This is a genomic window from Nocardia sp. NPDC058705, assembly GCF_042749305.1.
In the GTDB taxonomy this organism is placed as follows: Bacteria; Actinomycetota; Actinomycetes; order Mycobacteriales; family Mycobacteriaceae; genus Nocardia.
In genome coordinates, this window is sequence record NZ_JBHYRN010000010.1 from 1 (window position 1) to 55,330 (window position 55,330).

The window sequence follows — 55,330 nt, forward strand, 5'->3', positions numbered from 1 at the left end:
GCTGGAGGCTGCGCCTCGGACGCAACGGCGGCTAACTCGCGGCCGGGCCGCTACCGCCGCTGCGCGGCGGGACCCTCCTCGAGGTCGGGTCGTGCGGGGTTGGGAGTGTGGGCGCGGCGGCTTCGGGGTGCACTGTGTTGCTGGGAGTGGGGTAGGGGGTGGTTTTTAGCGTGCGGGGTGGGGGAGGGTGGTGATGGTGGATCGGGGTGCAGTAAGTAGGGCGGGTGGGGGTCGGGGTAGGCGGTGTGACGGGGGTCAGTGCACGCCGAGGAGTCGCAGGAGCGCGGTTGTGGTTGCTGCGGCCAGTACGGTGACGAGCAGGGGGGCGCGGCGCCAGGCAAGCACTCCGCCTACGCCGACGCCGGCGGGGAGGGCGATGCCTAGGTGGCCGGAGCCGGTGGGCAGTGTCGCTGTTGCGACGAGCGCCGCCAGCAGGATCAGGGCGCCGGTGTCGAGTAGGTGAATTGCTCTGGGGGACAGGCGTAGTCGGTGACGCATCGCGGGGCCGGTCCAGCGCAGGGCGTAGGTTCCCACGGCCAGGGCCAGCATGGCGGGCAGCAGGTACGGCGCGTTCATGCCCCCACCGCTTCGACGGGCTCGAGGACAGGGGCAGGCGGACGAAGCGCGAACACCAGCCCACCCAGCGCGATCAGCACCGGCAGCCCGGCGGGCACATAAGGCGCGACCACCACCGCCAACCCGGCACCGACCAGCACCGGCCGCAACGTCGCACGATCGCGCAGCGCGGGCAGGATCAGTGCCAGCAGGATCACCGGGAACACCGCGTCCAGGCCGAGCGCGGACGTGTCGGGCACGAGCGAACCGAGTGCGGCACCGAGGGTCGCGCCCAGCGGCCAGCACAGTGCGACACCGATTCCGCAGGCCCAGTACGCTGCGCGTTTGCGTTCCTGATTGCCGGGCGCCGCGGCGAAAGCGACCGACTCGTCATTGAGGACGTGGATGCCGAGAACCCGTTTCCAGCCACTCCCGAACACCTCCGGCGCCGACAATCCGTACGGCAGATGCCGCGCGTTGAGCAGCAGTCCGGCCACCACCGCCGCCAGCGGGCTACCCCCGGCCGCCACGATCCCGAAGAACAGCAGCTCCGATCCACCGGCGAGCACGGTCACCGCCATCACGATCGGCATCCACATCGGGAACCCGGCCGCGATCGTCGACGCACCGTAGGACACCCCGAACAAGCCGACGGCAAAGCACGCCGCGGCTACGGCAGCCACGGTTGTCCGGTCGAGTGTTCGCCAAATCGAACGCATGTTGTTTATATTGAACGCCAGGGGTGGGTAAAGTCAACGCGGTATCGCCAGCCCCCAGGAGGCGCAGATGGACCGGCAGGACCCTGTCGTCGGACCGCCCCAGGCGGTGATCGCGGCCGCGCTTCGACGCGAACGCGCCCGCGCGGGTCTGTCGCTGACCGAAGTCGCCAGCCGGGCCGGCGTCGCGAAATCCACTCTCTCGCAACTGGAATCGGGCACCGGCAATCCCAGCCTGGAAACCCTGTGGGCACTGTGTGTCGCGCTGGAGATGCCGTTCTCGCGGCTGCTCGATCCGCCGCGGCCCAGTGTTCAGGTCATCCGAGCCGACGAGGGCTCGCCCGTTCCGGCGGCAGACGCCGACTATCGAGTGACATTGCTCGCAGCGGGCCAGTCACTGACTCGCTGTGACGTGTACCGCGTCGCGGCCGAACCCGGCCACACCCGCCGCTCGGATCCGCACACGCCCGGCGTCGTCGAACACGTCGTGCTGGCGGCGGGCCGCGCCATGGCGGGCCCGGCCGACGAACCCGTGGAGATGCGTCCCGGCGACTACATCCGCTACCTGGGCGATCTCCCGCACATCTTCGAAGCCCTCGAACCGGGAACCTGGGCGACGATGGTCATCGAAAGCGCCTGAGGGTTATGCGTACCTCCGCCAACGCTGCGGCCGTGCGCGTCTGTGGAACGCTGAGCTTATGCGGCTCCTTCGCCGAGGTACTGCAACCAGATCGGATCCAGGTCGGCGGTGGTGGACAGCAGTCGCCAGTGCGGACCTTTGGGGGAGACCAGTGGATGGCGCAGGTGCCAGCCGAGGTCGGCCAGCATCTTGTCGGCCTTGCGGTGATTGCAGGGGGCGCAGCTGGCGACGCAGTTCTCCCACGAGTGCTCGCCGCCGCGACTGCGGGGGATCACGTGGTCGATGGTTTCGGCTTTGCCGCCGCAGTACCCGCATCGGTAGTGGTCGCGATGCATGAGCGCGGCGCGGGTCATCGGCACGCGGGCGCGGTAGGGCACGCGCACGTAGGTGCGCAGGCGGATGACGGACGGAATCGCGACTTCGGAGCCCGCCGAATGCAGGACCGGGCCTTCGGGATCTTCGTGGACAGCGTCTGCTTTGGCGCAGATCAGCAGCACGACGGCGCGACGCGCGGACAGCGCGGTGAGCGGCTCGTAGGTGGCGTTGAGGAGCAGGACCCGGCGTTTGCGCCATGCGGCGGCGTCGTGGTCTCCGGCGAGATGCAGAGGCGCGGGGATATGCGGCAGGTCGTGATGACCATGTGCGCCCGGATGGGGATCGGACAAGATACGCAGCGGAACAGCCCCCGAGCCACGGTTGTGGACGTCGGCGGGCTGGAGTTGTCGGTGCGTGCGCGCCTCGTGTGAACGGGCGCTCGGTCGCTGCTTCATCTTCTTGACCTCAATTTCATGATTGGCAGGATCATGTGGTATCTGGGGCCGATACTGACCTCAGTTGACCATGGTTCCGGCGGTATTGCACGGCTATTTTTCAAACTTCCGGATGAACTGTGGTTGAAGGGCAGCGCGTTCGTGACCGTGGGGAACGGGGCACAATGGAGCGCGTGAGTACCGGTGAGCAGACAACGACCTCCTTCTACGAAGCCGTGGGCGGCGCGGACACGTTTCGCCGACTGGTGTCGGTGTTCTATCGCGAGGTGGCGGCCGACGAGATCCTGCGTCCGCTGTACCCGGAGGAGGACCTCGGCCCGGCCGAGCGCCGGCTGCGGATGTTCCTCGAACAGTACTGGGGTGGTCCGCGCACCTACTCCGACGAACGCGGGCATCCGCGGCTGCGCATGCGGCACAACCCGTTCGTCATCGGCCCGCTCGAGCGCGACGCGTGGATGCGGTGCATGACGATCGCGGTCGGTGAGATCGAACCCGCGATCCTGGACGACGAGCATCGCAAGGCCCTGCTCGACTACTTCCACATGGCCGCGGCTTCCCTGCAGAATTCGCCGAGCTGATCCCAGGCGTGCACCGCATTCCCGCGGCCTCCCTACAGAACGCCCCGTAGCTGCCTCACCCAGCGTACGGGTGCCCGGTGTTCGCTGATGTCGGGCAGGTAGCCGCCCTGTTTCCCGCCGTTGCGGTCCTTTACCACGATGTTTCGTCACGGCGTGGCGAACGCTGGTTATTTGCGGGATTCGCAGAAAGTCTCGCTCCACAGGATTATCCCGGGCGATCTTTGGCAATATTGCACGTGTGACACAGACACCTGCCTCGCCGGTGCCGGGGGAAGCAAGCACCGCTCCGTGGTGGAAAACCGCCGTGTTCTATCAGGTCTATCCGCGTTCGTTCGCCGACTCCGATGGTGACGGTGTCGGCGATCTGGGCGGGGTCCGCGAGAAGATGGGGTACCTGGAGCTATTGGGTGTAGACGCACTGTGGATCTGTCCGGTGATGCGTTCACCGCAGGCCGACGGCGGCTACGACGTGTCCGATCCACGCGATATCGACCCGCTCTTCGGCGGGCTGGGGGCGCTGGACGAGTTGATCGCCGAGGCACACGACCGCGAGATCAAAGTGACGATGGATCTGGTGCCCAACCACACCAGCATCGAACACGCGTGGTTCACCGAGGCATTGGAAGCCGCGCCGGGCAGCCCCGAACGCGCCCGCTACATCTTCCGCGACGGTCGCGGCAAGGACGGGGCGCAACCGCCCAACAACTGGCCGAGCATCTTCGGCGGCCCCGCCTGGACCAGGATCACCGAGCCCGACGGCAAGCCGGGGCAGTGGTACCTGCACATCTTCGCGCCCGAACAACCCGACCTGAACTGGGACAACCCCGAGGTCGCCGACGATTTCGAGAAGACCCTGCGCTTCTGGCTCGACCGTGGCGTCGACGGTTTCCGCCTCGACGTCGCACACGGCATGGCCAAGCCCGATGGCCTGCCGGACATGGACAAGGTCGAGACCAAGATGCTCGTCCACGACGACGACGATCCCCGCTTCAACAACCCGGGCGTGCACGCCATCCACCGCCGCATCCGCACGGTGATGAACGACTATCCGGACGCGGTGTCGATCGGCGAGGTGTGGGTCGACGACAACCTCCGCTTCGGCGAATACGTCCGCCCCGACGAACTGCACCTGGCATTCAACTTCCGCCTCGCCGAAACCCCCTTCACCGCCCAGGGTGTGCACGACGCGATCACGCACTCGCTCGACGCCGTCGCCGACGCGGGCGCGCCACCCACCTGGACGCTGTCCAACCACGACATCGAACGCGAAGTGACCCGCTACGGCGGCGGTAAGACCGGCGTCGCGCGGGCGCGGGCGATGATGCTGGTCGAACTCGCCCTGCCCGGTGCGGTGTTCATCTACAACGGCGCCGAACTGGGTCTGCCCAACGTCGACGACCTGCCCGACGAGGTCCTGCAAGACCCCGTCTGGGAGCGCACGGGTCACAAGGAACGCGGCCGTGACGGGTGCCGGGTCCCGATGCCGTGGGAGGGCGCGGCCACCCCATTCGGTTTCACCGAGGGCAAGCCGTGGCTGCCGATCCCGGCCGACTGGGCCGATCGCACCGTCGAAGCGCAACTGGAAACACTGCACTCGACGTTGTCGCTGTACCGCTTGGCGATCGACCTGCGCGCCACTCGGCCGGAGTTCGCAGGCCAGACGATCGAGTGGTACGGCAGTCCCGACGGTTGCCTCGCCTTCCGTCGTCCGGGCGGGCTGACCTGCGTACTCAACGCCTCCGACGGTGCGATCCAGTTGCCGCCGGGGGAGGTGCTGCTGTCGAGTGCGCCGGTCGTCGACGACCGGTTGGCGCCGAACGCGGCGGCCTGGCTGGTGTGACACGCGGCCAAGGGGCAGCCGGAGGATGAACTACTACACAGCATCGTCTACCGTTGGAGCGTGAGCATTCTCGAGACAGTGCTGATCTTCGTCGGCATCCCGGCCGCGATCTACTTCGCGATCGCGGGTTTGTCCTATCTCGGTAAGCCATTCCCCGGTGAGAAGCCGGCCCACTTCGCACTCGGGCAGAAGTGGACCCACCGGCCGGTGCTGTGGAGTGCTACCGATGAGGTGACCGCTGCGGCGGGTCACCACACCGCCGAGCCGCATGGCAGTCATGCGGCTCTCGAAACCGCGCATGCGGAGCTGATCGGAGGCCGGGCAAGTGGCAAGTTCTAATTGGCCCGCGGTGGTCGAAGCCGACCTGCCGCACGGGTCCGTCCTCACCAGCAGCGGCCGGGTTTCCGGGGTGCACGAGCCCGGCACCGTGTTCGACGAGGTGCCGTTCACCGATCACGAGCGCATCTCCCTCGACAACGCGCTCACCGAGGCGACTCGGGCCACCAAGGTCCGCTTCAACATCTACCTCGGTGACCTCGGTTCCGATCCGGCGGCCGGTGCCGACGCGATCCTGCCGAACACCCCGGAGTCGGCCGATTCGGTGCTCATCGCCGTGTCCCCGAACCAGGGCGCGATCGAGGTCCGCTCCGGTGCGAACGTGGCCGAGCGCGCCAACGACCGCATCTGCCAGCTCGGCGTCACCGCCGCCCTCGCCTCGTTCCGTCAGGGCAACCTGATCGACGGCCTGATCTCGGCCACCCGCGTGATGGCCGCCGCGATCGGTCGCTAGTCCTCTTCGCTGCCGAACGGCGCGTTCACCTCACCAGGTGAACGCGCCGTTCGTGTTTTGGCGGACCTGGTGTGCGACCGGGCTTTTCCTCGATCTCGAAGTTTTTCCCGATGCGGGAATCAACGTTCCTATCTAACCGTTAAACGCTTGATGAAAGGTTAACCCGTCTGACTCGTCGACATGAGGAGATCCATCATGAGCCACACCCGCCACAACGCCGTCGAGATCCAGGGGCACTCCGTCTTCTATCGCGAGGCCGGGGACCCGACCAAGCCGACTATCGTTCTCCTGCACGGGTTTCCCACCAGCTCGGCGATGTTCCGCAATCTGATTCCCGCCCTCGCCGCGGACTACCACGTGATCGCTCCCGATCACCTCGGCTTCGGCCGGTCCGCCATGCCGCCGGTCGACGAATTCGACTACACCTTCGAAAGACTCACCGAGATCACCCTGGAACTGCTCGACACCCTCGGTGTCGACCGGTTCGCGATCTACATCCAGGACTACGGCGCGCCCATCGGCCTGCGCATCGCCTCGCGCAACCCCGAGCGGGTCAGCGCGATCGTCACCCAGAGCGGCAATGCCTACACCGAAGGATTCACCCCGTTCTGGGAGCCGCTGTTCGCCCACGCCGACGACCGGGCCGCGCACGAACCGCAGATGCGCGCACTGTATGAGCTCGAGGCGACGAAATGGCAGTACACGCACGGTGTTCCGGCCGAGCGGCTGGCCTTCGTCAGCCCCGACACCTGGACCCTGGACCAGGCCTACCTCGACCGCCCTGGCAACAAGGAGATCCAGCTGGAACTGTTCGCCGACTACAAGTACAACCTCGACCGCTACCCCGAGTTCCAGAAGTACTTCGCCGAATACCAGCCGCCGACGCTGATCGCCTGGGGTGAGCACGACGAGATCTTCGGCCCCGACGGTGCCCGCGCCTACCTGCGCGACCTGCCCGACGCCGAACTGCACCTGCTCGACGCGGGCCACTTCGCGCTGGAGACGCACGGACCCGAGATCGCCGCGCTGATCCGCGATTTCCTCGGCAGGGTGTCGAGCTGAGTCCGGCGGACGGTTGGGCATCATGGGGTGCCCAGCCGTCCGGGCGGCATCGAGTAACCTGGTCGGCGGTCTGTCGGCCGTCGGCGTAATGGGGGAAACTTGTACGGACGTACCGCTCGGGTGCTCGTGGTGGCCTGCCTGGCGCTGACTGCCGCGGCCTGCGCCGACGACAGCAAGCCCGTCGAGTTCGCCTCGGCCGCACCCCTTTCCGACTTCTACAATCCCAGCGCGGATTCGATCCCGGGACCGCGTGGTTCGGTGATCCGGTCCCAGCCGCTCACCGGTGGCCACGCCGTGTCGGGGGCTCGTAACTACCTCACGCTGTATCGATCGGTGGACGCGCAGGAGAAGCCGGTCGCGGTGTCGGGGACCCTTGCGGTGCCCGAAGGTGTTGCGCCCGCGGGTGGTTGGCCGCTGATCTCCTGGGGGCCGGGAAGCACCGGGGTCGCCGATGTGTGCGCGGCGTCGCGGTCGGAGGGTTCCACGCCGAGCCGGGATGAGCAGGCCCGCTGGGTGGCCAAGGGTTACGCCGTCGCCAGGACCGACTACCAGGGCTTGGGCACGCCGGGCAATCACGGCTACCTGATCGGTGAGACCGAACATCGCGCGATGGCCGATATCGCCACGGCCGCACGGGAAGTCGACAAATCCGTCGGCTCGCGCTGGGTGGCGATGGGGCACTCGCAGGGCGGCCACGCGGCCTTGTTCGCCGCCGCCGACTCCGCGGGCTGGGCGCCCGCCTCACCACTGCTCGGCGCCATCGCGCTCGCGCCCGCCTCGCATCTGGGCGAACAGGTCCGCATGGCGAAGTGGGCGGCGTCGAACCCGCTGGGCAAGCTCGGCACGGGCGACATCGCGATCTACCTGCCGCTGCTGGTGCGCGGCGCCCAGACGATCACCGATGTCGACCCCCGTCGTTTCCTCACCGACCGCGCGGTGTCGCTGCTCCCGAAGGCCGACACCGAATGCACCGGTGGCCTGCGCGACCAGTGGGGCGGCCTGTCGGCGAAGGACGTCTTCACCACCGACGGCGACCTCTCGGGGCTGCTGCGAGTCCTCGACGACAACGACCCCGGCGGCCTCCACTTCACAGTGCCTGTCCTGGTTCTGCAGGGTCGCTCCGACCTCACCGTCCCACTGGCGTCGACCGATGCGATGGTCCGCGAACAGCAGGGACGCGGCGAATCGGTCGACTACCGCAAGTACGACGACGTCGACCACAGCCACATCGTGTCGGCATCTTTCGCGGACGCCCTCAGCTGGGCCGACGCCCGCTTCGGTATCACGCGGTAATTCGCACATCGGTCCGCGGTTACGCCCAGAGCAGAAGAGGCGGGTGTTTCGGCGCTGACGTCCCTACGCTCGGAGTATGGGCGAGCACAACGGGTTGCGGGTGATTCCTGGCGGACGCGGCGAACGGCAGTCGCGGCCGGAACCACTCTGGCGTGAGGCGCTGGGCGAACGGTTGCGGGCCCTGCGCCTGGAGCAGCGCGCCACGCTCGTCGACACCGCGGGTCGCGCGGGGATCTCGCCGCAGTATCTGTCCGAGGTCGAGCGTGGGCGCAAGGAACCGTCGAGCGAGATGATCGCGGCGCTGGCCGGTGCGCTCGGTACCTCATTGGGCGAACTCGTGGCCCAGGTGGCCGAATCGATGCGCCGACACGCACTCGTGCCGACCGTCGCGGTGGTGCTCGGTGGCCGACGCCAGATCGCGCCCTCCCACGGTGCCCCGATGTCGATCGCACCCAACGCCGTGTTGATGGCCGCCTGACTCATCAGCCGATCAAGATCAACAGGCTCTGGTGGTTTTCCTTCTCGGGCGATACCGCCATGGTTGCCTGGTGATCAACCGTCCAACGTCACATCGGCGGCGGCGATCTGGCTGCGGAGTAGGTCGACGATCGCGCTGATCGGGAGTTCGGGGTCGATCGCGCGCTGCACGCCGAGGCCGATGCCGAGCGAGAGCAGTTGCAGCGCACTGTCTTCGGCTGACATCGGCAGCTTCAAGCCGAGCTGATCCGCCTGGGTCTGGATCACCGTGGCCAGCATCGCGGTGAGGGTGCTTCGGCGTTCGGCGAGTTCGGTGCGCACCTCGGGCATGTGCCGGGTGCTCGTCGCGAACTCGACCTCGAGCGCGGTCCAGCCGACATCGCCGATGTTCTCGTCGGCCCACCGCGCGAAACCGTCGATCCGCTCGGCCATGGTGTCGTGCGCCAGCATCGCGTCGACGAGCGACTGGGCCCGCTCCACATGCACGACGTCGAGCACGGCCAGGCCCAATTCGTGCTTGGTTGCGAAGTTGGAGTACACCGCGCCCTTGGAGAATCCGGCCTCGGTGGCCACCTTCTCCAGTGAGGTCACGTTGTAGCCGTCGGCCATGAACAACCGCTTCGCGGTCTCGACCAGCCGTTCACGAGTGAGTGCGTGTGACTCCTTGCGCGTCATCCTGGCCATATGCGGGAGTTTAGCAAAATGGGCTACCGCCGGAATTCGAATACCGTTAGTATTCGAATCATGACAACACGACGCGGTCTCGCCATCGGTTGCGGCGGCCTGCTCGGCTTCGCCTGGACCGCTGTTGCCCTCGACGCCGTCGAACGCGCCATGAACTGGGATGTGCGCACCGCCGATGTCCTGATCGGCACATCGGCCGGCGCGGAGATCGTGGCCGCACTCGGTTCCGGCCGGACGCCGATCGACCTGCTCGCCGCCCTCGACGCCACCCCCGGCGCCGACGCGGTGCTCGCGCAACACGTGGCGGTGGACCCGGGCAAGCTGCCGCCGCTGCCCGGCCTCGGCCTACCGGGGCCCGGCCTGATCGGCGCCGGTGTGCGCGCTGGGTCGCCCTACACCGCGCTGGCCGGCCTCCTACCCCGCGGTCGCGGCGACGCCGGATGGCTGCGCGCCTACGGCCGAGCCCTGGCAGGCGCCGACGACTGGGTGAGCCACCCTGCCACTTGGCTGGTCGCCGCCGACGCCTCCACTGGTGCGCGGACCGCGTTCGGTGCGCAGGGCGAAACACCCGCCGACTTGGGCGAGGCAATCGCCGCGTCATGGGCGATCCCCGGCTGGTTCCCGCCTGTGCGGATCGGCGGGCGGTCCTACGTCGACGGCGGGTCGGTGTCGTCGGTGTCGGCTGATCTGCTCCTGCCGCTCGAACTCGACGAGGTGGTGATCATCGCGCCGATGACCTCGGCGGGTGGCGCACCGGCGACCGGCCTGGACCGCGTCGAGCGGCTGCTCCGCGCGCAGATGACCCGCGGCCTCGACCGCGAAGTGGCCTTGCTGCGGGCCGCGGGTACGCGCGTGATCCGGATCGAACCGGGCCCCGGTGAACTCGCCGCGATGGGCCCGAACTTCATGGACTCCGCTCGCCGACCGGCCACCCTGGCTGCCGCTCGGCGAGACGTCCCAGCCCGGCTCGCCGAGGCGATCCGCACCGCCCACCGCGAATTCGCATGATCGGCGGCCGGCGACCGACCAGTTGCGCCGGCACCGTTCCACCTGCATCGCTCGAAGGAGAAATCTGATGACCCAGCACCACGAAGTAGTCGTGATCGGTGGCGGGATCTCCGGCATCTGCGCCGCGATCAAGCTGGTCGAGGCCGGCGTCGATGACGTGGTGATCGTGGAGAAGGCCGAAACATTCGGTGGCACTTGGCGTGCCAACACCTATCCCGGCTGCGCGTGCGATGTACCGTCCGGCCTGTACTCGTTCTCCTTCGCGCCCAACAGCGAATGGTCGCGACTGTTCGCGACCCAGCCCGAGATCCTCGACTATGTCGACACGGTCGCCCGCGAGCACGGGCTGGCCGAACGCACCCGCTTCGGAGTAGCGGTACTCGGCAGCCGGTGGGACAGCGCCGAGAACCTCTGGCGGATCGAGACCAGCGAGGGTGAGCTGACGGCGCGCTTCGTCGTCTCGGCCGCAGGCCCGTGGAACGAACCGAACCTTCCTTCGATCCCCGGCCTTGCCGAATTCCCCGGCGAGGTCTTCCATTCCGCGCGCTGGAATCACGACTACGACCTGCGCGGCAAGCGGGTCGCGGTGGTCGGTTCCGGTGCGTCGGCGGTGCAGTTCGTGCCCGCGATCGTGCCCGACGTCGCGCGACTGCACCTGTTCCAGCGCACCGCCCAATGGGTGCTGCCGAAGCTCGATCATCGCGTACCCGGCTTCGAGAAGCGGGTGATGCGACGATTCCCCTTCGCGCACAAGGCATTGCGCTCGATCGAGTACGGCATGATGGAAGGTCTCGGCGTCGCGTTCCGGCACCCGAGGCCGCTGATGCAGACCGTGCAGGCCGTCGGTTCGGCGTATCTGCGTGCGGTGGTGCGTGATCCGGCACTGCGGGCGAAACTCACCCCGGACTATCTGCTCGGCTGCAAGCGAATCCTGTTCTCCAACAGCTACCTTCAGTCGCTGACCCGCGCCAACGTCGACGTGCACGCCACCGGGGTCACCGAATTTCGCGGCAACACCGTGGTCGGCGCCGACGGCACCACCGCCGAGGTCGACGCCGTCATCCTCGGCACCGGCTTCCACATCCTCGACACCCCGCTGGCCGAGATCGTGCGCGGCGCCGACGGCCGGACGCTGGCCGAGCACTGGAACGGCTCGCCCGAGGCCTATCTCGGCACCGTCACCACCGGTTTCCCCAACGCCTTCACCGTGCTCGGCCCCAGCCTCGGCACCGGTCATTCGTCGGCGTTCGCCATTCTCGAAGCCCAGGTCGCCTTCCTCGTCTCGGCGATCGAGAAGGCCCGCCGCGTGGGCTGGGCGGCGCTGGATGTGCGTCCCGAGGTGCAGGCGCGCTACGTCGACCAGGTGCAGGCCGCACTGGCCGGCACCGTCTACAACGCGGGCGGCTGCCACAGCTATTACATGGATGCCAACGGCCGCAACAGTTTCAGCTGGCCATGGTCCACCGGCGAACTCACCACCCGCGTCGCCACCTTCGACCCGACCGACTTCACCATCACCCACGCGCCGGTGCCCGCATGAGCCCCGACACCACGCGAGTTGCCCGCACGCAGGGCGCATCATCCATCAGCGTGAACGTTCGACGAGAGGCCACGATATGAGCTACCCACGGATCGACCTCGAAGGCGCCACCATCGCGATCACCGGCGCCGCCCGCGGCATCGGACTCGCCACCGCCAAAGCTTTCATCGAGGCCGGCGCGTACGTCGCACTCGGTGACCTCGACGAAGCGCTGGCCGTGCAGGCCGCCGCCGACCTCGGCGAGCACGCGATGGGCCATGCCCTCGACGTCACCGACAAGACCTCCTACGCAACGTTTCTCGACGCGACCGCGCAGTGGCGCGGCCCGCTGGACGTGCTGGTGAACAACGCGGGCGTGATGCCCAACGGCCCGTTCCTCGACCAGTCCGACCGCATCGACCAACTCACCATGGACGTCAACGTCTACGGCGTCATCCACGGCATGCGGTTGGCACTGCCGGGCATGGTCGAGCGCGGCTACGGCCACGTCGTGAACATCGCCTCGCTGGCAGGCAAGTTCCCGCTCAAAGGTCTCGCCGTCTACAACGCCAGCAAGTTCGCGGTGGTCGGTCTGACCGCGGCCACCCGGCTGGAGATGGACGCCACCGGGGTGAGCGTGAGTGCAGTGCTGCCGTCGGCGGTGCGCACCGAGCTCAGCTCAGGCATCGACTACGGCATCCTGCCCGCCGTCGACCCGGAGGACATCGCCGCCGCCGTGGTCCGCACGGTCAAGACCCGTGCGGCCGAAACGGCGGTCCCCGGGTATGTCGGCGCGCTGGCGAATGCCGTGGGGTTGGTCCCGGAGTCGGTGATGCGCGCTGTCCGCAAGGCCGCCCACGACGACGCCGCCATCACCCGGGTGGACGACGATGTCCGCCGGGTCTACCTGGACCGCATCGAAAAGCAGTGAGTGCCGACGCCGCCTCGGTGCAGTCTCCGTCAGAGCGGCTGGTGCACGGAGTCCGGCGCTCGGACCGTACCGCCACGCTGGACGGTCACTCTTCGGCGATTCGGTCGATATTCGGACCGATCCGGGGTGGAAATGTCCGTCCAGCGTGGTCTCGTAGCTCGGCCGATCACTCGCGTTCGTGCAGAACTCGGTCGACCAGGCCGTAGTCGAGCGCGGTGTCGGCGGTGAAGACGCGGTCGCGGTCGGTGTCGCGGCGCAGAGTTTCCGGGGTCTGACCGGTGTGCTTGGCCAGGATCGCCTCGATCGCCGCACGCATGCGGACGATCTCGTCGGCCTGCAGGATCAGGTCCGGGATGGTGCCCTGACCGCGAGTCGCGGGCTGGTGCAACACGATTCGCGTGTGTGGGAGCATCGCGCGATGGCCGGGTGCGCCGCCCGCGAGCAGGACCGCACCGACCGCGATCGCCTGGCCGACGCAGGTGGTGTGCACGGGGGCCGTGATGAATCGCATGGTGTCGTAGACGGCGAGCATGGCGGAGAGGTCGCCGCCCTCGCAGTTGATGTAGAGGCTGATCGCCTGGCCGGGGCTGTCGGATTCCAGGTGCAGGAGTTGGGCGATGAGGGCGTTGGCGACGCCGGAGTCGATGGGGGTGCCCAGGTAGACGATGCGCTCGCTGAGCAGGTGTGAGTAGATGTCGGTGATCCGCTCACCGCCGCCGCGGTGCTGGGACACCACATTCGGGATCGTGTAGGTCATGCGCTGGCCTTCCTGAGGTAGCTGAACGACGTGGAGTACGGGAGGTCCGCTGCGGCGAGTCCGCCACCGAACGGCACCGAGGCGACGATGCCCACCCCGCGCTGTGGGCCCTGCTCGCGGTCTGTGGCAGCGAGTACCTTGCGCGTCAGCGACGGGAACCTGTGTGCGGCAGTGTTTCTCATGTGGTGATCCCGATGCGGTGGCGGTTCGGGATGACCTGGTCGAACGATTCGACGATGTGGTCGATGAACCCGTAGTCGAGGGCTTGGGGTGCGGTGAACCAGCGGTCGTGCAGGGAGTCCTCGTAGATGCGGTCGAAGGGTTGGCCGGTGTCGGCGGCGATGAGGCCGAGCACGGTGTCGACGGTGTGGCGCAGGTCGTCGGCCTGTACTTCCACTTCTACTGCGCTGCCGCCGATTCCCGCTGAACCCTGGTGCATGAGGACGCGGGCGTGCGGTAGGGCGTACCGCTTGCCGGGGGTGCCCGAGGACAGTAGGAATTGTCCTGCGCTGCACGCCAATCCGAGTGCCAGGGTGGATACTTCGCAGGGGACGAGTCGCATCACGTCGCGGATCGCCAGCATCGAGGGGACGGAACCGCCGGGGGAGTGGATCCACAGGGAGATTCCGGCTTCGGGGCTCTGGGCGCCGAGGGTGAGTAGTTGGGTGATCAGCAGGGTGCCGTTGTCGTCGTCGAGGGGGCCGTCGAGGACGAGGATGCGGCGGGCGAACAGTTGCTCGCGGGTTCGCCAGGTGAACATCGGGGGTTTTTCGTCGTGTGCCATGAGTCCACGGTGCCTCGCGCGCAGAAGGTTTCGCCGCCGATGCTGCCGTCAGCGGATCTGCTCACAGCAGCGAGCCGACTTACCGCCGTCGCCGGTCCCGGACACGACGAGAGCCCGGCGTGCGAAACCGCACTACCGGGCTCTCGGAGTCGAACTACTTACTTCGCGTCGAATTCTCTTGCGCGGAGGGAGCGTTCGATGCCTGCTCGGCCTTCGGAGACCAGGCGGTAGAGGGCGGGTGGGTGGTTGCCTGCGAGGAAGTCGTCGGCTTTGGTTACTGCTTCTTCGGTGATCGCCCAGTGGGGGTAGAGGCCGATGACGACGGTTTGGGCTACTTCACTCGAGCGGCGGTCCCAGACGGCGGGGATCTCGGCGAAGTACTTGTCCACGTAGGGGGCGAGCAGGTCGCCCTGGCCTGCGGGGGCGAAGCCGCCGACGATGGCGCGGGCGGTGATGTTGGGGACCGAGTCGTCGCCCATCACGGTGTTCCAGGCCTGTGCCTTGACCTCGGCGATCGGGCGTGCGGTGGCGGCGGTGGCCGCCTGGCGCTTGCCTGCCGCGGTCGGGTCGGCCTGCAGTTCGGCGTCGATGGTGGGGGTTTCGATGCCGTCGGCGTCGATCCGGCCGCCCGCTGCGAGGGCGGTGACGACGCGCCAGCGCAGGTCGGTGTCGATGGTGAGCCCGGCCAGACCGGCTGCGGTGGGGTCGCCGTCGAGCAGCTGGGCCAGCACGTCGAGGTGGCGTGCTTCCAGCTTCGACCCGGTCAGCGCGTTGACGAAGGCCAGCTGGTAGTCCGAACCGGCCTCGGCGGCGCGAGCCAGTTCGAGCAGCCGGTCGGCGTAGGCCGGCCAGCCTTCCTGGTCGGCCCACGCCGGGTCGGCGTAGCTCGAGATGGCGGTGGCGGCCTGCATGAGCAGGCGCTGCACCACCCCGATCTCGGATTCGGAGCCGATCCCGCGCTGCACGAGTGCCACGAAATCGCGGGCCTTCATCTCGGCCTGCCGGGTCATCTCCCAGGCTGCCGACCAGGCCAGGGTGCGCGGCAGCGAGTCGGCGATGTCACCGACGCGCTGCACGACCACGTCGAGGGAATCGGGGTCGAGACGCAGCGAGCAGTAGGTGAGGTCGTCGTCGTTGACCAGCACCAGCGCACCGCGCGGCACGCCGACCAGTTCGGGTACCTCGGTGCGCCCGGCGGCGTCGAGGTCGAGCTCGACTCGCTTGGTGCGCACCAACTTTCCGTCGACATCGTCGTAGACGCCGATCGCGATCCGGTGCACCCGATACTCGCCCGCACCGGGCGCCGCGCCTTCCTGCACGACCGCGAAGTTCGCGAAGGTGCCGTCGGCAGCGACGGTGAAATCGGGGCGCAGGATATTGAGCCCGGTGGTCTTGAGCCACTGCGCGCCCCAGTCGGACAGGTCACGCCCCGACGCCTTCTCCAGCGCGGCCAGCAGATCGTCGAAAGTGGCGTTGCCGTAAGCATGTTCGGCGAAGTAGTCGCGCAGTCCGGCCAGGAACGGCTGCAGCCCCACGTAAGCCACGAGCTGCTTGAGCACCGAAGCACCCTTGGCGTAGGTGATTCCGTCGAAGTTGACCTCCACCGCGTGCAGGTCGGGGATGTCGGCGGCGATCGGGTGGGTCGAGGGCAGCTGGTCCTGGCGGTAGGCCCAGGACTTCTCCACATTCGCGAAAGTGGTCCAGGCACTGGTGTATTCGGTGGCTTCGGCCTGGCACAGCACCGAGGCGAAGGTCGCGAACGACTCGTTCAACCACAGGTCGTCCCACCACTTCATGGTGACCAGGTCGCCGAACCACATGTGCGCCATCTCGTGCAGCACGGTCTCGGCACGACGCTCATACGACGCGCGGGTCACCTTGGACCGGAACACGTAGTCCTCGAGGAAGGTGACCGCGCCCGCGTTCTCCATCGCGCCCGCGTTGAACTCGGGCACGAACAGCTGGTCGTACTTGCCGAACGCGTACGGCACACCGAAGTTGTTGTGGTAGAACTCGAAACCCTGCTTGGTCTCGGTGAACAGCCGCTCGGCGTCCATGTACTCGGCCAGCGACGCACGGCAGTACAGGCCAAGGGGGATCTCACCGCTGGCATCGCTGAACGTGTCGGACCACTTCGCGTACGGTCCCGCGATCATGGCGACCAGGTAGGTGCTCATCCGCGGCGTGGTGGCGAAGGTGTGGCGCACGACGGCGCCGACCTTGTGCTGCTCGATATCGGCACCGTTGGAGATGACCGCCCAGTCCTCGGGCGCGGTGGCGACGATGTCGAAGGTGGCCTTGAGATCGGGCTGATCGAAGCAGGCGAACATCCGCTTGGCATCGGCGGTCTCGAACTGCGAGTACAGGTACACATTGTCGTCGGTCGGATCGACGAACCGGTGCAGGCCCTCGCCGGTGTGCGAGTACTCGCAGTCGGCCTCGACGACAAGTTCGTTGTTCTCGGCCAGCTCCGGCAGCGCGATCCCGGTCGACTCGTCATAACCACTCACGTCGAGGGCCACCCCGTTGAGCACCGCCGACCGCACCCGCGCGGCCACCAGATCGATGTAGGTACTCGCCCCGGCAGTGGCGGTAAAGGCGACCGTGGTCTTGGATCCGAACGTGTCCGACACCTCGGACCCGGCACCGCGCGGCTGATCGGTGAGGTCGAGTTCGATCCGGTAGTTCCGCACGGCCACCACGGCCGCGCGTTCGACCGCCTGGTCGCGGGTGAGATTCGGGGCAGACATTGATCTCCTTCGTCGTCGACGAACACGGCACGGTAGTTCGCCGTCCACAATGCCACTTGCGGTCGCCGCCCGCTCCCGAGTTTCGGCCCGGCTCGAGCGTGCGGGGTGCGAGTGGCCGATGCGATGGGGTCCCGGCCGCGCGAGCCGGGCGCGACTTCGGCGAAGGCCCCGGCACACGGCGGCGCCTCGACCCGGTGGCCGCGATCCGGTCATGACCGCGACACCGGGAATGTGACCGGTCCCGCGTCGCGGTGACCAGGAATGATCGCGCGCCCGGCGCGGTCGGTAGAGTCCTACATACTCAGTATGTAGGCACTCACCAGGAGGTTCGACGTTGAAGCACGTGCACGCGGGGAAAGTCCGTGACCTCTATGAGGACGGCGATACCCTGCTGCTCGTCGCGTCGGACCGGGTTTCGGTGTATGACGTGGTGCTGCCGACGCCGATTCCGGACAAGGGCGCGCTGCTGACGCAGTTGTCGAACTGGTGGTTCGAGTACTTCACCGGGATCCCGAATCATGTGGTCTCGGCGACCGATGTGCCCGCGGAGTTCGCCGGGCGTGGGATTCGGGTGAAGCCGTTGAAGATGCTGCAGGTCGAGTGCATCGCGCGCGGGTATCTCACGGGCTCCGGTCTCAAGGAGTACCAGCGGTCGGGGACCGTGTCGGGGATCGCGCTGCCTGCGGGTCTGCGCGACGGGGACAAGCTGCCCGAGCCTACTTTCACGCCGTCGACGAAGGCTTCCGAGGGGCACGACGAGGCGATCAGTTTCGCCGATGTGGTGAACCAGGAGGGCCGTGAGGTCGCGGAGAAGCTGCGCGATCTGACCCTCGAGATCTACTCGCGTGGGGCCGAGCATGCTGCGAAGGCAGGTGTGATCGTCGCCGATACGAAGGTCGAATTCGGTTGGGACGGTGATGTTCTCACCCTCGGTGACGAGGTGCTGACCTCGGATTCCTCGCGGTTCTGGCCTGCCGACGAGTGGGAGCCGGGTCGCGCCCAGCGGTCGTTCGACAAGCAGTTCGTGCGCGACTGGTCGACTTCGACCGGCTGGAACAAGGAATACCCGGGCCCCGAGATCCCGGCTGACGTCGTCGAAGGAACTCGCCGCAAGTACGAAGAGGCTTACGAGCGGATCACCGGCCAGAAGTGGGCGGGGACGCAGGCTTGATCGGATGCGGCGCAGGCGATAAGTTCCGGTGCCGCAACATCTTTGACGCAAGGTCACGCCGCGCTTATCCGGGTACAGAAGGTCTCTTCGACGGCTGATCTTCGTCAGTGCACGGGCGCGTCTACGCCTTTGACTGCGCAGATGTGCGTCATGTTCTCCCTACCCCAGGCGCCGAGGGCGGCCAGCGCCGCGTTGAGTGAGACTCCGCGGTCGGTGAGCGAGTACTCGACCTTCGGAGGCACCTGCGCGTAAACCTCGCGGCTGATGATCCCGTCGTGTTCGAGCTCGCGTAGCTGCTGGATCAGCATCTTCTCGGTAACGCCCGGGATCAGGCGTTTCAGGTCGCCGAAGCGCTGGGTGCCGGTGGACAGAGCCCACAGGATCAGGGCTTTCCACTTGCCGCCGACGACGTCGAGAGCGGCGTCGAGTTCGCAGGAATATGGGCGCTCGCGTTGCTTCATGCTCGCCTTACTTACCTTTTGGTGGGTATTGCACTTCATAGTCGGTACTTGTCCAGTGTAGCGCAACAGGTGATTCTAGGAGGGCGTTGCTGATCGGCGGCGCAGAGCTTCGGAACTAGGAGAAAAATGGTCAACCAAGCTGCGGCACAGCATGTTTCGGTTATCGGACTCGGAGTGATGGGTACCGCACTGGCGAAGGCACTGCTGGCCGGTGGCCACGAGGTGACGGTATGGAACCGCACTGCGGCGCGGGCTGAAGCGCTGGTTTCCGATGGTGCGAAGGTCGCGGCGAATTCCGCCGAGGCGATGGCGGCGGGGGATCTGGTCGTCCTATGCGTGCTCGATGATGCCGCGGTACGGGAACATCTCGAGCCCGCCGCGGACCAGGTGCGCGGGAAGGTGGTGGTCAACCTGACCACCACCTCGCCCGAGCAGGCACGTTCGCTGGGACGCTGGGCTGAGGCGAACGAGGTCGAATTGATCGACGGCGGCATCATGGCGGTGCCCGAAATGATCGGCGGACCTGAGGCTTTCGTGCTCTACAGCGGTGCGACCGGCGGATTCGAGCGATTCCGCGCGGTACTGGAGTTGTTCGGTCGCGCCGAATTCGTCGGCGAAGACCTCGGCGCCGCCGCTATGTACGACGTGTCGATCCTGGGTGCCATGTACGCCATGTTCGCCGCGTTCCGCCAGGGCGGCACGATGGTGCGTTCCATCGGTGGCTCAGCAGCACGACTGTCCGAGTTGACGGCGCCGTTCCTCCAGTCGGTGGCGGCCTTGCTCGAGGGGTTTGCCCCTGGCGTCGACAACCCGGCGGACTATGTACAGCCGCAGAGCGACGAGTTCACCGCCGCCGCCATCGACCTGATCGACAAGTCCGCCGCCGAGTCCGGCAACCCCACCGAGCTTTACGGCGTGCTGCGCCGCGCGCTCGTCGGCTTGTGACCGAGAGTTCGACCGGCGTAATCGCACAAAACGGCGTCCGAGAATCAGTTTTCTGATTCTTTCGCGCCGAATTGTGTGATTACGCCGGACTGTGACACGGTCGGCCTGGCTCGGGAGGTGCACCCGAGCGCGCAGTGACCGGCCAGGGGCCACTGCGCGTCGACGGGGGTCAGGCCGTGACGAGGTCGACGGCGAGCAACTCGTCGACGAAGGCCTCGGCTTTCGCGTCGAACGCGGCGTAGTGGGCGGTGCGCGCGTCACCGCTGATCGCCTCGCCGATCACGAGATTGCCCTCGGCGTCGATACTTTGGGGCTGCTCCTCGGCATCGGGGAGCAGGCCGACCCGGGAATTCGTGATGCCCGCGTATTCGGCCAGGCCCACGTTGAGCTGGGCCTCCAGCAGCTGCTGCATGCCGGGGATGATCTCGTCATCCGCTGTCGCTCCGGCCAATCCGAGCCAGAGGATGCGCTTGCCCGCCAGCCGGGGCTTGCTGCGGCCGTAGGCGAAACCGTAGTTCCAGACGCTGTCGATCCAACCCTTGAGCAGCGCGGGCACGCTCTGCCAATAGACCGGGAACACCACGACCATGACGTCGGCGGCCAGCATGCGCCGCATGTGCGCCTCGACCGTGGGGGAGTAGACCTTGTCGCGATTGCCCCAGTCGGGCTGGTCGGCCACGGTCATGCGTGGGTCGAAGTTCTCGGCGTGCAGGTCGAGGAAGTCGATCGCGTAGCCGGCGGCGGTGAGCCGGTCGGCGGCCCGGCGGGCGATGTGGGCCGACAGTGAATCGGCGCGATGGTGGCCGAGGACGACGAGCGCGGTCGGGGCGGATCGATCGGCGGTCGGCGCCGTGGTGTCAGGAGTTGCCGTGCCGCCTGCGACCGGCGACGTGCTCGGTGTCGGGGAGTCGGCGGTGCGCGATCCGGTGGTGGTCGGTTCAGCGGTGGCAGTCGTGGTGGCGGCGGACTGGGTCACGGTGGGCTCCTGTTCGATCGGATGCGGGCTTGTCGGCCCGGTCCATTCAGTGAACCGCGGATCACGTGGACGATCTATGGGTGATCATCTCCAGTCGATAGGAATTCGTCTACGCTGGTGAGGTGGACCCATTGAGTTCGTTGCTGAGCGGCATTCGTGCCGAAGGATCGGTCGTGGCCCATGCCGTGCTGCGCCCACCGTGGACGATTCGCTTCGCCGATCGTGCGCCGCTGATCATGGTGACGGTGCTGCGCGGCGGTGGCACGCTGGTGCTCGCCGACGGATCGCGCACGAGTCTGATCGCCGGTGACACCGCGCTCGTACAGGCCGGTGAACCGTTCCACCTCGCCGACACGCCCGCCGCGCTCGATCGTCCGCACGAGCGCTACGAGCTGTCCTGCTTCGTGCCCGACGGCTTCGGACCCGCCGATTTCAACTGTGCCACACCGGAATTGATCGAGCTGCCGACGAGAACCGGTGTGCCAGGCGAGACTTCGCTGCTCGTCGGCGCCTACCGCGCCTCGGGGCGACGACACGAGCGGTTGCTGCGAGCGCTACCGCAGGTGATGGTCGTCCACGAGGACCCCGAAATGTGCCGGTGGCTGGAACAATCCGCCGCCGACGCGGTCCGCATGAGCGCAGGCTCGCAGGCGCTGATGGACCGGCTGCTGGACTGGGCGCTGGTCTGCACACTGCGCTCCTGGCTCGCCGAGCAGCAGCACTGCGCGCCCGCCTGGTATCGGGGCATGGCCGACCCGGTGGTCGGACCGGCGCTGGCCGCCATCCACGACCGGCCCTTCGACCGTTGGACCGTGGCGAGCCTGGCCACCGAGGCGGCGGTCTCGCGTGCCCTGTTCGCCCGGCGGTTCACCGAGGTGATGGGCGAACCGCCGCTGGCCTACCTCACCGAATGGCGGATGGCCGAAGCCGAGGAACTCCTCGCCGACCCCGCCCGCAGCGTCGCGCAGGTGGCGACCACTGTGGGCTACTCCGACGCGTTCGGCTTCAGCGCGGCGTTCAAACGATTGCGCGGCACCAGCCCGACCGAGTTCCGGGCCGCGCGGGTATAGCGGTCGCCGCGTGCCCGGCGCCCGCGCGAAGATGGGCCCTCGAGTCTCAGTTTCGTGGCGTGAGCAGGACCAGCGGAATCTCGCGGGTGGTCTTCTTCTGGTAGTCGCCGTAGCCCTTGTACGCGGCGACGACCCGCGGCCACAGTTCCGCGCGCTGTTCGGGGGTGGCGACGGTGGCCCGCATCGGCCGCTCGGGTCCGTTGCGCAGCGATACCTCGACGTCAGGGTTGTCGCGGAGGTTGAGGAACCAAGCTGGGTGGGTGTCGTCGCCGCCGCGCGAGGCGACGACGACGATCGTGTCGCCGTCGATGATGGGGGCGGTCAGCATGGACTTGCGCGCAGAGCCGGACTTGCGGCCGATCGTCGTGAGTTCCAGGGAGGCCATTCCCATGACGGAGTTGCCGATGTGGCCGCCGCTCACTGTGAGCAACGCGCGATGGACGGTGTTCATGATCTTCAGCTGCAGGTCGCTGGGCATACTGTGAAATCTACTCCGAACGCCCCAGATCTCCACCGAGCTCGATGGCCAGCCGGTTCAGGAACGGCCGCTGTCCTTTGCCGAGCTTCTCCGCCGCGGTGGCGAGGTCGAACCAGTCCGCCCGGTCGATCTCGGGGAACTGCGCGACCTGCCCCGATCGCGGCGGCCACTCCATCTCGAACGTGCCGGGCACCACGTCGGCCGGGTCGAGATCGCCCTCGACGGTCCACACCTTGAGGATTTTGCGTTTGGCCCCGCTGCGATAGCTCACCTGACCGAGCTCGGCCCACTCACCCTCGGGTGCGGGCAGCCCGAGTTCCTCGGTGAACTCGCGGCGGGCCGCATCACGCGCGGACTCCTCCTCGGCCGCGAACTCGCCCTTGGGAATCGACCACGCGGAGGCATCCTTCTTCGCCCACAGCGGCCCACCCATGTGCCCGAGCAGCACCTCGACCCCTGCCTCGCGGCGGCGATACACGAGCAGGCCAGCACTGAATACGTCCGTCATGAAGGTGAGTCTGCCAGGCGCGGCGCGGTGCCCCGGTCACGGCGTCGGTCGAGCGCGCCGACGAATCGGGTGCGCAAGCGGGTGAGCTCGGTGGGCACCTACCCGCTCGCGCGCAGGTGAGCCGCGCGTAGCAAGAGGTAGTCGCGTTCGGGCGCGCTCGCGGTCTGCCGTGCGGCGCGCTGGTATTCGCGCACGGCGGCGGCGGACTCGCCCGCCATCTCGTGCAGGTGCCCGCGGACGGCGGCGAGGCGATGAGAGTGCGCGAGCGGCTCGGAGACGGTGTCGGCTACGGATAGTCCGGCGGCCGGTCCGTGCACCATCGCGGTGGCCACGGCACGGTTGAGGGTGATCATCGGGTTCGGGGTCGCACGTTCGACCATGTTGTACAGCAATAGGATTCGTGACCAGTCGGTGTCTTCGACCCGCCGCGCCTGGGCGTGCAGGCCCGCGATGGCTGCCTGCATCTGGTACGGCCCCGTCAGCCCGGACGGCAGGGTCGCGGTGAGCAGGCGCAGCCCCTCGGTGATCTGCGTGCGGTCCCAGCGCGAGCGGTCCTGTTCGGTGAGCGGGATCAGTTCGCCGTGCGGTCCGGTGCGGGCGGCGCGGCGGGCGTCGGTGAGCAACATCAGCGCGAGCAGGCCGGTGACCTCGGTGTTGTCGGGGATCAGCGAACTGAGCGCGCGGGTCAGCCGGATCGCTTCGGCGGACAGGTCGCCGCGGCGAAGTCCTGCGCCGGAACTGCTGGTGTGGCCTTCGGTGAAGATCACGTACAGCACCTGCAGCACCGCATCCACCCTGGCGTTGTCGTGCGCACCGTCGGCGAACGGTCGCTCCGACTCCGTCAGCCGCTTCTTCGCCCGCGAGATCCGTTGCCCCATAGTCGATTCGGGGACGAGGAATGCGGCGGCGATCTCGGCGGTACTCAGGCCGCCGACCGCGCGCAGCGTCAGCGCGACCGCGCCGGCGGGCGGCAGGTCGGGATGGCAGCACAGGAAGTACATGTCGAGCGTGTCGTCGCGCGCGACCGCTTCCACGGGCACCTCGCGCAGGAAATCCGTTGTCTCCCTGCGTCGCCGCGCCACCTCGGTCCGCACCGCATCGGCCATCCGGCGCTGGGCGACCTGGATCAGCCAGCCGCGCGGATTGTCCGGCAGCCCGTCGCGATCCCACTGCGTCGCCGCCGCCAGCAGCGCGTCCTGCACCGAGTCCTCGGCCAGGTCGAAATCGCCGAAGCGGCGGACCAGCACGCCGAGGACCTGCGGCGCGAGTTCACGCAGCAGGTCCTCGATACGCGCTGTCACGCGGGTTCGGGCGCGCTCATCACCTGACGCACCTCGATGTACTCACCGATCGGCACGCCGTTGGGTCCGGGCGCCGCCGAGGCCTGCGCCGCGATCTCGACCGCCCGTTCGGCGGAGTCGACATCGACGATCCAGTACCCGGCGAGGAACTCCTTGGTCTCCGGGAACGGCCCATCGGTCACCACGGGGGCCGAGCGGCCGTCGGAGCTCACGATCATCGCCTGATCGGGGGCGGCGAGGCCCTGTGCGTCGACGAGTTCGCCCGCGGCGGCGAGCTGTTCGCCCAGTGCTCGCTGGAAATCGATGTGGGCGGCGATGTCCTCGGGTGCCCATTCCGGCAGCGGGATATCGCAGTTGGCGGCGGGGGAGTAGGTCTTGACCAGCATGAATTTCATGATTCGGCTCCTGTTCGGTGCGCCGTGGTGGCGCGCTCGACAACTGGTCGGAGCCGATGCGACGTCTTCGACACAACCGATGATGTGAACTGGATCACAGTGGAATGTTCGTGTCCGTGAGTCGGTCGGGATCGACGGGCTCTTCGGAGCCGATCAGCTCCTTGATCCGGTCGGTCACATCCCACACGTTCACGTTCATCCCCGCGCGCACCTTGTTCTGCTTGTCGAGCCAGAACGCGACGAACTCGCGCTTGTCGAGATCGCCACGCACCACCACCCGCACGTCGTCGCCGCGCCCGACGTAGCCGGTGTACTCCATCCCGACGTCGTACTGATCGCTGAAGAAGTACGGAAGCCGGTCGTAGACAGCGACTTTGCCCAGCATGGTCTTCGCCGCCACGGCGGGCTGATTCAGCGCGGTCGCCCAGTGCTCGACACGGACCAGCCGATGCAGCAGCGGATGCTCCTCCTCGGCGATATCGCCCACCGCCACCACATCGGGGTTGCTGGTGCGCAACGCCGCGTCCACCAGCACGCCGCCGTCGACCGCAAGCCCGGCCGCGGTCGCCGCCTCGATATTCGGCTGGGCGCCCACCGCGACCAGCACCGCCTGCGCGGGAATAACCGTCCCGTCGCCGAGCTGCACGGCTGTCGCGTCGCCCTCGTCGGTGAGGATCGCGTCGACGGTGGTGTTCGTGCGCAGGTCTACGCCGTGCGCGCGATGCAGGTCGGCGTAGAACTTGCCCATTTCGGGCCCGAGGATGTTGACCAGCGGCAGGTCCGCCGACTCGATGATCGTGACCTCGACACCCTTGGCGCGGGCCTGCGCGGCGACCTCGAGACCGATCCAGCCCGCGCCGATGATGACCAGACGCTTGTCGGTGTGCAGTACCTCGACGAGCGCGTTCGAATCGTTGATCGTGCGCAGCGTGTAGACGTTCGGGGCGTCGGCGCCGGGAATGTCGAGTGTGCGTGCGCGGGAACCGGTGGCCAGGGCCAGCTTGTCGTAGTCGAGGGTGGAACCGTCGGGCAGCGTCACCGTCTTGGCGATCGGATCGAACGCTGTCGCGGTGGTGCCCAGGCGCAGGTCGACGTGGTGATCGCGGTACCAAGCGGCCGGGTCGACGGTGAAATCGGGCAGTTGCTGGGTGCCTGCCAGGTGCTGTTTGGACAGTGGCGGGCGCTCGTACGGTAGCTCTTCCTCGGCAGCCAGCAGTGTGACCCGGCCGTCGAAGTCGTTGGCGCGCAAGGCCTCGGCGATCTTCGCCCCACCGAGACCCCCACCGATGACGACGAAATGCTGATTCGAGCTCATGAACGGACTCCTTCTCGCGGACGACCCGGACTCCTCGCAACACGAGCCTAGTGCGCGTCCGCGCCGACGGGAACGATTCCGGCGGTGCCGCGGTTGCACCAGTCGACGGGCGGACAACCCCGCCGCAGGCTGACCCGAGAGGAACCCACTGTGAGCGAACAGGCCACCAAGGATGTCGCCGATTTCTGGTTCGACCCGCTGTGCCCGTGGTGCTGGATCACCTCCCGGTGGATCCTGGAAGTCGAGAAGGTGCGCGATATCGAGGCGCGCTTCCACGTGATGAGCCTGGCCGTGCTCAACGAGGGCAAGGACGACCTGCCGCAGATCTACGTCGACATGATGGCCGCCGCGTGGGGACCGGTCCGGGTCGCCATCGCCGCCGGTCAGAAGTACGGCGACGAGATCCTGCTCCCGCTCTACACCGCGATGGGCTCGCGGATCCACGACCGCAAGGCCGAGTACGAGCGCGAGACACCCCAGCAGACCTATGCCGCGGTCGTCGCTGATGCCCTCGCCGAGCTGAACCTGCCCGCCGACCTCGCCGAGGCCGCCACCAGCACCGATTACGACGAGGCGCTGCGGGCCAGCCACCACGCGGGCATGGACAAGGTCGGCCCCGATGTCGGCACCCCGACCATCCACGTCAACGGGTCCGCGTTCTTCGGGCCGGTGCTCTCGCGCATTCCGCGCGGTGAGGACGCGGGCCGGGTGTGGGACGGCGTGGTCGCGCTGGCCTCGTACCCGCACTTCTTCGAACTCAAGCGCACCCGCACCGAGGACCCGGTCTTCGACTGATCGTGAAAAGGGGGCGCCGGCAGCGGCGCCCCCGTCAGACCGGTTTCGGCGGCAGCGCGGGCGGCGCGGAATTGAGCGGGTAGCCACCCGGCGGCGGGATCATGCCCGGATGCGGTGCGCTCGGACGCCAGAACATCGGGCCCGGCTTGGAACGGTCACGCAGCGCCCACATCCGCCAGGTGAGCACCGGGTGGCTCGACATCGCGTTGACCAACCAGATGAAACCGCCCCGATCGGTGGCGGCCCGATCGGCCATCTCGTCGACACCGACATCGGTGTTGAGGTACTTACCCGCGGCCAGCGTCGCCATCGCGCTCGGCGCGCCCTGCGGACGGAAACAGAAGCCGTGATTGTCGGCGGTGAACTCCTGCGCGCGGATCAGCGACGACCCGAGCAGCGGCAACCACTGCGCGGCGAACATGCCGAGCTGGCGCCAATACGACACGTGACCGGCGGCGATATGGCCGACCTCGTGGCCGATGATGAAAGCGAGGCCGTCGGGTTCGCGTGCGGCGCCGCCGATTTCGAACAGGTCGCTGTAGACCACGACGAACCGGCGGAACCCGTGTCCGGAAGCGAAGGCGTTGATCTGACCGTTGCCCAGGATGACATAGGCGTCGGGCGCCTTGTGCATCCCGAACCGCGCCGCCGCCTCCTGCACCATCCGATACCCCTCGGGGAACTGGGTGGGCGACATCTTCACGCCGTTCACCCGCTGGGTCGCCAGGTTCAGACCACGGGCCGCCCACAGCAGGATCGGCGCGAACAGCAGCAACAGCACGTACGGACTGCTGAGGATCGAACTGGTTTGTTCCACGCCGTTCTCGTCTACCACCGGCTCGGCGAACAACGCCACCATCGTGAGCAGCAGCGCCAGCAGGTACGCCACCGCGGTGATCATGATGACCACGATCAGCAGCGGGATCTCCCACGGATGCCGGGCGGGGCGATCCCACGGCATCAGGCCGCGCGGGCGGTGTGCGGGCGGCCCGCCCGGCGGGACGTGGCCGGGGGTGTAGTGACCGGGTGTGACGGGCGGATAGGCACCCGTCGGGCCGGGGAACGGCGGGTTCGGGTGCGCGCTGCGGCCGGGGAACGGCGGCGGCGCAGGGTTGTCCTGCGCACGGACATCACCGGGCCGCGGGTCGGGTTGTGCCCACGGTGACGGCGGCGCGGTGTCCTTGTTCAGCGACGGCGTGTGCTCGGGCTCGGCGTCGGAGTGCTCCGGCGGGGGACCTGCCGAATGCGGGGAATGCGGTTCGTGCGGGTGCATGAAACGACTCTAAGCGGGCCTGCGACAATCGCAGCCATGCGCGTTTACCTGGGTGCCGACCATGCCGGTTTCGAACTGAAGAATCACGTCAAGGCCCATCTGCAGGAGGCCGGACTGGAGGTCGTCGACTGTGGCGCCCTCGAGTACGACGCCCTCGACGACTACCCCGCCTTCTGCATCGAGGCGGCCCGTCGCACCGTCGCCGACCCGGGCTCGCTGGGCCTGGTCTTCGGTGGCAGCGGCAACGGTGAGCAGATCGCCGCCAACAAGGTCGCCGGCGCCCGCTGCGCCCTGGCCTGGAGCGTCGAAACCGCCGTGCTGGCCCGCGAACACAACAATGCCAACCTGATCGGCATCGGCGGCCGCATGCACTCCACCGCCGAGGCTCTCGCCATCGTGGACGCGTTCATCGCGACCGCGTGGTCGGAGGAGGCGCGCCACCAGCGTCGCATCGATATCCTGGCCGAGTACGAGAAGACCGGCATCGCCCCCGAGATCCCCGCGTACTGAGTAGTGCCCGAAGGACATACGCTCCACCGGATCGCCGACCTGCATCAGCAGCGGTTTTCCGGTGGGGTGGTTCGGGTTTCGAGTCCGCAGGGGCGGTTCACCGAGGGCGCCGCGCTCGTGGACGGGCAGGTGCTCGAGCGGGCCGAGGCCTACGGCAAGCATCTGCTGCATCACTACGAGTCCGGGCTGACGGTGCATGTGCACCTCGGGTTGTACGGCACCTTCAGTGAGGTCGAGCTGCCGGTGGCGGCGCCGGTCGGCCAGGTGCGAATGCGAATGCTCGGCGCCGCAACAGATTTCGGCACCGACCTACGCGGCCCCACCGCGTGCGAAGTCCTGCTGCCACCCGAAGTGGACGCACTCACCGCACGCCTCGGCGCCGACCCGCTCCGCGCCGACGCCGACCACGAACGAACAGGCGAGCGAATCCGCCGCTCCCGCAGAGCAATCGGCGCGTTGCTGATGGACCAGTCCCTGATCGCCGGCGTCGGCAACGTCTACCGCGCGGAAGTCCTGTTCCGCCACGGCATCTCACCGTTCCGCCCCGGAACCTCGATCACCCCCGCCGAGTGGGATGCCCTCTGGGCGGACTTGGTCGCCCTGATGCCCATCGGCGTCACCACCGGCCGCATGCACGTCGTTCGCCCCGAACACGACACCGGCGCACCGTCTTACAACAAAGACCGCCCCCGCACCTACACCTACCGCCGCCAGGGCGAACCGTGCCGAGTCTGCGCAACCCCCATCGCCCACAAGGTCATGGAGGGCCGAAACCTCTTCTGGTGCCCCACCTGTCAGCCCGAATAAATCGGCTGAGCCGGATCGCGAAGTGCAGGCTTCGCGATCCGACTCAGCCGGCGACCGCCGTTCCCAGTTCGGGGTCGCCCGATTCAGCGAGCGCGAAACGCCGCCCGCCCGCCGATTTCGCCGAGTACATCGCGCGGTCGGCGCGGCGTAGCAAGTCGGTGAAATCGCACGTTTTTCCCGGTGGGCAGAAAGCGGTGCCCACGCTGGCCGAGACCGGTACCGGGCCCGCGCTCGACCACACCGGGTCGCGCAGAGCCGCGACCACGCGGTGGGCCAGCTCGCCGAGGGTGTCGCGGCGCGGGTTGGCCGCGACCACGAACTCGTCGCCGCCGTACCGGCAGATCACCGTGTCGGGCGGGCACACTTCGCGCAAGCGGTTGGCCAGTTCGACCAGAACCTCGTCGCCGATCGCGTGTCCGTAGCCGTCGTTGATCTGTTTGAAGCGGTCGAGGTCCACCACCAGCACACCGACACCGCGGCTCGGGTCGGCGGCGAACGCGCGCACCCGTTCTTGCAGCAGTGTGCGGTTCGCGAGATCGGTGAGTGCGTCGTGGGTCGCCTCGTGGCGCAAGCGGTGCTGCAGCGCGGCGATCTCCTGTACGCGCAGTGACACTTTCGCCGAGATGTTCTGTTCCTGTTGCGCCAGAGCGCGTTCCTGGAGTGCCTGTGCGTAGCTGTCGATGGCCTGGCTGGCCACCAGCGGCCAGCGGGTCGCCACCAGCGAACCCGGAACCCCGGAGGGGAAGCCGAGCAGCCAGCGACTGGCATGGGCCAGCATTCTGGTGCGTTCGAAGGGCGCCTCGGCCAATCGCGCGCCGAGCTTACGCGCCTGTGGGACCGGGAACGGTTCGGTCCGCGCCAGGTGCAGCAGCCGCTCGACGATGTCGACGAGCACCGGCTCCAACTGATGCGGCGCCGTGGAAGAGCCCGGTTCGGCGCATACCGCGCGGGCCCAGGCGCGGGCCATCGCGGCGACCGGTGGCTCGATGTGGGTCATCGACATCACCGGCGATCATTCGCACTGCTACGCGGTTGGGTCCACCGAGTTCGGTACACGCTCACCGCCCCCTTTCCAGATACCCCCGTCCGGCAAAAAGGATCCTAGCAAGCCACCCGAGACCGAAAAGTCACGTTCTAGAACGTGTTCTCGCGTCTCTCGCGAATGGCGATCGGCTATGACATCGCTACAGCGTCTCCGGCGTTACACATTTCCCGAAAAGAATTTCGGGAGCCCGAAACGTGCAGCGTAGTGCCCTCCGCGGGGCGGTGGACGTTGCGTCGCCATGGGTCCCTCCTGGCACGGGGTGCAAGTCGTGACGGTGTGGCAATAACCGTCACGCGCACTCTCATGGTGGCCTACTCGCCGCCCACGTGCCAGGTTTTTAAGGAAAATTCTCCTATTTAATCCCCCGGTGGAGCAGGCGCCGGTCCCCATGGGCGCACCAACCATCGTCGCCGGGAGGCTGTTTCGGGGATAGGGTCATTAGGCCCTAATCGGGCACAGCGACGATCGGTCGCGTGCGGAGTCGGGTACACCGGCGGCCGGCGCGCATCAATCGGGCAGGCAGAGGCCGGATTGGCGTTTTTCGCGCGGGGTTCGGTACAGTCGTGTCGCACACGACATCGTGGCGATCCCATCGATGTCGTATGCCTGCGGGTGTAGTTCAATGGTAGAACCTCAGCCTTCCAAGCTGATGGTGCGGGTTCGATTCCCGTCACCCGCTCAAACATGTATTGCCTCGGCGGTGTTCTCGCTGATGAGGTATCGGGGTGTAGCGCAGCTTGGTAGCGCATCCGCTTTGGGAGCGGAGGGTCGCAGGTTCAAATCCTGTCACCCCGACCATCATTCGAATCCAGCCCCGTACCAGGGGCTTTTTTCGATTTCGGGGCGCGATAGGGTGGCGCCCATGTCTTCTAACTCCAGGGTCGCGATCGTCACCGGTGCCGCACGTGGGATCGGTGCCGCCGTCGCCACCAAGCTCGCCGCTGATGGCAATGCCGTTGCCGTGCTCGACCTCGACGAAGCCGCCTGTGCGGGCACGGTTGCCGCCATCGAGGCCGCGGGCGGCACCGCGCTGGCTGTCGGCGCCGATGTGTCCGACGAAGCCGCGGTCGCGGCCGCGGTGGAGCGGATCGCCACCGAACTGGGCCCGCCGACGATTCTGGTCAACAACGCGGGCGTGCTGCGCGACAACCTGCTGTTCAAGATGAGCGTCGAGGACTGGGACACCGTCATGAACGTGCACCTGCGCGGCGCCTTCCTGATGACGCGCGCGGTGCAGAAGTACATGGTCGAGGCGAAGTACGGTCGGATCGTCAACCTGTCCAGCACCTCGGCGCTCGGCAACCGCGGCCAGGCCAACTACTCCGCGGCCAAGGCGGGCATGCAGGGCTTCACCAAGACCCTCGCCTTCGAACTCGGCAAGTTCGGTGTCACCGCCAACGCGATCGCCCCGGGCTTCATCGAAACCGACATGACCGCGGCCACCGCCGCCCGCGTCGGCGCCGACTTCGAGGCGTTCAAAGCGGCTGCCGCAGCGGCGATTCCGGTCAACCGGGTGGGCACGCCCGAGGACATCGCCAACACGGCCTCGTTCTTCGCGAGCGAGGGCGCGGGCTTCGTGTCCGGTCAGGTGCTCTACGTGGCGGGCGGCCCGAAGGACTAGGCGGACCGCCACACTCCGCTGGGGCCGATGAGGGTCGTCGTGTCGGTGCCCGTCACGCGCAGCCGAAGCGGAAGTCCGCGCGCGACTCGGTGCCTGCCGTCAGTGTGACCCGAACGGCTTCGGTGACGGCCAGCCCGCAGCCGCCGGGCACCGCCACGACTTTCGCCTCGTAGCAACCCACCGGCAGCGCCACGCTCGCGCGCCCGTCGGCTCCGCTGACCAGTGTGGCGACCACCTGCTCGGCGCCGCACGGCGTGACCGCGATATCGGCTCGATTCACCGGAATCGGTTCGCTGCCGGTGAAGGCCCAGGCGGTCAAGGTTCCGGTTCCCGGCGGGGCGGGATCGGCGCCCGCGACACCGGTGACCATGAGTGGAGCGAGTACGGACAGTGCGAGAAATGTGGCGCGCATGAACCTCTCCTCGTCGATGAGTCGGGTCGTCCGGTGCTGATGGTAGGCCTATCTCGGTGCGAATCCGCACGTCACGCGGGGGTTCGTCGTTGACGATTCGGCGACGGAAGTGCCGGGCGCTCGACATGGACGGCGAAACCGCTGGTCGCGCTGTGTTCGGAGCATTTGCTGTGTCATCATCCGTCGATGACGTATGTCGCCGATCCGCGCGTAGACGCCTACATCGACGCGCTACCCACTTGGCAGCAGGCGATCTGCCGCCAGGTGCGTGAGCTCGTCCACGCCGCCGACCCGGCGGTCACCGAGACGGTCAAACGTCGCATCCAGCCCTACTTCGTCCTCGACGGCAATATCTGCGCGCTGCTCGCCGCCAAGACCCACGTGAACATCTTTCTCTACGACGGCGCGATCGTGCCCGACCCGGACCACATCATCACCGGTGGTCACGACAACAAAACCGCCAGGACGGTCGCGGTCTACGAGGGCCAGACCCTCAACGAACGAGCCCTGTCGAAGATGCTGAAACAGATCATCGCCGACAATCGCGCGGGCGGCTGGCGCCAGATCAAGAAGGAGCGCGGCGAGAGTTAGTGCGCCGGGGTGATTCCCGCGCGTTCGCTCCAGACCTGTTCGGCGGGAACGGAGACGGTGGTCAGCTCCGGGTAGCGCACCGCCGACAGGGTGCCGCCGAAGACCGCGCCGGTGTCGAGGCACAGGGTGTTGTTCACCCAGGTGAGGGTGTGGACCGGAGTGTGCCCGTAGAGGACCGTGGCACTGCCACGGTAGTCCTGCGCCCAGTCGTAGCGGACGGGGTAGCCGTGTTCGTCGAGTTCGCCGGTGGGGGCGCCGTAGAGGGCGAAGGAGCGGGCCCGGCCGGTGGTGGCGCCGTGCAGACTCTCGGGCAGACCGGCGTGGGCGACTACGAGCTTGCCTCGGTCGAGCAGGTAGTGGGCGGGCAGGTCGCGCAGGAAAGTGTGTGCGGCGGTGCGGAATTCGAGGTCTTCGTCGGCCAGTTGGGACAGTGACTGTTCGAGGCCGTGCGCGATGCGGACATTGCGGCCGTCGAGGGCGCGCATCAGTTTGTGGTCGTGATTGCCCGCGACGCACAGGGCGGTTTTCGCCGCCACCATTCCCATCACCAGGCGCAGCACGCCGGGCGTATCGGGGCCGCGGTCGACGAGGTCGCCGACGAAGACCGCGGTGCGATTGTCGGGGTGGGTGGCGCCGATCGGACGGGCGCGGTTGTCGCGATCGATGGCGTAGCCGAGCTCGCCCAGCAGGGTTTCCAGTTCGCTGCGGCAGCCGTGGACGTCGCCGATCACATCGAACGGTCCGTTGAGATCACGGCGGTCGCGGGGGAGCAGGTCGGTGCGGGGTTCGGTCATATCCACTCAATCGTCGGCCACGGCGGGCTCGGGCCGCAACTGCGTTACTCCGCGGTGGGGATCGCGGAGTCCGGCCAGACCCAGTTCGCGACGACCGGGATGTCGGCGCCCTGTTCACGGGTCCACCGCCGCGCGATCAATCGCGCGTCGACGATCTCCTGGCGCAGACCGGCCGCCCGCTCACGCAGCCCGGGAACGCGGTCGATCACATCGAGCACCAGGTGGAAACGGTCGAGATCGTTGAGCATCACCATGTCGAAGGGGGTGGTCGTGGTGCCCTTCTCCTTGTACCCGCGCACGTGCAGGTTGGCGTGGTTGGTGCGACGGTAGGTGAGCCGGTGGACCAGCCACGGGTAGCCGTGGAAGGCGAAGATCACCGGACGGTCGGTGGTGAACAGGGCGTCGAACTCGGCGTCGGGCAGGCCGTGCGGGTGTTCGTCGGCGGGCAGCATGCGCATCAGGTCGACGACATTGACGAATCGAATTCGCAAGTCCGGCAGTCGATCTCGCAGGATCGCGACCGCGGCGAGGGTTTCCAGGGTCGGCACGTCGCCCGCGCAGCCGAGCACCACATCCGGTGTCGTGCCGAGATCGTCGTTGTGACAGGCCCATTCCCAGATTCCGAGTCCGCGTGTGCAGTGCAGCCCGGCCTCCTCCGCCGTCAGCCAGTCCGGCCCCGGCTGTTTGCCCGCCACCACCACGTTGGCGTAGTGCAGTGACCGCAGGCAATGGTCGTAGGTCGAGAGCAGGGTGTTGGCGTCCGGTGGGAGGTACACGCGCACGATGTCGGGGCTCTTGTTCGCCACCACGTCGAGGAAACCGGGGTCCTGGTGGGTGAATCCGTTGTGGTCCTGGCGCCACACGTGGGAGGTGAGCAGGTAGTTCAGGCTGGGGATCTTGCGCCGCCACGGCACCTGCAGGCTGGCATCGAGCCATTTGGCGTGCTGGTTGAACATGGCGTCGACGATGTGGATGAACGCCTCGTAGCAGGTGAACACGCCGTGGCGGCCGGTGAGCAGATAGCCCTCGAGCAGGCCCTCGCACATGTGCTCGGACAGCACCTCCACCGCGCGCCCGACCGTCGACAGATCGACATCCCAGCGCCCGACTTCCTCCTGCCAATCGCGCCCGGTCACCTCGAGAATGTCTTGCAACCGGTTGCTGACCAGTTCGTCGGGGGCGAAGGTGAGGAAGTTGTGCGGGTTGCGCGCGGTGACATCGCGCAGCCAGCTGCCGAGCACCTGGGTGGCCTCGTGCTGACCGGCTCCGGGCGCGACGACCTCCACGCAGTAGGTGCGCCAATCGGGCAGGTCGAGATCGCGAATCAGCAAGCCGCCGTTGGCAACCGGGTTCAGGCTCATCGGCTGCGTGGGGACCTGCTCCAGCAGGGCGGGCACCGGCGAGCCGTCCTGTTCGAACAATTCCTCCGGCCGATACGACCGCAACCACAGCTCTAGCACCCGCCGGTGTTCGGCGTTGGTGCGTGCGTTGGGAAGGGGCACCTGGTGCGCGCGAAAAGTGCCCTCGACCTGCACGCCGTCGACCACCGGGGGACAGGTCCAGCCCTTCGGGGTGTGCATCACGATCATCGGCCAGCGGGGACGTTTCGTGTCCCCGTCCTCGCGGGCGGCCTTCTGGAACTGCGCGATCCGGTCCATGCAGGTGTTCATCGCGGTGGCCATGGCCTGGTGGACCGGGGCGGGGTCGTTGCCGGAGACGATCAGGGGCTCGTAGCCGTAGCCGCGCAGCAGTTCGACCAGTTCCTCTTTGGGGATGCGGGCGAAGATCGTCGGGTTGGCGATCTTGTACTCGTTGAGCGCCAGGATCGGCACCACCGCGCCGTCGCGACCGGCGTTGAGGAATTTGTTCGCGTGCCAGCTGCCCGCGAGGGGACCGGTCTCGGCCTCGCCGTCGCCGACCACGCAGAACACGACGAGATCGGGGTTGTCGAGGGCGGCGCCGTAGGCGTGCAGCAGGCAGTAGCCGAGCTCGCCGCCCTCGTGGAACGAGCCGGGAGTTTCGGGTGCGCAGTGACTCGGCACGCCGCCGGGGAAGGAGAACCGGTGGAAGAACCTGCGCATGCCGTCGACATCGCGCGGGATATCGGGCTCCAGCTCGGTGTAGGCGTTCTCGAGCCAGGCGCAGGCATTCGGACCGGGTCCACCGTGACCGGGGCCCGCGACGTACACCGCCTTCAACCCGCGCTCGCGGATCACCCGATTGGCATGGGCCCACACCAGATTCAGGCCGGGCACGGTGCCGAAATGGCCGAGCAGCCGCGGCTTGATGTCGGTGGGGACCAGCGGGGTGCGCAGCAGCGGGTTGCCCATCAGGTAGATCTGGCCGACCGCGAGATAGTTCGACGCGCGCCACCACGCGTCCACCGCGACGAGTTCGGCGCGCGAGAGCGGACCGGGTGCGTCGGTGAGCACATAGGGCTTCGGGGCGATGGTCTTGCCCTGACCCTCGCCCACATTGTCGGCCGCGGTGTCGCCCATGGTGGTTCCGGTCATCGCGGACACTCCTCGAGATCGGTGAGCGGCGCCGTCCGCGCCGCGGGGGCCTGCACGGGCGCCGATCAGGACCGGCGACACCGGTGGAGAAATGCACCCGCGAGCCTACCGTCGTGCCGGTTCCCGACCCGGAAACGACGGTCGATTACTGTGCGGGCCATGCATTCTCTCGCCAGGTTCATCGGAATCGGACTCGTCGCGGCCGCCGCGATCACCACTGCGGCCTGCGGCTCTGACTCGGATTCGAGCAGCGCGCCGAGCACGACCGCGGCCGGCGGGAAGAGCACGGGCCTGGAATGCACCGCCGACGATGTGAAGGTCACCGGCGGGTTCGGCGAGGCTCCCACGATCACCATCCCCGACACCTGCGACGCCCCCAAGACCCTGATTACCAAGGATCTGGTCGTCGGCAGCGGGCCCGGCGCGGTCGCCCAACAGCCGCTGACCATGAACTACGAGCTGGTCACCTGGTCGGACAAGCAGGTACTCGACAGCTCCTTCGAGCGCGGCAAGCCGTTCGGGCTGACCCTCGGCACCGGCCAGGTCATCGAAGGCTGGGACCAGGGTTTGATCGGCGTGCAGCAGGGCACTCGCCGACTGCTGATCGTGCCGCCGAACCTCGGCTACGGCGCAGGTGGCAACGGCGTCGCGCCGAACGAGACGCTGGTCTTCGTCACCGATGCCGTGCAGGTCGGCCGCTAGCTCCACCCACAACCAACCGCCGATTGCGCGACCGCGCAGGCGGTCAACTACCCTGGTCGGGATGCGCATTATGCGCCGCACCTGGCTTAGCCGTGCCTGACTTTGGCGCGTCGCCCCTTTGCGGGGACACCACCATGAACTACGAACCGAGGAGTATGTCCGTGAAGAGCACCGTCGAGCAGCTGAGCCCGACCCGGGTCCGGATCAACGTCGAGGTGCCCTTCGAGGAGCTGAAGCCCGACTTCGACAAGGCGTACAAGGCACTGGCCAACCAGGTCAAGATCCCCGGCTTCCGTCCCGGCAAGGCCCCGGCCAAGCTGATCGAGACCCGCGTCGGCCGTGGCGCCGTGCTCGAGCAGGTCGTCAACGACGCGCTGCCGAACAAGTACGCCGAGGCCGTGCAGGCCGGCGAGGTGAAGGTCATCGGCCAGCCCGAGATCGAGATCACCAAGATCGAAGACGGCGAAGAGCTGGCGTTCACCGCCGAGGTCGACGTGCGTCCCGAGATCGCGCTGCCCGACTACTCGGGCATCGAGGTGACTGTCGACTCCTTCACCATCGGTGACGACGACATCGAAGAGCAGCTGCTCTCGCTGCGTCAGCGTTTCGGCACCCTCACCGGTGTCGAGCGTGCCGTGGCCGATGGCGACTTCGTGTCGATCGACCTGTCGGCCACCGTCGACGGCGAAGACGTCCCCGAGGCGTCCACCACCGGCCTGTCGCACGAGGTCGGTTCGGGTCAGCTGATCGAGGGCCTCGACGAAGCCGTGATCGGCCTCAAGGCCGGCGAGTCCGCCGAGTTCACCTCCACCCTGGTGGCGGGCGACCACGCGGGCAAGGAAGCCGTGATCACCGTGGCCGTGCAGTCGGTCAAGGAGCGCGAGCTGCCCGAGGCCGACGACGAGTTCGCCCAGCTGGCCAGCGAGTTCGACACCATCGACGAGCTCAAGGAAGACCTGAAGGGCCGCGTCGAGCGCGTCAAGAAGGTCGAGCAGGCCGGCTCCATCCGTGACAAGGTGCTCGACACCCTGCTCGAGACCGTCGAGGTCCCGCTGCCAGAGGCCGTCGTCAAGGCCGAGGTCGACGCCGTGGTCCACGACGCCGTGCACGGTTTCGACCACGACGAGGCCAAGCTGGCCGAGGCGCTGGAGGCACAGGGCTCCTCCCGCGAGGAGTTCGACAAGGACACCCAGGAAGCCGCCGAGAAGTCGGTGAAGACCCAGCTGCTGCTGGACGCCATCGCCGAGGCCGAGAACACCCAGGTCGGCCAGCAGGAGCTGACCGAGCGAATCCTGTTCCAGGCGCAGCGTTACGGCATGTCGCCCGAGCAGTTCATCCAGCAGGTGCAGCAGGCCGGTCAGCTCGGCGCGGTCTTCGCCGATGTGAAGCGTGGCAAGGCGCTGGCCGGAGTTGTCGGTCAGGTGAAGGTCACCGACTCCGACGGCAATGTGGTCGACACCACCGAAATGTTCGGTGACCCTGCGGAATCCGCTGAGGCGGAGCAGGTTGACGCCGCTGCTGAGTAAGTTTCAGCGGCGTGATTTGATTGTGCTGTGAGCGAATAAGGGCGGTACCGGGAGTTCGGTGCCGCCCTGCTTCGTTAGTGTTTGTGACGACGAACCGTATTCGTATGGCCGTAGCAATCGGTGAGAAGAGAAGGCAGGTATCCGTGACGATCAACCAGGCAGGGGTCATGACAGCCGCTACCGCTGGACTCAACCTCAGTGATTCCGTGTACGAACGGCTGCTTCGCGAGCGCATCATCTTCCTGGGCACCCAGGTCGACGATGAGATCGCGAACAAGATCTGCGCGCAGATCCTGCTGCTCTCGGCCGAGGACGCGACCAAGGACATCGCGCTCTACATCAACTCCCCCGGTGGCTCGGTCACCGCGGGCATGGCCATCTACGACACGATGCAGTTCGCCGAGTGCGACATCAAGACCGTCGCGATGGGTCTGGCCGCATCGATGGGACAGTTCCTGCTCACCGCGGGCACCAAGGGCAAGCGTTTCGCGCTGCCGCACACCCGGATCATGATGCACCAGCCGTCGGCGGGCATCGGTGGTTCGGCGGCCGATATCGCGATCATGGCCGAGCAGTTCGCCCACACCAAGCGTGAGCTCAACGAACTGCAGTCGCTGCACACCGGCAAGTCGGTGGAGCAGGTGACCGAGGACGCGGACCGCGACCGATGGTTCACGGCGAAGGAAGCCCTCGAGTACGGCTTCATCGACCACGTGGTCGCGCACGCGAACCAGGCGAAGTAACCGCCGCCGTCCCCCCTCACTCGAGACAAGCTTGGAGATAAAGATGGCCAACCTCTTCGACCCGCGCGCCGGCCACGGCTCCGGTGCGAGCCTGCCGCAGTCGCGCTACATCCTGCCGCAGTTCACCGAGCAGACTTCGTTCGGCGTCAAGACTTCCGACCCGTACAACAAGCTGTTCGAGGAGCGCATCATCTTCCTGGGCAACCAGGTCGACGACGTTTCGGCGAACGACATCATGGCGCAGCTGCTGGTGCTGGAGTCCCAGGACCCCGACCGCGACATCACCATGTACATCAATTCGCCCGGTGGCTCGTTCACCGCGCTGATGGCGATCTACGACACCATGCAGTACGTGCGCCCCGACGTGGTCACGGTCTGCCTCGGCCAGGCAGCCTCGGCCGCCGCGGTGCTGCTGGCCGCCGGTGCCCCCGGCAAGCGGGCCGCGCTGCCCAACGCGCGCATCCTGATCCACCAGCCGTCCTCGGGCGGTGTGCAGGGTCAGGTGTCCGACCTCGAGATCGCCGCGGCCGAGATCGAGCGGATGCGTCGCCTGATGGAAGTCACCATCTCGCGCCACACCGGCAAGTCCGAGGAGCAGGTCCGCAAGGACACCGACCGCGACAACATCCTGACCGCCGAGGAAGCCAAGGAATACGGCATCATCGATCAGGTCTTCGATTACCGCAAGCTCAGCGGACAGAAGTGACACGCCCGGGCCCGCTGCCATGATCTGGGCGGCGGGCCCGGCTTTTTCACCCGCGGTGGCTCACAATGGTGAGGACCCGCACAGCAGTCACGACAAACATGCGCGAGTTGTCGACCTCATTCGCGCACAACAGGTACGGTCGACTCAGGGACCATTGCTCTGATTGACGGCACCGAGACGTATTTGACGGCCCAATCGGGGGACGACGGTCGCACTCGGACAAGGAAGTAGGGACCTACGAGATGGCGCGCATCGGAGACGGCGGCGATCTGCTGAAGTGCTCGTTCTGCGGAAAGAGCCAGAAGCAGGTCAAGAAGCTCATCGCGGGCCCCGGGGTTTATATCTGCGACGAGTGCATCGATCTGTGCAACGAGATCATCGAAGAAGAGCTGGCCGAGTCGAGCGAAGTGAAGCTCGACGAACTGCCCAAGCCTTCGGAGATCCGGGATTTCCTGGAGAACTACGTGATCGGCCAGGACACCGCGAAGCGGACCCTCGCCGTCGCGGTCTACAACCACTACAAGCGCATCCAGGCGGGTGACAAGGGGCGCGACGCCCGCGGTGAGACCGTGGAGCTGGCCAAGTCGAACATCCTGATGCTCGGCCCCACCGGCTGCGGTAAGACCTACCTCGCGCAGACCCTGGCGAAGATGCTGAACGTGCCGTTCGCCATCGCCGACGCCACCGCGCTCACCGAGGCGGGCTACGTCGGCGAGGATGTCGAGAACATCCTGCTGAAGCTGATCCAGGCCGCCGACTACGACGTCAAGCGCGCCGAGACCGGCATCATCTACATCGATGAGGTCGACAAGATCGCTCGCAAGAGCGAGAACCCGTCGATCACCCGCGATGTGTCGGGCGAGGGTGTGCAGCAGGCGCTGCTGAAGATCCTGGAGGGCACCCAGGCGAGTGTGCCGCCGCAGGGCGGTCGCAAGCACCCGCACCAGGAGTTCATCCAGATCGACACCACCAACGTGCTGTTCATCGTCGCGGGCGCCTTCGCGGGCCTGGAGAAGATCATCTCCGACCGCACCGGGCACCGCGGCATCGGCTTCGGCGCCGAGGTTCGCTCCAAGGCCGAGGTCGACACCGATGACCACTTCGCCGACGTGATGCCGGAGGATCTGATCAAGTTCGGTCTGATCCCCGAGTTCATCGGCCGCCTGCCGGTCGTCGCCTCGGTGACGAACCTGGACAAGGAATCGCTGGTCACCATCCTGTCCGAGCCGAAGAACGCACTGGTCAAGCAGTACGTTCGCCTGTTCGAGATGGACGGCGTGGATCTGGAGTTCACCACCGACGCGCTCGAGGCGATCGCCGATCAGGCCATCCTGCGCGGCACCGGTGCACGCGGGCTGCGCGCCATCATGGAGGAAGTCCTGCTGCCGGTGATGTACGACATCCCGGGCCGCGACGACGTCGCCAAGGTGGTCGTGAACGCCGACACCGTCATCGACAACGTCCTCCCGACGATCGTGCCACGCAAGGCACAGCGTCCCGAGCGTCGCGAGAAGTCGGCGTAACAAACCAATAGCTGAGGGCCCCTTCGGATCTGATCCGGAGGGGCCCTTCGCTGTGCTGGGTTCTCGGGCTGCGGGAGGCGGCTAGTTGGCGGCCGGATCGCCGAGTTTCGGCGCCGCGAGCAAATCGTCGCCGTCGTCGGCGGGGATCTCCGCACTGGCACGGGCAATGGCGGTGCTGTAGCGGGCGCTGGCGGCGTTGTGGATGAGCAGGGCGACACCGATCATCACCGGGGCGATGGCGTGCACAGCGGCGTCGTACCAGTGCCCTGCGCTCAGGTGGGGATAGGTGTTGAGGGCGATGGTCAGGGTGAGCAGGAACCCCTCGGCGATCAGCACCTGGTTGCGGTTGCCCATCACGCCCCACTCGGCGACCCGGGTGGTGCCGATCATGATGATGATCAGACACACGCTGATCATCGCCTCGAGGCCGAAGCTGGCCCAGTAGAGCGGGTCGCTGGGTCCGCCGGGGGCGATGTTGTGCTGGACGTTCACCGCCGACCACAGCATGCCCACGATCACCACGCCCGCCAATCCGCGCAGCGACCAGGTGCGGTGCTGATACAGCGAGGCCAGCCGCGCGCGCGGGTTGGATTCACGACGCTGCGCGGCGATCGCCTTGCGGGCGACCATCAGGTCCGACATCTCGGCCCGCTCGAGCGCCGCGGTGGTGTCGCGCAGGCGGTCGGAGTGCGAGGAGGCGGCCTCGATCTGCTTCCAGCGCTGATCGCGCTCATAGGTGCGGATCTTCTCGGCGAGCTCGCGTTCGGCGCGCAATTCGTCTTCCGACAGCGCGTCGGTCAGGGCCGGATCGGACTGATAGGCGATGCGACGCCTGGCCCGTTCCACCCGCACGGGCAGGGCGGTGACCTCGTGGTCGAGCGGGTGTTCCTCGCGCATCGCAACTCCAGTTAGCAAAAAGGGTTTCGCCGGGTCGCGTCATTGTTGCGCATCGAGCGGGGGAACTACACCCGCGGGCCCGGATCAGCAGGCCCGCGGGGGTCTCAAAATGTCTGGCGCACAAGCTTTGTAGCTGTCGATGCACCAGAACGGGGATGCGGTGACGACGGGAAAACCGTCGCGCCCGGGTCGAGGAGCTTCGTTGATCCTCCGTGGTTCGCCGTTGAACCTTGATCCCGTGAAGTGCTTCTGGATGGTGTGTCGTCGCTGGTCATCGGGGTGTTACTCGAATGTTTAAGGCCCGGGGAAATGGATAGGGGACCGGTTCCCCGAAAACCGTCTTTTCGTCCGTTTGGTCCGTCTTGCAGGGCCTTCACTGATTACGACGGGTTCGGCACGCAAAACTCATCGGCGTATCCTCGCGGTGTGTCGGACTGGTACTGCCGATTTCGTGCTGTTTACTCGGTCCGTCAATCAGATGTTCGAGTGACGAGTGGAAGCGGAGGAGACATGGCACTGCCTACGATGACCGCCGAACAGCGCACCGAGGCGTTGGCCAAAGCGGCTGCCGTGCGCAAGGCGCGCTCGGAACTGATCGGCAAGGTGAAGGAGGGCAAGGTCACCGTCGCCGATCTGCTCAAGAAAGCCGACAGCGACGACCTGGTGAAAAAGACCAAGGTCGCTGCCGTGATCAAGGCACTGCCGGGCGTTGGCCCGGTCAAGGCCGCGAAGCTGATGGATCAGGCTGAGATTCCCGAGGATCGCCGCATCGGCGGGCTCGGTGCTCGTCAGCGCGCGGCACTGCTCGACGCCCTCGAGGCCTGAGCCGATTCGCGATCCGACGCCCGTGGAGCTGCACGCACGGGCGTCGGGATGGTCTGTTTTACACGCAGTAGGTCAGCAGGAAGTCGTTGATCCGCAGGCGCCAGCCCGGTTGTAACTCGATCGGGAGGGTGCCCACGCGTGACCAGCGTTCGCTGTCGGGGGCGGCGAAGAACGTGCCGGAGGTCGCGGGGGCCTCGCGGACGAACACCTTGCCACGGTCGGGGGCGACGAAGGCATGAACCCGCGAGACGAGCCGATCGCGTTCGATCAGGATCGGCGTCGCCGCGGAGGCGCGAACCGATTCTTCCCCCGAGGGATTGCGGCCGAGGACGTACGGCCGATCCAGTGGGTAGCTCAGCCCGTCTTCGGTGACCAGGGCGCCGCGCGAACCAGCCCCCTTGCTCAATGCGACCGGTTCGGCCCGTTTGGCGGCATCGAGTGCCTGGGACCAGGCGCGGGGCGCGTTGGCGGCGGGGGAGTTGCGTGGGCCGGTACTCACCGTGACACCGTCGGAGTTGGCGACACCGGCGCTGACGCTTTCGCCGGTGTTCGGTCCGGCGCTCACCGTCTCGCTGTCGGGTCGGCCCACGTCGGGCTGGAAACCCGAGGTCGCGGGTTGCTCGGGCGCCGCGAAACCGGCGGTGGCCGGGAGCGCGTCGCTGGTGTCGGTGGGGCGCGTCGGTGGGCGAAGGGCCTGGAAACCGGTGGCCTCGGTCGGCGCGGGTTCGTCGATGGCCTCGACCCGGCGGGGCGGGGGATTGCGGCGGCGGCCCAGGTTCAGCACGAAGCCGTTGCCGGTGACGATGCCGGCGCGCAGGTCGGTGCGCGGGTTGGCGCTGGTGGGATCGGCCATCTCGGCGCCGACCGCGATCCGGCGGACCGGTTCGCGGATGATCTCGTCGACCCAGGTGAAGGCGCGGTCACCGGCGAGACGACGATTGCCCTCGGCGCCGGAGATCTCGGCGATCACCGCGCCGCGCAGCAGGATCAGCATGCCGTCGGCGGTCGGGGCGAGCACGCCGAAAGGTGGTGGGGCAGAAGCGCCGCCGAAGACCACGCCCGCCAGTCGCTGCGCGAGTGCCGCGCCGGGCGCGCTCGCCGCCGTGCTGTTGGCGACGGTTTCCACCGCGCCGAGGAGTCGATCGGTCGAGGGTGTCTCCCCGGCCAGATAGACGACGACATCGCCGAATCGAGCGACGATCCCGGTCCCCGGCACGATGGCCACGGTGGACGAATGCGCGTGCATCAACGCCTCCTAATCGGACTGGCCTTCCCCGCGGCCCCGGCCGGCCACGCCGAGCTCGCAGACCGCGACCGAGGGCCCGTCGCCAGCATAGATGCCCGGACGCTCGGGGATAAGGTTCGAAGGGGAATTTCGAACGGCGTTCGTGCCAAACGATGTTCGTTCGGCGCGTAGGATCGGCGCATGAACGCCGCACCCGTCAGCCGCAGGGCGAGACCGGCGAAAGTGCCCCTGAGCCGGGAACTCGTCATCGAGACCGGCTTGCGCACCCTCGACACCGATGGCTCGGGCGCGCTCACGATGCGCCGGGTTGCCAAGGAACTCGACACCGGGGCCGCGTCGCTGTACGTCTACGTCGCCAATCGCGACGACCTGCTGACCGGAATGCTCGATCACGTGCTGGCGCAGGTCCCGGCGGCCACCGAGGGTGATTGGCGGGCGCGGGTGACCCAGTTGGTCGAAGCCGCGATCGAGGCGCTCGCTCGGCACGACGGTCTCGCGCTCGTAGCCTTCGGGTGGTTCCCGACCACCCGACACGCCCTCGGCCTGCTCGAACAGGTGCTCGCCCTGCTGCGCGAAGGGGGCGTCGACCCGGTGACCGCCGGCTGGGCCTGCGACCTGATCTATCGCCATATCGCCGCCGAGGCTGTCGACGACGGTGGGGAGCGTGCGCGCTGGAACCTTCGGACGCTGCTCAACGGGATCGTCGCGACACCGGTGGGCGGTGGGCCGGTGCGGCTCGCGCGGGCCGAGGAGATCGCGGCGCTGCAGGAGATCGAGCGACGGGCGGGGGCGCCGTTCGCCGAGGTGGGGATGCGTGCGGTGGCCGAGGACGAGCCGCCGTCACGGGAGGTGTTGGGGGGCTTCGTTTCCGATGGCCGGGCCTGGGTGTGGCCGGACGAGAACGGCCGCCCGGTGGCGTATCTCGTTCTCGGTCTCGTCGATGGTCAGGCGCATATCGAGCAGGTCTCTGTCGATCCGGCGCATGCGGGGGCGCGGATCGGTAAGCGATTGATCGATCACGCGGTGGGGTGGGCGAAGGGCAATGGCCTGCGAGAGATCACGCTCACGACGTTCACGCAGGTACCTTGGAACGGCCCGTACTACGAACGCCTCGGATTCACCTACATCCCGCCCGCCGACGAACCTCGTGGCCTGCGGGCGATCCGTGCGGACGAGATCGCGCACGGGCTCGATGAATGGCCGCGTGCTTGCATGCGCGCGGACCTGGCTACCTGGAGAACCGGCTGATCCGCGGTTCTCCAGGCCCGTGGATCAGGCGGTGATGTTGTGCCTGGCGAAGGCGGCAACGGCTGCGGAGGTGGCGGCTTCGCGGTCGGTGGGGACCAGGCCGATACGGGTGCGACGGTCGAGGAGATCGTTGACTGTCAGGGCGGCCTCGTGGGTGATGGCGAAGTCGAATTCGGCTGCGGTGACGTCGATTCCGGGGGCGACCGGTTCGGCGAGGGTGGGGTCGGCGAGCCAGGCGGAGACGATGTGGGTCGCTTCGCTGCCGTAGCGCTCGATGAGGACCGGTGGGGCGTCGATGCGGTCGCGGGCGGCACCGGCGACGGCGCCGACGAGGGGGAGACGGGTGGTGCGGCAGGGAGTGGCTGCGAGGGCTGCCTGGGTGACTGCCGCGTCGACGGCGTCCTCGGCCATTTGCCGGTAGGTGGTGAGCTTGCCGCCGACGACGGTGATCAGGCCGTTGGGGGCGGTGAGGACGGCGTGTTCGCGGGAGATGTCGGCGGTGCTGTCGTCGGCGGTTTTGAGCAGGGGGCGCAGACCGGCGAAGGTGCCGCGGATGTCGTTGCGGGTCAAGGGTTCCCGCAGGGCGGTGTTGATGGTCTCGAGGAGGAAGTCGATCTCGGACTCGGTCGGCTGGGGTTCGTCGGGGATCGGGCCCGGGGCGTCCTCGTCGGTGAGGCCGAGGTAGACGCGGCCGTGGGCGGCGGGCATGGCGAAGACGAAGCGGCTGATGCTGCCCGGGACCGGAACCGTCAGTGCCGCACTGAGTCCCCCGAAAGCCGCGGCGTCGAAGACGAGGTGGGTGCCGCGACTGGGGCGCAGTTCGATGCTGTGATCGACCTCGCCCGCCCACACGCCGGTGGCGTTCACCACCGCGCGCGCCCGCACCTGCAGAGTTTCGCCGGAAAGTGTGTCGCGCAGCTGGACCGAATCACCGGTCGCGGCAACGGCTTCCATGCGGGTGAGCACCGTCGCGCCAACGGCTGCCGCTGTGCGAGCCAACGCGACGACCAATCGCGCGTCGTCGACGAGCTGTCCGTCCCATGCCTGCAACCCGCCGCGCAGCCCTTCGCGTCGCACGGTCGGTGCCAACCGCAGCGCCTCGGCGGCGGCCACCCGGCGTGAACGCGGCAAGGTGTCGACGGAGGTGTGCGCCGCGATCCGCAGCGCGTCACCGGCGGCGAAACCCGCACGGATCAGCGAAGTCTGGATCGGCTTGATGCCCGGCAGCAGCGGTACGAGCTGGGGGAGCGGGCGCACCAGATGCGGGGCGGTGGTGCGCAACAGGATGCCGCGCTCGACCGCGCTCTCGTGCGCGATCCCGACCCGACCGCTGGCCAGATACCGCAGACCGCCGTGCACCAGCTTCGAACTCCAGCGGCTGGTGCCGAACGCGAAGTCGTTGCGCTCCACCAGGATTGTGCGCAGGCCGCGTGCGGCGGCGTCGAGGGCGACGCCGGTTCCGGTCACGCCGCCGCCGATCACCACCAGGTCGACCTCGGGACGGTCGCCGAGGGTACTCAGGTCGGCGGAGCGCCGGGCGGCGTTGAGCGAGGCATCAGGAGACATCGGGTTCCTTGTCGGGTAGCGGGAGTAGATAACCCTCGATAGCCCTGGACAATTCGGCGTCGAACTCCGCACCGGCCAGCAGTTCCGCCACCGTGCCCGCCGACTGCACCGCCGACTGGGTGATGAGCAGCAGCATGGTGCCCATGTGCTCCGCATCGCCGGACCGGATGGACCCGTCTTTGTGGCCGCGCCGGATGATGGTCGCGAACAGCTCGATCAGCGTGCGCTGATTGCGGCCCAACCGGCCGAACACATAGGTGAGCATCAGGTCGGTGTCGGTGCGGAAGATCTTCGCGAACACCGCGTTCGACCGAATCGCCGCCGCGCCCGACACGATGCCGAGGACCAGCCGATCCCGGCCGAGACCGGTGTCGGGCATGGTCTCGGCGACGATCGTGCGCAGTTCACGGACCAGCAGTTCGGCGATCAGCGACCCGGTGTCGGGCCAACGGCGGTAGACCGTCGGCCTGCTCACGCCCGCGCGCCGCGCCACCTCGGTGAGAGTGGTTCGGCGAACACCGAAATCGACGACGCAGGCCCGCGTGGCATCGAGAATCGCCACGTCGGTGGGCGAAAGCTGGTCAGCGTGGGTCGCGAGGTCGATCATCGTGCTTCACCGCCGGTGTGTTCGGAAGGCGCCGGAGCGGGCGCCCTGGTCGAGTTGGAACCGCCCAAGGGTATCGAGCGGACCAGCAGGGTTGCGGTCGCGAATGGCCGGTGGTGACATCCGACAGCGGTGCGGATGTCGACTCTGGGACATATCGTTGGTTACTGCTTGACATTATATGTCAGTATGTAATGCATGGTCGAGATGCAAGACGAACTCTCCGGATCCGCCACTGTGTCATCGAACATGGCTACGGTGGCGCCGAACATGGTGTGGGACGCCTGGGGCGTCGCCGCCGGTCACCAGCCGCTGTCGGCGCAGATCCGTGGCCTGCTCGGACAGGTCTTCGGGATCTCGGGCGAGCCGGTCGCGCGCCGCGCCGCCGACGAGGTACCGCTCGTCCCCACCGCACTCACCGCCGCCGACCGGAGCGGTCTGGCCGCGATCGTCGGTGACGAACATCTCACGACTGCCGACCTCGACCGGCTCCGGCACGCGGGCGGCAAGAGCACCCCCGACCTGTTGCGCCGCCGCGCGAGCGAACCGCAGAACGCCCCCGACGCGGTCGTCTTCCCGGCCGATCACGCGCAGGTCCTCGCGCTGCTGACCTATTGTGCCGAACACGCCGTCGCCGTGGTCCCGTTCGGTGGCGGAACCAGCGTGGTCGGCGGCGTCGATCCGGTGCGCGGGCAGTTCGCCACCGTGATCGCGCTCGACCTGCGCAGGCTCGACACCCTCACCGAGGTCGATCCGGCCAGCGGCACCGCCACCCTCGGCGCCGGACTCACCGGCCCGCAGGCCGAGGAGTTGCTCGGCGCGCACGGGCTCTCGCTCGGGCATTTCCCGCAGAGTTTCGAATTCGCCAGTATCGGCGGGTTCGCTGCGACCAGGTCGTCGGGGCAGGCGTCGGCGGGCTACGGCCGGTTCGACGACATGGTCGAACGCCTGGTGATCGCCACCCCGCAGGGGACCCTCGACCTCGGCCGCGCTCCCGCGTCCGCGGCCGGGCCCGACCTGCGTGAGCTGTTCGTCGGATCCGAAGGCGCGCTCGGCATCATCACCTCGGTCACCCTGCGGGTGCATCCCGTGCCGGAAACCGTTGGCTACCAAGCCTGGTCGTTTCCCGACTTCGCCACCGGCGCGGCCGCACTGCGCGCCGTGGTGCAGGCCGGTGCCGCGCCGACGGTGATGCGGTTGTCCGACGAGGCCGAGACGGGTTTGAACCTGGCCCGCTCCGCCGATGTCGGCGGCAACCCGGTGTCGGGCTGCCTGGCCGTCACCACTTTCGAAGGCACCAAGGACCATGTCGCGGCGCGATCGGCCGAGGCGAGCGCGCTGCTGGCAGCCGCTGGTGGCACCGCACTCGGCGAGGCGCCCGCCCAGCAGTGGGAGCACGGCCGGTTCGCCGCGCCTTACCTGCGCGACGCGCTCCTGGACGTCGGTGTGCTGTGCGAGACCCTCGAAACCGCCACCAGCTGGGCGAATCTGACCAACCTCAAGGTGAAGGTCACCGGCGCGCTGATGGACGCGCTCGGCGCGCAGGGCACGCCCGCGCTGGTCATGTGCCACATCTCGCACACCTACCCGACCGGGGCCTCGCTGTATTTCACCGTCGTCGCCAAGCAGCTCGACGATCCGATCGCGCAGTGGCGCATCGCCAAATCCGCGGCGAGCGACGCGATGGTCGCGGCGGGCGGCACCATCACCCACCACCACGCCGTCGGCGCCGACCACCGCCCGTGGATGCGCGCGGAGATCGGTGACCTGGGCGTTCGGGTATTGCGCGCGGTGAAACGCGAACTCGACCCCACCGGGGTGCTCAATCCTGGAAAGCTGGTCCCGTGAAGCAGTTTCGGCGGGCGAATCAGAGGTCGACGGAGCTGAGCATCGGCGAGGTGGAGTCGTGAGCGAACATGCGGTGCGGCGCGTCGTCGTGGTCACCAACCCGCATTCGGGGTCGGGCCGTGGTGACGGTGTCGCCGAGACGGTGCTGGCTCAGCTCGCGGCTCGCGATGTCGAGGTCGTCCAGGTGCGGGCGCCCAGCGCGGACGAGTCGGTGGCCCAGGTCAGGACGCTCGTCGCGGGCGAGGACCGGCCCGACGCGGTGATCTGCGTCGGCGGCGACGGGCTGATGAACGTATTGCTTGCCGCCGTCGCGCACAGCGGGGTGCCACTCGGGCTGGTGCCCGCGGGCACGGGCAACGACCTGGCGCGCGAGCTCTCGATTCCGACCGACGACCCGCGCGCCGCCGTCGACATCCTGCTCGCAGGCCGAACACGCACCATCGATCTGGGGCGGATCGAATCGCCCGATGCCACCCCCACCTGGTTCGCGACCGTGGTCGGAACCGGGTTCGACGCACGAGTCACCTTGCGCGCCAACAAGATGCGCTATCCGCGCGGACCCCTGCGCTACACCGCGGCCGCCGTTGTCGAGTTGATGCGCGGCTACACCCTGCCGTTCCGGATCGAGATGTCGGGCCTGGCGCCCGGTGTGCTCGACAACCCGCCCGACTCGCACGTGGTGATCCTCACCGACGCGGTGATGGCGCCGATCGGCAACACCCGCACCTACGGCGGCGGGATGCTGGTGTGTCCCGATGCGCTCGCCGACGACGGGTATCTCGACATCACGGTGGTCGGCGCGGTGTCGCGGCTGGAGATGGCGCGGCTGCTGCCCGCGTTGTCGTCGGGCAAGCGGATCGACCACCCCTCGACGAAACGGTATCGGGCGCGGCGGATCACGGTCAGCGCCGAGGGCGGGTACGCGACGGCCGATGGTGAGCCTGCCGGGATGCTGCCGGTGACAGTGCAGGCGATGCCGGGGGCGCTGACGGTTCTGGTGCCATAAGCCTGGGTGCGGCGGTGACGGCGGCTGGGTGGACCCGACCGGCGTCGGTATCCGGGTGAGTCGGCGTCGACGGCTGGTGCCTCGACATCGCGCACGGCATGGCCGTCTGGACGGGGTAGTTGGTGTGGCGTGGTCGATCAGGGCGCGTCGAAAGCGATGCGCGACACGGCATGCAATGTCTGTCGGTCGATGATCACCACCGATGTCGACGACAGCGGGTGTGCGTCCGGTGTGTGGGTGGCGTCGCGGGCTCCGAGGGAATCCATCATCGCCTCCCAGCGACGGCAATGGCCGGTGAAGGCGAGCCCGTTGACGCTGCGGCCCCGGCTGATCTGACCGCGTCTGGCCTCGTCGGCGGGCACGTCGATGAGCACCATGTGCAGTTCGCGGCGGCTCTGCGCGGCCCAGCGGGTGATCAGGCGTCGGCTCCAGCGGAAGGTCGCGCAGTCGTGGATCGCGACCGGTCCGTCGCTGTCGTGGAGGGCGTCGCGGATCGCGCGATAGTGCGCGAGGTGGACCAGTGGGCGCCACAGGGCGTACGGGGCCCAGCCGAGGCGGTGGCGCAGACGATTGCGGGTGTGGTTCGAGTCGAGTACCAGGGCGCCGGAGTCGGTGCGCACCGGTTGTTCGGCGTCGGGGCCCGCGCCGAAGAAGCGGTGGAGCGCGGTGGACTTTCCCGCGCCGGGGACACCGGCGAAGACCAGGACGGTGGTGCTCGGGTAGCGCAGTTCTTCGACCTCGCTCGCGCGTAGGTCCACCAGGGCGACGGGGATGATGACCCGCGGTACCGAGGGCGGAACGGGTGCGGAGGATTCGAGCGGGGGCGTCACCCTGTCCAGGGTCCGGTAATTCGGACAAAACGGCAATCGGGGGTTTCCCGGAGATTCGCGTTCGAGGCTTGGGAGACAAGGGTTTCCGCGTGTCGTCGTGGCGCGTCACATGGCCTCGCTGACCAGCGCAATCCGAAGCTGAGAATTCCATATGGATTCTGCTGGGTGCGGTGGATCGCCGGTAGTATCGGTGTCGTAGACGGAGTCTTCGGTGTCCCTCATCCACCGAAGAGTCCGTCTCCTTTTTTTGCAGCGCCGGGGCGCTCGAGTTCGCGGCCACATATGTCCCGCCGCGAACCGCCGCTGCGCGGTGGACCCTCCTAGAGGTCGGGTCGTGCGTGGTTGCGTTTCATGTCTGCGGCGGGCGGGGAAAAACATGTCGCCGCCTCCCCTTAGGATTGGCACGTGACCGCCACACCCGGAGACAACTCGCGTAATCGTGCCGATGCCCTGCCCAAGAGCTGGAACCCCAGCGAGGTAGAGGCCGACCTGTACGAGGGCTGGGTAAACGCCGGGTACTTCGCCGCCGACGCGTCCTCGGACAAGCCGCCGTACTCGATCGTGCTGCCGCCGCCGAACGTCACCGGCACCCTGCACATGGGCCACGCGCTCGACCACACGATCATGGACCTGCTCACCCGCCGCAAGCGGATGCAGGGCTACGAGGTGCTGTGGCTGCCGGGCATGGACCACGCGGGTATCGCCACCCAGACCGTGGTGGAGAAGCAGCTGGCCGCCGACGGCAAGACCAAGGAAGAGTTCGGCCGCGAGCTGTTCATCGACAAGGTGTGGGACTGGAAGCGCGAGTCCGGCGGCCAGATCCAGGGGCAGATGCGTCGCCTCGGTGACGGCGTCGACTGGGCCCGCGACCGTTTCACCATGGACGACGGTCTGTCGCGCGCGGTGCAGACGATCTTCAAGCGGCTCTACGACACGGGGCTGATCTACCGGGCCGAGCGCCTGGTGAACTGGTCGCCGGTGCTGCAGACCGGAATCTCGGATCTCGAGGTGGACCACAAGGAGGTCGACGGCGAGCTCGTGAGCATGCGGTTCGGCTCGCTCGACGACGACGAACCACACGTGATCGTGGCCACCACCCGGGTGGAGACGATGCTCGGCGATACCGCCGTCGCGGTCCACCCCGACGACGAGCGCTACAAGGCGCTGATCGGCACCACGCTCTATCACCCGATCACCGGCCGTCAGATCCCGATCGTCGCCGACGACTACGTCGACCCCGAATTCGGTTCCGGCGCAGTGAAAATCACCCCCGCGCACGACCCCAACGACTTCGAACTCGGTCTGCGCCACGGCCTGCCGATGCCGACGATCATGGACAAGGCCGGTCGGATCGCCGACAGCGGTACCGAATTCGACGGCATGGACCGCTTCGAAGCCCGCGTGAAGATCCGCGAACGTCTCGAGGCCGAAGGCCGCATCGTCGGACGCAAGTTCCCCTACAAGCACCAGGTCGGTCACTCGGAGCGCTCCGGTGAACCGATCGAGCCGCGCCTGTCGATGCAGTGGTGGGTCAAGGTCGACACCCTGGCCAAGGCCGCCGGTGACGCCGTGCGCCAAGGCGACGTGAAGATCCACCCGGCCAGCCAGGAACCGCGCTGGTTCGACTGGGTCGACAACATGCACGACTGGTGCATCTCGCGTCAGCTGTGGTGGGGCCACCGCATCCCGATCTGGTACGGCCCCGAAGGTGAGATCGTGTGCCTTGGCCCCGGCGAGGAAGCGCCCGAGGGCTGGGTGCAGGACCCGGACGTGCTCGACACCTGGTTCTCCTCGGGTCTGTGGCCGTTCTCCACGATGGGCTGGCCCGACTCGACCCCCGAGCTGTCGAAGTTCTATCCGACCAGCGTGCTCGTCACCGGTTACGACATCCTGTTCTTCTGGGTGGCCCGGATGATGATGTTCGGCATGTCCGTCAGCGACGATCCGGTGCTCACGGCCGGTAAGGGCGGACAGAAGCAGGTTCCGTTCGAAGACGTGTTCCTGCACGGTCTGATCCGCGACCAGCACGGCAAGAAGATGTCGAAGTCGCGCGGCAACGGCATCGACCCGCTGGACTGGATCAACTCCTACGGCGCCGACGCGCTGCGCTTCACCCTGGCCCGCGGTGCCCAGCCAGGCGGCGACCTCTCCGTCGGCGACGCGCACGCGCTGGCCTCGCGCAGCTTCGTCACCAAGCTGTTCAACGCCACCAAGTTCGCGCTGATGAACGGCGCGCGCACGGGCGAACTGCCCCCGCGTGACACCCTCACCGACGCCGACCGGTGGATCATCGACCGGCTCGACGAGGTCCGCGCCGAAGTCGACACCGCCTTCGACGCCTACGAATTCGGCAAGGCCTGCGAGGCGCTCTACCACTTCGCGTGGGACGAACTCTGCGACTGGTACCTGGAACTGTCCAAGGTTCAGTTCGCCGAATCCGACGCCCGCGCCGACAGCACCGCGGTGGTGCTCGGCAGCGTGCTCGATGCGGTGCTTCGCCTGCTGCACCCGGTGATCCCGTTCGTCACCGAAACCCTGTGGAAGGCGCTCACCGGCGGTGAATCGCTGGTGATCGCCGCGTGGCCGCAGGCAAGTGGCATCGCCACCGACGAACTCGCCGCCCAGCGCGTGGCCGACACGCAGCGGTTGATCACCGAGATCCGCCGGTTCCGCGGCGACCAGGGTCTGGCCGACAAGCAGAAGGTGAAGGCCACCCTCGTCGGCATCGACGAGGCCGGGCTCAGCGGGTTCGCCGACTCGGTCGCCAACCTGGCCCGGCTCACCGAACCGGGCGAGGACTTCGCCACCACCGCCGAGGTGGAGGTGCGCCTGTCCGGCGGCACCGTCACCGTGCAGCTCGACACCTCCGGCGCGATCGACCTCGATGCCGAGCGTCGCCGGTTGGAGAAAGATCTCGCGGCCGCGCAGAAGGACCTCGACACCACCACGGCCAAGCTCGGCAACGAGGCCTTCCTGGCCAAGGCGCCGCAGCCGGTCGTCGACAAGATCACCGCGCGTCGTGATGTGGCCACGGCCGAAGTGACCCGCATCGGCGCTCGCCTGGCGGAGCTGAGCGCCAAATGAGCGACCTGGGCCCCTTCGACATCGACCCCGAGGACATCGAGCCCGACAGCGGTGACTTCGGCGGCACCGGCTATGAGGAGGCTCGACCCGACACCGGACCCTCGCCGGTCGACCTCGCCGAAATGGCGTTGGTAGAAGCCGAACTCGACAAGCGCTGGCCCGAAACCAAGATCGAGCCCTCGCTCACCAGGATCTCCACCCTGATGGACCTGCTCGGCAACCCGCAGAACAACTACCCGGCCATCCACGTCGCGGGCACCAACGGCAAGACCTCGGTGACCAGGATGATCGACGCCCTGCTCACCGCGCTGCACCGGCGCACCGGCCGGATCACCAGCCCGCACCTGCAGCTGGCGACCGAGCGGATCAGCATCGACAACCGGCCGATCAGCCCGGCCGACTACGTGGCGACCTACCACGAACTCGCCCACTATATCGGCATGATCGACCAGCGCTCCGCCGAAAACGGCGGGCCCGCGATGAGCAAGTTCGAGGTGCTCACCGGCATGGCCTACGCGGCGTTCGCCGAGGCGCCGGTCGACGTGGCCGTGGTCGAAACCGGCATGGGCGGCACCTGGGACGCCACCAATGTGATCCAGGCGCAGGTCGCGGTGATCACCCCGATCGGTCTCGACCACACCGACTACCTCGGCCCCGACCTCGAGTCGATCGCCAAGGAGAAGGCCGGGATCATCAAGCGTGCCCCCGAGGCACTGATCCCGACCGACACCGTCGCGGTGATCGCCGAGCAGGAGCCCGAGGTGATGGACGTGCTGCTGCGCCGGGCCGTCGCCGAGGACGCCGCGGTGGCCCGTGAGGGCGCGGAGTTCCGGCTGCTGGA

General features: G+C 67.7%; 54 protein-coding genes, 2 tRNA genes and 1 pseudogene (1 of these 57 cut by a window edge). 32 read left to right on the forward strand and 25 right to left on the reverse strand.

What is annotated here, in order from left to right; genetic code table 11:
* Positions 1–255: 255 nt before the first annotated feature.
* Positions 256–576, reverse strand: a complete 321-nt coding sequence (locus tag ACFW6D_RS14325) for an AzlD domain-containing protein (RefSeq protein ID WP_379239556.1) — start codon at positions 574–576, stop codon at positions 256–258.
* Positions 573–1,274 carry an AzlC family ABC transporter permease gene (locus ACFW6D_RS14330; protein WP_379328209.1) on the reverse strand — a complete coding sequence of 234 codons (702 nt, stop codon included), beginning with the start codon at positions 1,272–1,274 and terminating at the stop codon, positions 573–575. The genes ACFW6D_RS14325 and ACFW6D_RS14330 overlap by 4 nt, the downstream gene beginning before the upstream one ends.
* A gap of 67 nt (positions 1,275–1,341) precedes the next feature.
* Between ACFW6D_RS14330 and ACFW6D_RS14335 the strand changes: the two genes are divergently transcribed.
* Complete coding sequence (locus ACFW6D_RS14335; RefSeq protein WP_379328211.1) at positions 1,342–1,911, forward strand: helix-turn-helix domain-containing protein; 570 nt, start codon at positions 1,342–1,344, stop codon at positions 1,909–1,911.
* 56 nt (positions 1,912–1,967) lie between these two features.
* Here the strand turns inward: ACFW6D_RS14335 and ACFW6D_RS14340 are convergent, their stop codons facing one another.
* On the reverse strand, positions 1,968–2,681 hold the full coding sequence (locus ACFW6D_RS14340) for an HNH endonuclease (RefSeq protein ID WP_379328213.1): 714 nt from the start codon (positions 2,679–2,681) through the stop codon (positions 1,968–1,970).
* A gap of 164 nt (positions 2,682–2,845) precedes the next feature.
* Between ACFW6D_RS14340 and ACFW6D_RS14345 the strand changes: the two genes are divergently transcribed.
* From ACFW6D_RS14345 to ACFW6D_RS14375, 7 genes are all read left to right on the forward strand, one after another.
* Complete coding sequence (locus tag ACFW6D_RS14345; RefSeq protein WP_379328215.1) at positions 2,846–3,259, forward strand: globin; 414 nt, start codon at positions 2,846–2,848, stop codon at positions 3,257–3,259.
* 238 nt (positions 3,260–3,497) lie between these two features.
* On the forward strand, positions 3,498–5,099 hold the full coding sequence (locus ACFW6D_RS14350) for an alpha-amylase family glycosyl hydrolase (RefSeq protein WP_379328217.1): 1,602 nt from the start codon (positions 3,498–3,500) through the stop codon (positions 5,097–5,099).
* 60 nt (positions 5,100–5,159) lie between these two features.
* A complete protein-coding gene (locus ACFW6D_RS14355) occupies positions 5,160–5,438 on the forward strand; it encodes a hypothetical protein (RefSeq protein WP_194829561.1) in 279 nt (92 codons plus the stop codon).
* The gene (locus ACFW6D_RS14360) at positions 5,425–5,889 is read left to right on the forward strand and encodes a DUF5130 domain-containing protein (protein WP_379328219.1); all 465 of its coding nucleotides are present in this window, start codon (positions 5,425–5,427) and stop codon (positions 5,887–5,889) included. The genes ACFW6D_RS14355 and ACFW6D_RS14360 overlap by 14 nt, the downstream gene beginning before the upstream one ends.
* A 195-nt stretch (positions 5,890–6,084) precedes the next feature.
* Positions 6,085–6,951 carry an alpha/beta fold hydrolase gene (locus tag ACFW6D_RS14365; RefSeq protein WP_379328221.1) on the forward strand — a complete coding sequence of 289 codons (867 nt, stop codon included), beginning with the start codon at positions 6,085–6,087 and terminating at the stop codon, positions 6,949–6,951.
* A gap of 99 nt (positions 6,952–7,050) precedes the next feature.
* Entirely contained in the window at positions 7,051–8,244 is a 1,194-nt protein-coding gene (locus ACFW6D_RS14370) for a lipase family protein (RefSeq protein WP_379328223.1), read from the forward strand.
* A 76-nt stretch (positions 8,245–8,320) separates the two neighbouring features.
* Positions 8,321–8,722, forward strand: coding sequence for a helix-turn-helix domain-containing protein (locus tag ACFW6D_RS14375; protein ID WP_379328224.1), 402 nt, complete (start codon positions 8,321–8,323; stop codon positions 8,720–8,722).
* Between the two features lie 74 nt (positions 8,723–8,796).
* Here ACFW6D_RS14375 and ACFW6D_RS14380 read toward each other — a convergent pair whose 3' ends face one another.
* Positions 8,797–9,405: a TetR/AcrR family transcriptional regulator gene (locus ACFW6D_RS14380; RefSeq protein ID WP_379328226.1), complete on the reverse strand. Its 609-nt coding sequence runs from the start codon at positions 9,403–9,405 to the stop codon at positions 8,797–8,799.
* 60 nt (positions 9,406–9,465) lie between these two features.
* Between ACFW6D_RS14380 and ACFW6D_RS14385 the strand changes: the two genes are divergently transcribed.
* The 3 genes from ACFW6D_RS14385 (at position 9,466) to ACFW6D_RS14395 (ending at position 12,863) form a co-directional block, all read left to right on the forward strand.
* Positions 9,466–10,413, forward strand: coding sequence for a patatin-like phospholipase family protein (locus ACFW6D_RS14385; protein ID WP_379328228.1), 948 nt, complete (start codon positions 9,466–9,468; stop codon positions 10,411–10,413).
* A 67-nt stretch (positions 10,414–10,480) separates the two neighbouring features.
* Complete coding sequence (locus ACFW6D_RS14390; RefSeq protein ID WP_379328230.1) at positions 10,481–11,953, forward strand: flavin-containing monooxygenase; 1,473 nt, start codon at positions 10,481–10,483, stop codon at positions 11,951–11,953.
* Positions 11,954–12,029: 76 nt separating this feature from the next.
* Positions 12,030–12,863, forward strand: a complete 834-nt coding sequence (locus tag ACFW6D_RS14395; protein WP_379328232.1) for an SDR family oxidoreductase — start codon at positions 12,030–12,032, stop codon at positions 12,861–12,863.
* Between the two features lie 166 nt (positions 12,864–13,029).
* On the opposite strand, the gene ACFW6D_RS14400 is transcribed toward ACFW6D_RS14395, so the two are convergent.
* The 4 genes from ACFW6D_RS14400 to pepN all read right to left on the reverse strand — a co-directional run bounded on the left by ACFW6D_RS14400 (position 13,030) and on the right by pepN (position 17,154).
* Positions 13,030–13,620 carry a ClpP family protease gene (locus tag ACFW6D_RS14400; RefSeq protein ID WP_379328234.1) on the reverse strand — a complete coding sequence of 197 codons (591 nt, stop codon included), beginning with the start codon at positions 13,618–13,620 and terminating at the stop codon, positions 13,030–13,032.
* Positions 13,617–13,802 (reverse strand): hypothetical protein, encoded by a 186-nt coding sequence (locus tag ACFW6D_RS14405; RefSeq protein ID WP_379328236.1) that lies wholly within the window; start codon positions 13,800–13,802, stop codon positions 13,617–13,619. The genes ACFW6D_RS14400 and ACFW6D_RS14405 overlap by 4 nt, the downstream gene beginning before the upstream one ends.
* On the reverse strand, positions 13,799–14,404 hold the full coding sequence (locus ACFW6D_RS14410; RefSeq protein WP_379328238.1) for a ClpP family protease: 606 nt from the start codon (positions 14,402–14,404) through the stop codon (positions 13,799–13,801). Before ACFW6D_RS14410 ends, ACFW6D_RS14405 begins: the two co-directional genes overlap by 4 nt.
* 158 nt (positions 14,405–14,562) lie before the next feature.
* Positions 14,563–17,154: an aminopeptidase N gene (gene pepN / locus ACFW6D_RS14415; RefSeq protein ID WP_379328240.1), complete on the reverse strand. Its 2,592-nt coding sequence runs from the start codon at positions 17,152–17,154 to the stop codon at positions 14,563–14,565.
* Between the two features lie 334 nt (positions 17,155–17,488).
* On the opposite strand from pepN, the gene ACFW6D_RS14420 reads away from it, so the two are divergent.
* Positions 17,489–18,325 (forward strand): phosphoribosylaminoimidazolesuccinocarboxamide synthase, encoded by an 837-nt coding sequence (locus ACFW6D_RS14420; protein ID WP_379328242.1) that lies wholly within the window; start codon positions 17,489–17,491, stop codon positions 18,323–18,325.
* A 104-nt stretch (positions 18,326–18,429) separates the two neighbouring features.
* Here ACFW6D_RS14420 and ACFW6D_RS14425 read toward each other — a convergent pair whose 3' ends face one another.
* Complete coding sequence (locus ACFW6D_RS14425) at positions 18,430–18,786, reverse strand: winged helix-turn-helix transcriptional regulator (protein ID WP_379328244.1); 357 nt, start codon at positions 18,784–18,786, stop codon at positions 18,430–18,432.
* A gap of 126 nt (positions 18,787–18,912) precedes the next feature.
* Between ACFW6D_RS14425 and ACFW6D_RS14430 the strand changes: the two genes are divergently transcribed.
* Positions 18,913–19,731: an NAD(P)-dependent oxidoreductase gene (locus tag ACFW6D_RS14430; protein ID WP_379328246.1), complete on the forward strand. Its 819-nt coding sequence runs from the start codon at positions 18,913–18,915 to the stop codon at positions 19,729–19,731.
* 169 nt (positions 19,732–19,900) lie between these two features.
* On the opposite strand, the gene ACFW6D_RS14435 is transcribed toward ACFW6D_RS14430, so the two are convergent.
* Positions 19,901–20,707 (reverse strand): NAD(P)H oxidoreductase, encoded by an 807-nt coding sequence (locus ACFW6D_RS14435; protein ID WP_379328248.1) that lies wholly within the window; start codon positions 20,705–20,707, stop codon positions 19,901–19,903.
* 122 nt (positions 20,708–20,829) lie between these two features.
* Between ACFW6D_RS14435 and ACFW6D_RS14440 the strand changes: the two genes are divergently transcribed.
* On the forward strand, positions 20,830–21,777 hold the full coding sequence (locus ACFW6D_RS14440) for an AraC family transcriptional regulator (protein WP_379328250.1): 948 nt from the start codon (positions 20,830–20,832) through the stop codon (positions 21,775–21,777).
* Between the two features lie 46 nt (positions 21,778–21,823).
* On the opposite strand, the gene ACFW6D_RS14445 is transcribed toward ACFW6D_RS14440, so the two are convergent.
* The 5 genes from ACFW6D_RS14445 to ACFW6D_RS14465 all read right to left on the reverse strand — a co-directional run bounded on the left by ACFW6D_RS14445 (position 21,824) and on the right by ACFW6D_RS14465 (position 25,774).
* Positions 21,824–22,255 (reverse strand): nitroreductase/quinone reductase family protein, encoded by a 432-nt coding sequence (locus tag ACFW6D_RS14445; protein ID WP_379328252.1) that lies wholly within the window; start codon positions 22,253–22,255, stop codon positions 21,824–21,826.
* A 10-nt stretch (positions 22,256–22,265) separates the two neighbouring features.
* The gene (locus ACFW6D_RS14450) at positions 22,266–22,763 is read right to left on the reverse strand and encodes an NUDIX domain-containing protein (RefSeq protein WP_379328254.1); all 498 of its coding nucleotides are present in this window, start codon (positions 22,761–22,763) and stop codon (positions 22,266–22,268) included.
* Between the two features lie 98 nt (positions 22,764–22,861).
* The gene (locus tag ACFW6D_RS14455) at positions 22,862–24,064 is read right to left on the reverse strand and encodes an RNA polymerase sigma factor (protein ID WP_379328256.1); all 1,203 of its coding nucleotides are present in this window, start codon (positions 24,062–24,064) and stop codon (positions 22,862–22,864) included.
* Entirely contained in the window at positions 24,061–24,459 is a 399-nt protein-coding gene (locus tag ACFW6D_RS14460; protein WP_379328258.1) for a YciI family protein, read from the reverse strand. The genes ACFW6D_RS14455 and ACFW6D_RS14460 overlap by 4 nt, the downstream gene beginning before the upstream one ends.
* Before the next feature lie 94 nt (positions 24,460–24,553).
* On the reverse strand, positions 24,554–25,774 hold the full coding sequence (locus ACFW6D_RS14465; protein WP_379328260.1) for an NAD(P)/FAD-dependent oxidoreductase: 1,221 nt from the start codon (positions 25,772–25,774) through the stop codon (positions 24,554–24,556).
* Between the two features lie 150 nt (positions 25,775–25,924).
* Between ACFW6D_RS14465 and ACFW6D_RS14470 the strand changes: the two genes are divergently transcribed.
* Complete coding sequence (locus ACFW6D_RS14470; RefSeq protein WP_379328262.1) at positions 25,925–26,569, forward strand: DsbA family protein; 645 nt, start codon at positions 25,925–25,927, stop codon at positions 26,567–26,569.
* A gap of 34 nt (positions 26,570–26,603) precedes the next feature.
* Here ACFW6D_RS14470 and ACFW6D_RS14475 read toward each other — a convergent pair whose 3' ends face one another.
* The gene (locus ACFW6D_RS14475) at positions 26,604–27,842 is read right to left on the reverse strand and encodes a M48 family metalloprotease (RefSeq protein WP_379328264.1); all 1,239 of its coding nucleotides are present in this window, start codon (positions 27,840–27,842) and stop codon (positions 26,604–26,606) included.
* Between the two features lie 36 nt (positions 27,843–27,878).
* Here ACFW6D_RS14475 and ACFW6D_RS14480 point away from each other — a divergent pair, with 36 nt between their 5' ends.
* Positions 27,879–28,352, forward strand: a complete 474-nt coding sequence (locus ACFW6D_RS14480) for a ribose-5-phosphate isomerase (RefSeq protein ID WP_379239195.1) — start codon at positions 27,879–27,881, stop codon at positions 28,350–28,352.
* Positions 28,353–28,355: 3 nt separating this feature from the next.
* Positions 28,356–29,159: an Fpg/Nei family DNA glycosylase gene (locus ACFW6D_RS14485; protein WP_379328266.1), complete on the forward strand. Its 804-nt coding sequence runs from the start codon at positions 28,356–28,358 to the stop codon at positions 29,157–29,159.
* Positions 29,160–29,202: 43 nt separating this feature from the next.
* Here the strand turns inward: ACFW6D_RS14485 and ACFW6D_RS14490 are convergent, their stop codons facing one another.
* The gene (locus ACFW6D_RS14490) at positions 29,203–30,156 is read right to left on the reverse strand and encodes a GGDEF domain-containing protein (RefSeq protein WP_056821857.1); all 954 of its coding nucleotides are present in this window, start codon (positions 30,154–30,156) and stop codon (positions 29,203–29,205) included.
* Between the two features lie 656 nt (positions 30,157–30,812).
* Here ACFW6D_RS14490 and ACFW6D_RS14495 point away from each other — a divergent pair.
* The 3 genes from ACFW6D_RS14495 to fabG all read left to right on the forward strand — a co-directional run bounded on the left by ACFW6D_RS14495 (position 30,813) and on the right by fabG (position 31,825).
* A tRNA-Gly gene (locus ACFW6D_RS14495) sits at positions 30,813–30,883 on the forward strand.
* A 42-nt stretch (positions 30,884–30,925) separates the two neighbouring features.
* Positions 30,926–31,002, forward strand: a tRNA-Pro gene (locus ACFW6D_RS14500).
* Between the two features lie 64 nt (positions 31,003–31,066).
* Entirely contained in the window at positions 31,067–31,825 is a 759-nt protein-coding gene (fabG, locus tag ACFW6D_RS14505) for a 3-oxoacyl-ACP reductase FabG (protein ID WP_379328269.1), read from the forward strand.
* A 52-nt stretch (positions 31,826–31,877) separates the two neighbouring features.
* Here fabG and ACFW6D_RS14510 read toward each other — a convergent pair whose 3' ends face one another.
* A complete protein-coding gene (locus ACFW6D_RS14510) occupies positions 31,878–32,237 on the reverse strand; it encodes a hypothetical protein (RefSeq protein ID WP_379328271.1) in 360 nt (119 codons plus the stop codon).
* Between the two features lie 186 nt (positions 32,238–32,423).
* On the opposite strand from ACFW6D_RS14510, the gene ACFW6D_RS14515 reads away from it, so the two are divergent.
* Positions 32,424–32,828 carry a DUF1801 domain-containing protein gene (locus tag ACFW6D_RS14515; RefSeq protein WP_379328273.1) on the forward strand — a complete coding sequence of 135 codons (405 nt, stop codon included), beginning with the start codon at positions 32,424–32,426 and terminating at the stop codon, positions 32,826–32,828.
* Between the two features lie 23 nt (positions 32,829–32,851).
* Here ACFW6D_RS14515 and ACFW6D_RS14520 read toward each other — a convergent pair.
* Both ACFW6D_RS14520 and ACFW6D_RS14525 read right to left on the reverse strand, forming a co-directional pair.
* Positions 32,852–33,598 (reverse strand): annotated as a pseudogene (locus ACFW6D_RS14520) (metallophosphoesterase); the annotation flags it as partial.
* 68 nt (positions 33,599–33,666) lie between these two features.
* The gene (locus ACFW6D_RS14525) at positions 33,667–36,135 is read right to left on the reverse strand and encodes a phosphoketolase (protein WP_379328275.1); all 2,469 of its coding nucleotides are present in this window, start codon (positions 36,133–36,135) and stop codon (positions 33,667–33,669) included.
* Between the two features lie 159 nt (positions 36,136–36,294).
* Between ACFW6D_RS14525 and ACFW6D_RS14530 the strand changes: the two genes are divergently transcribed.
* The 5 genes from ACFW6D_RS14530 (at position 36,295) to clpX (ending at position 41,335) form a co-directional block, all read left to right on the forward strand.
* Positions 36,295–36,837, forward strand: a complete 543-nt coding sequence (locus ACFW6D_RS14530) for an FKBP-type peptidyl-prolyl cis-trans isomerase (RefSeq protein WP_379328277.1) — start codon at positions 36,295–36,297, stop codon at positions 36,835–36,837.
* A 161-nt stretch (positions 36,838–36,998) separates the two neighbouring features.
* Positions 36,999–38,363, forward strand: coding sequence for a trigger factor (gene tig / locus ACFW6D_RS14535; protein ID WP_379328279.1), 1,365 nt, complete (start codon positions 36,999–37,001; stop codon positions 38,361–38,363).
* A gap of 167 nt (positions 38,364–38,530) precedes the next feature.
* Positions 38,531–39,106 (forward strand): ATP-dependent Clp protease proteolytic subunit, encoded by a 576-nt coding sequence (locus ACFW6D_RS14540; RefSeq protein WP_056821854.1) that lies wholly within the window; start codon positions 38,531–38,533, stop codon positions 39,104–39,106.
* A gap of 43 nt (positions 39,107–39,149) precedes the next feature.
* Positions 39,150–39,812 (forward strand): ATP-dependent Clp protease proteolytic subunit, encoded by a 663-nt coding sequence (locus ACFW6D_RS14545; protein ID WP_379239186.1) that lies wholly within the window; start codon positions 39,150–39,152, stop codon positions 39,810–39,812.
* A 242-nt stretch (positions 39,813–40,054) separates the two neighbouring features.
* Positions 40,055–41,335 carry an ATP-dependent Clp protease ATP-binding subunit ClpX gene (clpX, locus tag ACFW6D_RS14550; RefSeq protein ID WP_358117833.1) on the forward strand — a complete coding sequence of 427 codons (1,281 nt, stop codon included), beginning with the start codon at positions 40,055–40,057 and terminating at the stop codon, positions 41,333–41,335.
* Between the two features lie 81 nt (positions 41,336–41,416).
* Here the strand turns inward: clpX and ACFW6D_RS14555 are convergent, their stop codons facing one another.
* A complete protein-coding gene (locus tag ACFW6D_RS14555) occupies positions 41,417–42,232 on the reverse strand; it encodes a hypothetical protein (protein WP_379239185.1) in 816 nt (271 codons plus the stop codon).
* Between the two features lie 510 nt (positions 42,233–42,742).
* Between ACFW6D_RS14555 and mihF the strand changes: the two genes are divergently transcribed.
* On the forward strand, positions 42,743–43,057 hold the full coding sequence (gene mihF, locus ACFW6D_RS14560) for an integration host factor, actinobacterial type (protein ID WP_019045768.1): 315 nt from the start codon (positions 42,743–42,745) through the stop codon (positions 43,055–43,057).
* 58 nt (positions 43,058–43,115) lie between these two features.
* Here the strand turns inward: mihF and ACFW6D_RS14565 are convergent, their stop codons facing one another.
* The gene (locus tag ACFW6D_RS14565; RefSeq protein WP_379328281.1) at positions 43,116–44,303 is read right to left on the reverse strand and encodes an FHA domain-containing protein; all 1,188 of its coding nucleotides are present in this window, start codon (positions 44,301–44,303) and stop codon (positions 43,116–43,118) included.
* 180 nt (positions 44,304–44,483) lie between these two features.
* On the opposite strand from ACFW6D_RS14565, the gene ACFW6D_RS14570 reads away from it, so the two are divergent.
* Positions 44,484–45,551 (forward strand): GNAT family N-acetyltransferase, encoded by a 1,068-nt coding sequence (locus ACFW6D_RS14570; RefSeq protein WP_379328283.1) that lies wholly within the window; start codon positions 44,484–44,486, stop codon positions 45,549–45,551.
* A 24-nt stretch (positions 45,552–45,575) separates the two neighbouring features.
* Here the strand turns inward: ACFW6D_RS14570 and ACFW6D_RS14575 are convergent, their stop codons facing one another.
* Together ACFW6D_RS14575 and ACFW6D_RS14580 are read right to left on the reverse strand one after the other, a co-directional pair.
* Positions 45,576–47,117: a glycerol-3-phosphate dehydrogenase/oxidase gene (locus ACFW6D_RS14575; protein ID WP_379328285.1), complete on the reverse strand. Its 1,542-nt coding sequence runs from the start codon at positions 47,115–47,117 to the stop codon at positions 45,576–45,578.
* Positions 47,107–47,724 (reverse strand): TetR/AcrR family transcriptional regulator, encoded by a 618-nt coding sequence (locus ACFW6D_RS14580; protein WP_379328287.1) that lies wholly within the window; start codon positions 47,722–47,724, stop codon positions 47,107–47,109. Before ACFW6D_RS14580 ends, ACFW6D_RS14575 begins: the two co-directional genes overlap by 11 nt.
* A 204-nt stretch (positions 47,725–47,928) precedes the next feature.
* Here ACFW6D_RS14580 and ACFW6D_RS14585 point away from each other — a divergent pair, with 204 nt between their 5' ends.
* Positions 47,929–49,569, forward strand: a complete 1,641-nt coding sequence (locus tag ACFW6D_RS14585) for an FAD-binding oxidoreductase (RefSeq protein WP_379328489.1) — start codon at positions 47,929–47,931, stop codon at positions 49,567–49,569.
* Between the two features lie 58 nt (positions 49,570–49,627).
* Positions 49,628–50,575 (forward strand): YegS/Rv2252/BmrU family lipid kinase, encoded by a 948-nt coding sequence (locus ACFW6D_RS14590; RefSeq protein ID WP_379328289.1) that lies wholly within the window; start codon positions 49,628–49,630, stop codon positions 50,573–50,575.
* A gap of 137 nt (positions 50,576–50,712) precedes the next feature.
* Here the strand turns inward: ACFW6D_RS14590 and ACFW6D_RS14595 are convergent, their stop codons facing one another.
* Positions 50,713–51,405: an AAA family ATPase gene (locus ACFW6D_RS14595; RefSeq protein WP_379328291.1), complete on the reverse strand. Its 693-nt coding sequence runs from the start codon at positions 51,403–51,405 to the stop codon at positions 50,713–50,715.
* A gap of 405 nt (positions 51,406–51,810) precedes the next feature.
* On the opposite strand from ACFW6D_RS14595, the gene ACFW6D_RS14600 reads away from it, so the two are divergent.
* Both ACFW6D_RS14600 and ACFW6D_RS14605 read left to right on the forward strand, forming a co-directional pair.
* The gene (locus ACFW6D_RS14600) at positions 51,811–54,489 is read left to right on the forward strand and encodes a valine--tRNA ligase (RefSeq protein ID WP_379328293.1); all 2,679 of its coding nucleotides are present in this window, start codon (positions 51,811–51,813) and stop codon (positions 54,487–54,489) included.
* A gap of 122 nt (positions 54,490–54,611) precedes the next feature.
* Positions 54,612–55,330, forward strand: the 5' portion of a protein-coding gene (locus tag ACFW6D_RS14605; protein ID WP_379328491.1) for a bifunctional folylpolyglutamate synthase/dihydrofolate synthase. 652 nt of this gene lie beyond the right edge of the window; the window shows 719 of its 1,371 coding nt (coding positions 1–719); the start codon lies at positions 54,612–54,614; its stop codon lies off the right edge, out of view.

What these genes read in the sequence shown, in the direction of transcription:
- ACFW6D_RS14335 (WP_379328211.1), top strand. Translation starts at nt 1,342, where the DNA reads ATGGACCGGCAGGACCCTGTCGTCGGACCGCCCCAGGCGGTGATCGCG.
- ACFW6D_RS14380 (WP_379328226.1), bottom strand. Translation starts at nt 9,405, where the DNA reads ATGGCCAGGATGACGCGCAAGGAGTCACACGCACTCACTCGTGAACGG.
- ACFW6D_RS14585 (WP_379328489.1), top strand. Translation starts at nt 47,929, where the DNA reads ATGCAAGACGAACTCTCCGGATCCGCCACTGTGTCATCGAACATGGCT.
- ACFW6D_RS14385 (WP_379328228.1), top strand. Translation starts at nt 9,466, where the DNA reads ATGACAACACGACGCGGTCTCGCCATCGGTTGCGGCGGCCTGCTCGGC.
- ACFW6D_RS14450 (WP_379328254.1), bottom strand. Translation starts at nt 22,763, where the DNA reads ATGACGGACGTATTCAGTGCTGGCCTGCTCGTGTATCGCCGCCGCGAG.
- ACFW6D_RS14525 (WP_379328275.1), bottom strand. Translation starts at nt 36,135, where the DNA reads ATGACCGGAACCACCATGGGCGACACCGCGGCCGACAATGTGGGCGAG.
- ACFW6D_RS14475 (WP_379328264.1), bottom strand. Translation starts at nt 27,842, where the DNA reads ATGCACCCGCACGAACCGCATTCCCCGCATTCGGCAGGTCCCCCGCCG.
- ACFW6D_RS14395 (WP_379328232.1), top strand. Translation starts at nt 12,030, where the DNA reads ATGAGCTACCCACGGATCGACCTCGAAGGCGCCACCATCGCGATCACC.
- ACFW6D_RS14490 (WP_056821857.1), bottom strand. Translation starts at nt 30,156, where the DNA reads ATGACCCACATCGAGCCACCGGTCGCCGCGATGGCCCGCGCCTGGGCC.
- ACFW6D_RS14425 (WP_379328244.1), bottom strand. Translation starts at nt 18,786, where the DNA reads ATGAAGCAACGCGAGCGCCCATATTCCTGCGAACTCGACGCCGCTCTC.
- ACFW6D_RS14340 (WP_379328213.1), bottom strand. Translation starts at nt 2,681, where the DNA reads ATGAAGCAGCGACCGAGCGCCCGTTCACACGAGGCGCGCACGCACCGA.
- pepN (WP_379328240.1), bottom strand. Translation starts at nt 17,154, where the DNA reads ATGTCTGCCCCGAATCTCACCCGCGACCAGGCGGTCGAACGCGCGGCC.
- ACFW6D_RS14345 (WP_379328215.1), top strand. Translation starts at nt 2,846, where the DNA reads ATGGAGCGCGTGAGTACCGGTGAGCAGACAACGACCTCCTTCTACGAA.
- ACFW6D_RS14575 (WP_379328285.1), bottom strand. Translation starts at nt 47,117, where the DNA reads ATGTCTCCTGATGCCTCGCTCAACGCCGCCCGGCGCTCCGCCGACCTG.
- clpX (WP_358117833.1), top strand. Translation starts at nt 40,055, where the DNA reads ATGGCGCGCATCGGAGACGGCGGCGATCTGCTGAAGTGCTCGTTCTGC.
- ACFW6D_RS14555 (WP_379239185.1), bottom strand. Translation starts at nt 42,232, where the DNA reads ATGCGCGAGGAACACCCGCTCGACCACGAGGTCACCGCCCTGCCCGTG.
- ACFW6D_RS14570 (WP_379328283.1), top strand. Translation starts at nt 44,484, where the DNA reads ATGAACGCCGCACCCGTCAGCCGCAGGGCGAGACCGGCGAAAGTGCCC.
- ACFW6D_RS14460 (WP_379328258.1), bottom strand. Translation starts at nt 24,459, where the DNA reads ATGAAATTCATGCTGGTCAAGACCTACTCCCCCGCCGCCAACTGCGAT.
- ACFW6D_RS14430 (WP_379328246.1), top strand. Translation starts at nt 18,913, where the DNA reads ATGGTCAACCAAGCTGCGGCACAGCATGTTTCGGTTATCGGACTCGGA.
- ACFW6D_RS14410 (WP_379328238.1), bottom strand. Translation starts at nt 14,404, where the DNA reads ATGGCACACGACGAAAAACCCCCGATGTTCACCTGGCGAACCCGCGAG.
- ACFW6D_RS14405 (WP_379328236.1), bottom strand. Translation starts at nt 13,802, where the DNA reads ATGAGAAACACTGCCGCACACAGGTTCCCGTCGCTGACGCGCAAGGTA.
- ACFW6D_RS14515 (WP_379328273.1), top strand. Translation starts at nt 32,424, where the DNA reads ATGACGTATGTCGCCGATCCGCGCGTAGACGCCTACATCGACGCGCTA.
- ACFW6D_RS14465 (WP_379328260.1), bottom strand. Translation starts at nt 25,774, where the DNA reads ATGAGCTCGAATCAGCATTTCGTCGTCATCGGTGGGGGTCTCGGTGGG.
- ACFW6D_RS14530 (WP_379328277.1), top strand. Translation starts at nt 36,295, where the DNA reads ATGCATTCTCTCGCCAGGTTCATCGGAATCGGACTCGTCGCGGCCGCC.
- ACFW6D_RS14545 (WP_379239186.1), top strand. Translation starts at nt 39,150, where the DNA reads ATGGCCAACCTCTTCGACCCGCGCGCCGGCCACGGCTCCGGTGCGAGC.
- fabG (WP_379328269.1), top strand. Translation starts at nt 31,067, where the DNA reads ATGTCTTCTAACTCCAGGGTCGCGATCGTCACCGGTGCCGCACGTGGG.
- mihF (WP_019045768.1), top strand. Translation starts at nt 42,743, where the DNA reads ATGGCACTGCCTACGATGACCGCCGAACAGCGCACCGAGGCGTTGGCC.
- ACFW6D_RS14390 (WP_379328230.1), top strand. Translation starts at nt 10,481, where the DNA reads ATGACCCAGCACCACGAAGTAGTCGTGATCGGTGGCGGGATCTCCGGC.
- ACFW6D_RS14445 (WP_379328252.1), bottom strand. Translation starts at nt 22,255, where the DNA reads ATGCCCAGCGACCTGCAGCTGAAGATCATGAACACCGTCCATCGCGCG.
- ACFW6D_RS14565 (WP_379328281.1), bottom strand. Translation starts at nt 44,303, where the DNA reads ATGCACGCGCATTCGTCCACCGTGGCCATCGTGCCGGGGACCGGGATC.
- ACFW6D_RS14510 (WP_379328271.1), bottom strand. Translation starts at nt 32,237, where the DNA reads ATGCGCGCCACATTTCTCGCACTGTCCGTACTCGCTCCACTCATGGTC.
- ACFW6D_RS14580 (WP_379328287.1), bottom strand. Translation starts at nt 47,724, where the DNA reads ATGATCGACCTCGCGACCCACGCTGACCAGCTTTCGCCCACCGACGTG.
- ACFW6D_RS14330 (WP_379328209.1), bottom strand. Translation starts at nt 1,274, where the DNA reads ATGCGTTCGATTTGGCGAACACTCGACCGGACAACCGTGGCTGCCGTA.
- ACFW6D_RS14540 (WP_056821854.1), top strand. Translation starts at nt 38,531, where the DNA reads ATGACAGCCGCTACCGCTGGACTCAACCTCAGTGATTCCGTGTACGAA.
- ACFW6D_RS14400 (WP_379328234.1), bottom strand. Translation starts at nt 13,620, where the DNA reads ATGACCTACACGATCCCGAATGTGGTGTCCCAGCACCGCGGCGGCGGT.
- ACFW6D_RS14365 (WP_379328221.1), top strand. Translation starts at nt 6,085, where the DNA reads ATGAGCCACACCCGCCACAACGCCGTCGAGATCCAGGGGCACTCCGTC.
- ACFW6D_RS14325 (WP_379239556.1), bottom strand. Translation starts at nt 576, where the DNA reads ATGAACGCGCCGTACCTGCTGCCCGCCATGCTGGCCCTGGCCGTGGGA.
- ACFW6D_RS14375 (WP_379328224.1), top strand. Translation starts at nt 8,321, where the DNA reads ATGGGCGAGCACAACGGGTTGCGGGTGATTCCTGGCGGACGCGGCGAA.
- ACFW6D_RS14480 (WP_379239195.1), top strand. Translation starts at nt 27,879, where the DNA reads ATGCGCGTTTACCTGGGTGCCGACCATGCCGGTTTCGAACTGAAGAAT.